This window comes from Streptomyces monticola (assembly GCF_042665355.1).
GTDB lineage: Bacteria > Actinomycetota > Actinomycetes > Streptomycetales > Streptomycetaceae > Streptomyces > Streptomyces monticola.
Genome location: NZ_JBHTCF010000008.1, coordinates 282,994 through 339,127 on the forward strand (window position 1 = coordinate 282,994; position 56,134 = coordinate 339,127).

Here is a 56,134-nt window from a genome sequence, read left to right on the forward strand (position 1 = left end):
CATCCCGTCGACCTCGAACGCGGCACACGTCGCGGCGATCTGCCGCAGCGCCGCGTCCCCGAGCCGCACGGACGGCAGCAGCGCACGCGCCGCGACGATCCGCTGCCGTACCGCGCCCTCGTCCTCGGCCCAGCGCGCGGCGAAGGCCTCCGGCTGGTCGTCGTAGGCGAGCCGCCGCCGTACGACCTCGACTCGCTGGTCCGGCTCGCGGGAGGCGGCCACCTCGACGGTGAGCCCGAACCGGTCGAGCAACTGCGGCCGCAGCTCGCCCTCTTCGGGGTTCATGGTGCCCACGAGCAGGAACCGCGCGGCGTGCCGTACGGACACTCCCTCGCGTTCGACGTACGAGGCGCCCATGGCCGCGGCATCGAGCAACAGGTCGACCAGGTGGTCGTGGAGGAGATTGACCTCGTCGACGTAGAGGATCCCGCGGTGCGCGTCGGCGAGCAGTCCCGGCTCGAAGGCCTTCACGCCCTCGGAGAGCGCCCGCTCGATGTCGAGCGCGCCGACGAGCCGGTCCTCGGAGGCGCCGACGGGCAGTTCGACCATGCGCGCAGGACGCGGCGCACCGGGTGCGGCCTCGTGCGGCCCGTCGGGACAGGCCGGGTCGGGCGCGCCCGGATCGCACGAGAACCGGCACCCGGGGACGACGTCCACCGCCGGCAGCAACGCCGAAAGCGCCCGCACGGCGGTGGACTTGGCGGTGCCCTTCTCACCCCGCACGAGCACGCCGCCGACCGCGGGGGACACGGCGTTGAGCAACAGAGCGAGCCGCAGGTCGTCCTGTCCGACGAGGGCGGTGAAGGGATAGGGGGTGCTCACGGTGCGTAGACCTCCAGGTTCATCATGTTCAGCCCGTCTGGGGGCGCCTCCCGGCCGAAGGCCGGGGGAGTTCGAGGACCGGGGTGAGTCACTCGTCCCCCTCCAACTGACCCTCAAGCTCCAGATAAGTGGCCCGAAGCCGCTCCAGCGTCTCCTGGTCCGGCTCCGCCCACAGCCCCCGCTCGGCCGCCTCGAGCAGCCGCTCCGAAATCCCGCGCAGCGCCCAGGGGTTGGACTTCTGCATGAACTCCCGGTTCTCCGGGGCGAAGACATACTCAGCCGAAAGCCGCTCGTACATCCAGTCATCCACGACCCCAGCCGTGGCGTCATACCCGAAGAGATAGTCCACGGTGGCCGCCATCTCGAAGGCCCCCTTGTACCCGTGCCGCCGCATCGCCGCCATCCAGCGCGGATTGACGACCCGGGCCCGGAACACGCGGTGCGTCTCCTCGCCGAGGGTGCGGGTCTTGACCTGCTCGGGAGTGGCGGAGTCACCCACGTAGGCCTCGGGTGACGTGCCCGTCAGATGCCGCACCATGGCGACCATGCCGCCGTGGTACTGGAAGTAGTCGTCGGCGTCGACGAGATCGTGCTCGCGCGTGTCGACGTTCTTCGCCGCGACCGCGATCCGCCGGAACGCCGTCTCCATGTCGCCGCGCGCCGCGCGGCCGTCGAGCCCGCGCCCGTACGCGTAGCCGCCCCACACCGCGTACACCTCGGCGAGGTCGGCGTCGGAGCGCCAGTTGCGGGCGTCGATCAGCGGCAGCAGACCCGCCCCGTACGCCCCCGGCTTGGAGCCGAAGATACGGGCGGTGGCGCGGCGCCGGTCCCCGTGTTCGGCGGTGTCCTCGGCCACGTGCGCCCGTACGTAGTTGGACTCGTCCGGCTCGTCGAGCTCGGCCACCGCGCGTACCGCGTCGTCGATGAGCCCCACGACATGCGGGAAGGCGTCCCGGAAGAAGCCGGAGATACGCACCGTCACGTCGATACGCGGCCGCCCGAGCTCCTCCAGGGGCACGATCTCGAAGCCAGTGACGCGCCGCGAGGCGTCGTCCCACACGGGGCGGCAGCCGAGCAGAGCGAGGATCTCCGCGATGTCGTCACCCTGGGTGCGCATCGCGGAGGTGCCCCACACGGTCAGTCCCACGGACTTGGGGTACTCACCGGTGTCGGTCAGATAGCGGGCCACCAGGGAGTCGGCGAGCGCCTGCCCGACCTCCCAACTGAGCCTGGAGGGAATGGCCTTGGGGTCGACGGAGTAGAAGTTGCGGCCGGTCGGCAGGACGTTCACGAGTCCACGGGTCGGCGAACCGGAGGGCCCGGCGGGCACGTAGCCCCCGTCCAGGGCCCGCAGGATGTGCCCGATCTCGTCCGTGGTCCGGGCGAGCCGGGGCACGACCTCCTCGCAGGCGAAGCCCAGGACGGCGACCGCGGACGGCAGTTCGGTCCCGATCACCTCGTGTACGAGGGGACGTACCGCGGTCAGCTCCCAGCCCCGCTCCTCCATGCCCTCCGCGAGCCGCCGGCACAGCTGTTCCAGGAGATCGACGGCGTCGGACGCGCTCCGCGCCGGCCCGTCGACCAGCTCGGTCAGTTCCACGGGCACCTTCACCGCCGCGCCCGGCTCGGACAGCAGGGCCTTCTCGTCGAGCCCGAAGTGCTCGGCGAGCGCGGCCCGCAGGCCCGGCAGCGCGTTCGCGGTGCCGCCCCACACCTGTGAGGCGCGCAGGACGGCGAGGACGAGGTTGACGCGCGGTTCGCCGACGGGGCCGCCACCGAGGATGTGCAGGCCGTCCCTGATCTGGACGTCCTTGATCTCGCACAGATAGCCGTCGATGTGCATCACGAACTCGTCGAACGCCTCGTCGTCGGGCTGCTCGTCGACATGCAGGTCGTGGTGGAGTTCGGCGGCCTTGACGAGGGTCCAGATCTGGGCGCGTACGGCCGGTGCCTTGACCGGGTCGAGATCGCTCACCAGGGCGTACTCGTCGAGGAGTTGCTCCAGCTTGGCGAGGTCGCCGTAGGTGTCGGCGCGGGCCATCGGCGGCACCAGATGGTCGACGACGGTGGCGTGGCCGCGGCGCTTGGCCTGGGTGCCCTCGCCGGGGTCGTTGACGATGAACGGGTAGATGAGCGGCAGGTCGCCGAGGACGGCGTCGGGGGCGCACGAACCGCTGAGGCCGAGGCCCTTGCCGGGCAGCCACTCCATCGTGCCGTGCTTGCCCATGTGCACGATCGCGTCCGCGCCGAAGGAGTTCTCGAGCCACCTGTAGGCCGCCATGTAGTGGTGCGAGGGCGGCATGTCGGGGTCGTGGTAGATGGCGATGGGGTTCTCGCCGAAGCCGCGCGGCGGCTGGATCATCACGACGACATTTCCGAACTGCAGCGACGCGAGCACGATGTCGTCGCCGTCGACGTAGAGGGAGCCGGGCGGCTCGCCCCACGCCTCGGTCATGGCGTCCCGCAGCTCGGGGTCGAGCTTGTCGAACCACGCCTGGTAGTCGGCGAGCGGTACGCGCGCGGGCGCGGCCGCGAGCTGCTCCTCGGTGAGCCACTCCACGTCGTGGCCACCGGCGTTGATGAGCCGGTGGATCAGCTCGTCGCCGTTGTCGGGGTGCCCTTCGACGACGTATCCGGCGTCCTTGAGCGCGTCGAGGACGCCCACCGCCGACGCGGGGGTGTCGAGTCCGACGGCGTTGCCGACGCGCGAGTGCTTCGTCGGGTACGCGGTGAAGACGAGCGCGAGCCGCTTGTCGGCGTTGGGTTTGTGCCTCAACCGGGCGTGCCGCACGGCGATTCCGGCGACGCGCGCGGCCCGCTCCGGGTCGGCCTTGTAGACGGGTACGTCGTCGGGGCCCTGCTCCTTGAACGAGAACGGCACCGTGATCAGGCGGCCGTCGAATTCGGGGATCGCCACCTGCATCGCGGCGTCCATGGGGGAGAGTGCGGCGTCGGAGTCGTCCCAGGCGGCGCGCGAGGAGGTCAGGCAAAGGCCTTGCAGGACCGGGATGTTCAGCTCGGCGAGCGCGCCGATGTCCCAGGCCTCCTCGTCACCGCCGGCCGAGGCCTCCGACGCGTGGGCGCCGCCCGCCGCGAGGACGGTGGCGACCAGGGCGTCGGCCTGCCCGATCAGTTCGTACAGGGCGGGGTCGGCGCCGCGCAGCGAACCGCAGTACACGGGAAGGGCGTTGGCGCCGCGCGCCTCGATGGCGTCGCAGAGGGTGTCGACGAAGGCGGTGTTCCCGGACAGCTCGTGCGCCCGGTAGAAGAGCACGCCGACGGTGGGCCGCCCGGCGACCGGGGTGTGGCCGCCGTGCAGCCCGAACTCCGGCATCTTCTGCGGCTCGGCGAAGCCATGGCCGGTCAGGAGGACGGTGTCGGACAGGAACCTCGCCAGCTCGACGAGGTTCCCGGGCCCGCCCTCGACGAGATAGCGCAGGGCCTCGGCCACGACACCCGCGGGCACGGACGACTCGGCCATCAACTCGGCGTCGGGCACGCTCTCCCCGCCGAGCAGCACGGTCGGGATGCCGGACGCCTTGAGCGCGGCGAGCCCGTCCTCCCAGGCGCGCTTGCCGCCGAGGAGACGTACGACGGCGATGTCGGCGCCCTCGATGAGCCCGGGCAGCTCCTCGGTGACATGGACCCGGGTCGGGTTGCCGATCCGGTACGGAGCACCGGAGGCCCGCGCGGCGAGCAGATCGGTGTCGGCGGTGGACAGAAGGAGAACGGTCATGAGGGTGCCCCCGGAGCAATGAACGGGAGACCGGACGGCGCGCCGGTCTCGATGAGGCGCAGCAGCGCATCCGTGTCCGCGTGTTCTTCGATCAGATCGCCGAGCCGGTCGAGCTGCTCTTCGCGCAGCGCGCCGAACGACGTGTCGGGGGCGGGCACGAACCGCCGTCCCGCGGCCCGCGCCACCTCCCGCAGAAACGCCCGCCGGAAGCCGTCGGACTCCAGCGAGCCATGCCAGTGGGTGCCCCACACGGCGCCGACGCGACAGCCGTCGAGGAAGGCCTCGCCGCCGGTCACCCGGGCCACTCCGTGGTGGATCTCGTAGCCCTCGACGGGCTCGCCGAGTGCCTCGCCCACCGGCCGGGCGAGGGTCTTCTCGCTCTCGAACCGGACCCGCACGGGCAGCAGGCCGAGCCCGTCGACGGCCCCGGCGCGCGACTCGACATCGTCCTCGATGTGTTCGCCGAGCACCTGGAAGCCGCCGCAGATCCCCAGCACCGGCCGCCCTTCGGCGGCCCGGCGTGCCAGGGCGTCCGCGAGGCCGCGCTCGCGCAGCCACTCAAGTGCCTTGACGGTGCCGCGTGTTCCGGGCACCACGACCAGGTCGGCGTCGACGATTTCCTCGGCCCGGTCCACGAACCGCACGACGACACCCGGCTCGGCGGCCAGGGCGTCGACATCGGTGAAGTTGGACATCAGCGGTACGGCGCACACGGCGACGCGCAGCACGTCGTCCCCGACGGGCGGTGCGACGACGGACTCGCGTACGGCCCCGCGCAAGGACACCCGGAGCCCGTCCTCCTCGTCGATGCCGAGCCCGTGCGCGAACGGCAGGACGCCGTACGTACGCCGCCCGGTGAGCCGCTCCAGCATGTCGAGCCCGGGTTCGAGCAGCGACACGTCGCCGCGGAACTTGTTCACCAAGTACCCGGCGACCAGGGCCTGGTCGTCCGCGCTCAGCAGTGCCGTCGTACCGAAGAACGAGGCGAAGACCCCGCCCCGGTCGATGTCCCCGACGACCACGACGGGGAAGCGGGCGGCGCGGGCGACGCCCATGTTCACGATGTCGGTACGCCGCAGATTGATCTCGGCGGGACTGCCCGCTCCCTCACAGATCACCGCGTCATACGTGCCCCGAAGCTGCTCCAGACAGTCCACGACGGTGCCGAGGAGCGATTCCTGGCGCCCTCCGTGGTAGCCGCGTGCGCTCATCTCGCCCACCGGTCTGCCCATCAGGACGACCTGGCTGCTGCGGTCGCTGCCGGGCTTGAGCAGCACCGGGTTCATCAGCGCGGTCGGCTCGATCTGTGCGGCCTGCGCCTGCATGGCCTGCGCACGGCCGATCTCGGCGCCTTCGCGTGTCACGAAGGAGTTCAGCGACATGTTCTGCGCCTTGAAGGGCGCGACGGCGACGCCCTTGCGGGCCAGCCACCGGCAGATCCCGGCGGTGACGACGCTCTTCCCGGCGTCGGATGTGGTCCCGGCGACCAGTAGTCCACCGCTCATGAGGTACGCCTCTTCTTCTGTACGAGGATGCGCGCGGCCGCACACACGGTGAGCGCCGCCCAACTCACGCGCCGTGAAAGCCGCACGGCCCGCTCGATGTCACGGACTTCGGCCCGGCGCCCCGCGGAGTTGAGCACCGGCCGGTGCTCGACGCGCCCGCCGTACGACAGGGTCCCGCCGAGCCGTACCCCGAGCGCGCCCGCGAAGGACGCCTCCACCGGGCCCGCGTTGGGGCTCGGATGCCGCTCAGCGTCCGCGCGCCAGGCCCGCACGGCCCCGCGCCGGTCCCGGCCCGCCGCCACCGCGAGCGCCGCCGTCAGACGTGCCCCCGGCCATCCGGCCACGTCGTCGAGCCGCGCCGAAGCCCAGCCGTAGCGGCGGTACTTGGCCGACTTGTGACCGACCATCGCGTCGAGCGTGTTCACGGCCCGGAACCCGACGAGCCCCGGCACTCCGCCCACCGCGCCCCACACCAGGGCGCCGACCACGGCGTCGGAGGTGTTCTCGGCGACGGATTCGACGACGGCGCGCGCGATGCCGTCCGCGTCGAGGGCGGCGGGGTCGCGTCCGCACAGATGCGGCAGCCGCTCACGCGCCACGTCGATGTCCCCGGCGGCGAGCGCACCGCCGATGGCGCGCGCCTCACGGCCGAGCGAAGTACCGCCCACCACGGCCCAGGTGGCGGCGGCGGTCAGCGCGAGTGAGGCGGCGGGGGAGCGGCGTACGGCGGCGCCGGCGAGCGCGGCGGCGCCCACGGCGGAGCCCACGCACACGGTGGTGTGCAGCGCGCCCCACCCGCGGTGGTCGCGCCAGAGGACTCGCTCAACGGCACCCGCGGCCCGGCCGAACGCGGCGACCGGGTGCCCGCGACGGGGGTCGCCGAGCAGGAGGTCGCCGAGGAGCCCGGCGGCGGCGCCGTACGTGAAGACACGGTCGGCACGCACGGGTTCAGCCGGCCGTCACGCCTCGAAGGGGCGGGGCACAGCAGGTACTGCACGTACGGGCAGCACTGGGCGTACTGGATGTTCTGGACGTACGGGACGACGTACTGGAGACAGCCGAACGGCAGCCGTGCATGGCGATGTTGTCCTCACTCAGGGTCCGCGCCCTGGTTCGACGGATACGGCGGCGAGAGTTCCTGGCTCACGGGGTTCGGGTGAACCCCGGTGACAGTGGCGGGACCGCGCCGGATTCGCACCGGCTTCCTCTCCATGTCGCCGTATGGGCTCCGGAAGTCCACCACGCCCGCGAACGCCCGTCAACTCAGGTTTGACCTGCGGCGGAAGAGTGTGCGGAGCCCCACAGCGAACCGGTCCGCGGCGCACGGAAAACCGCCCCGCGGCGACCTCGGGTGGAGGCCGCCGCGGGGCGGTTCGCGGATCCGACCGGTACGGGTACCGGCGATGGTGCCGTCAGGCGACGATCAGGAAGATCCCGTACGCCACGGCCGCCGCGCACAGCGCGAAGCAGGCGTAGGCGCCGGTGCGGGCGAGCGGCGCGGAGCCGCCCTGCGCCGTGGCCGCCTCCTGCTTGGAGAGGCCGGCGATGCCGAGGGTGAACAGTCCCACCAGGGCGACCGTCGCCACGAGGCTGACGCCGAAGACGGAGCCGAGCGCCGCCCAGTCGATGTCGATCATGCGTGTTCCTTAACTCGGACCGTGAGCCGGGCTCAGACGGTCGCACCGGCGGGCCGCGCGGGGTCCGCGACGGCGCCCGACGAGGCGTGGACGGTGGTCTTGCGGACGTCGTCCGCCTCTTCGGCCACGGCGGTCGTGGCGGCCGGCGGCGGTGTGACCGCGGCGATGGCGGTGGTGACGACGCCCGCGGGCTCGGCCGGCACGCCGGCGCTGTCCGTGTCGTCGGCGACCACATTGGTGTGGTCGACCACCTGGCGGCGGGAGATGAACCAGATCGCGGCGCAGGAGGCGACGAGGAAGACGGCGACGGCCGCGATGCCCCAGTCGCCCTGGCGGGCCACGAACTCGGCGCCCGCGGCGACCAGTCCGGCGGCCGGCAGGGTCAGGCCCCAGGCGATGAACATCCGGGTCGCGGTCGACCAGCGCACCACACCGCCCTTGCGGCCGAGGCCCGCGCCCATGACGGCGCCGGAGCAGGAGTGCGTGGTGGAGAGCGAGAAGCCCAGGTTGGAGGAGGCCAGGATGACCGCGGCGGCCGAGGTCTGGGCGGCGAAGCCCTGCTGCGGCTGCAGGTCGGTGAGGCCCTTGCCCATGGTGCGGATGATGCGCCAGCCGCCGAGGTAGGTACCGAGGGCGATGGCGAGTCCGGCGGAGACGATGACCCAGACCGGCGGGTTGGAGCCGGGCGCGAGCGCGCCACCGGCGACCAGGGCCAGGGTGATGATGCCCATCGTCTTCTGCGCGTCATTGGTGCCGTGCGCGAGGGACACGAGACCGGCGGAGGCGATCTGCCCGGAGCGGTAGCCCTTGGCGCTGGACTTCTCACCGGCGTTCTTGCCGAGCTTGTACGCCAGCTTCGCGGCCAGGAGCGCGGCGATACCGGCGACGAGCGGGGCGGCTATCGCGGGGATCAGGACCTTGGTCACGACGACACCGCCGTTGACCCCGCTGATCCCGATGGAGGCGATGGTGGCGCCGATCAGACCGCCCATGAGGGCGTGCGACGAGCTGGAGGGCAGTCCCACCAGCCAGGTGAGGAGGTTCCAGAGAATGGCACCCACCAGGGCCGCGAAGATCACTTCGGGCTGGATGCCGTCTTCTCTGACCAGCCCGCTGGAGATCGTCTTGGCGACTTCCACGGAGAGGAACGCGCCGACGAGGTTGAGCACGGCGGACATGGCCACCGCCGTCTTGGGCTTGAGAGCGCCGGTCGAGATGGTCGTCGCCATCGCGTTGGCGGTGTCGTGGAAACCGTTCGTAAAGTCGAACACGAGAGCTGTCACGATCACGATCGCGAGCAGCAGCGTGATGTGTTCCATTTACCCAGGCAATCGTTCGACGTCAGTGGCACGTGGAACGTAGGCAACCTGGGTGAACGGAAAGTGAACTGAGGCAGGCGGTGGGGTGTCCCGCGGCGGGGGTCCTTGCGCCGATCCCTCTATGGAGCGCTTCAGCCGTCCCGCCGGCCCTCGGAAGAGACCCTCATCACTCTGCCCGCGGGCGGCGGCACCCTGGCAGGATCGCCGCATGGCAGAAGCAGAAGAGGCCTGGGCCGACCTCGTCGCGACGGCCCGCAGAACCGCCGCCGCAGGACTGGTCGTCGGCACCTCGGGCAATGTCTCGGTACGCGTGGGAGACCGGATCCTCATCACCCCGAGCGGCGTCCCGTACGACCGCCTCACCCCCGCCGACACCGTCGCGGTCGACCTGGACGGCCGGCAGGTCGCCGGGACCCTGAAACCCACCAGCGAACTGCCCCTGCACCTGGCGGTCTACCGCACGACCGGCGCGGCGGCCGTGGTCCACACCCACGCGCTGCACGCCACCGCCGTCTCCACCCTGGTCGAGGAACTGCCGCCGGTCCACTACATGACCGCGATCCTGGGCGGCCCCGTCCGCGTCGCCCCCTATGCCCTCTACGGCACGGACGAGCTGGCCGAGAACATGCTGCACGCCCTGCGCGACCGCACCGGCTGCCTGCTGCAGAACCACGGCGCCGTCACCTACGGCGACGCTCTCGACCAGGCCTACGACCGCACGGCCCAACTGGAGTGGATGTGCCGCCTCTGGCTGACCGCCCACTCCGTGCCAGGACGCGCACCGTCCCTCCTGGCTCCCGAGCAGCTGCGGGCGGCGGCGGAGCAGCTCAGCGGTTACGGACAGAAAGGCTGAGGCGGAACGGCTGAAACAGAAGGGCTGAGACGGAGAGGCCGACCGTGAGGGCCGGACGGAAGGCCGCCCGGAAAGGCTGAACAGAGCGGGGAATCACGGCGCGGACCCGGGTACTCGTGCCGCACTCCGACTGGCCCACCGGGCCGACCCCGTCGAAACTGGAGCGCATGCGCCCCGCATCAGCCGCAGCCGCGGCACTCACCGCCGTACTCGGCGCCGGTGCCGCCGCCGTCGCCGCCGGCCGCTACGCCAGCGACGTCGCGCTCAAGGCGCCCCCGGGCCGTCCCCTGCCCACGGACCCGCGCCTGACGGTGCACGCCAACGGCGGCGACCGGGTCACCCTCACCCGGGCGCTGGCCGCCCTGCGCCCCGGCACCTACGGCCTCACCGGCGACGGCTGCCACGCGATCGTCGGCCCGGTCCTGGACGGCACGGCCCCCGCGGCCGACACCGTCGTACGCCGGCTCGTCGGCGTCACCCACGGCAGCCTCGACCCCGGCGCCCGGGTCTGGCTGACCCCGCAGGTGCACATCGGCAACCCGCGCGACGCCCTGGGCCTGGACCACGCGGACGTCGACATCCCGGGGGAGCTGGGCGGCCTGCCCGCCTGGTTCGTGCCGGCCCGCAGGAACACCTGGGTGATCGCGGTGCACGGCCTCGGCACCACCCGGGAGCACCCCATGGTGGTGATGGACTTCCTGCACCGCCAGCAGCTCCCCGTCCTGTCCCTGGCCTACCGCGGCGACCTGGGCGCCCCGCGTTCCCCCGACGGCCTGCGGCACCTGGGCGAGACGGAGTGGCGCGACCTGGACGCGGCGATCCGGTACGCGGTGCGCTACGGCGCGGAGCACGTCGTCCTGTACGGCTGGTCGACCGGCGCCTCGATGGCCCTGCACGCGGCCGCCCACTCGGGGCTCCGCGACCGGATCAGCGGTCTGGTCCTCGACTCGCCGGTGCTCGACTGGGAAGCCACCCTGCGCGCCCTCGCCTCGGCCCGCCACACCCCGTCGGCGCTCCTCCCGCTGGCGGTCAGGGCCGCCCAGGGGCGTACGGGACTGCGCGGTGACCGCGTCGTCGAAGCCGCCGACACGGCGACGCTGCGGGTGCCGACCCTCCTGATCCACGGCCCGGACGACACCCTCGCCCCCTGGGCCCGCTCCCGCGAACTGGCCGCCCGCCGCCCCGATCTGGTCAGCCTGCACACGGTCGTGGACGCGCCCCACGCGGCGATGTGGAACGCGGACCCGACGGCGTACGAAGAGACGCTCCGGCGCTTTCTGACCCCTTTGATGTGAACGGCGGGGAAACCCTGGCGCAAGGGGCGCGGTACCCCTGATGTGAAGGGCGGACGGACCCCGACCGACCCATTCCGTTTGGGCTTTCGAGCCCCGAGCGGGAAGACTGCCCTCGTGACGTCCCGTACCCCGCGCGACTCCAGGCTCCGACTCGTCCGTCCCCGCACGCTCGCCACCGCCCCACGGGCCGTGACCGAGCGGCGCACACGGCGTCCCGCGCCGCGCCCGCCGGAGGGCACTCCGGCGCCCGCGGTGCTCGCCGGCATGGCGCGTACCGGGCTCGCCGGGGCCGCCAGGATCGCCCGCTGGGCCGATGCCGCGCCGGGCCGCGGTGCGGGGCTGCGCCCCGGCTGCGGCGGCACGCTCTCCGCCGAGGCGGCCGAACGCGCCGCGGCCGACCTCCGGTTGACGCCCAAGGAGGCGCACGCCGCCTGGGACGCCGCACGCCTCGCGGGCCTCGTCGAGGTGCACGGCAGCGCCGCACGCGCCGGCTGGCGCCTGCGCGCCTGGGACCGCGACGACTCCGCCGTGCTGCGCGGCTGGGTCGCCCTGTTCGACGCCTGGTCCCTCGTGCACCAGGCGCCGGCCGACCTCGCCCCGGCCGCGGTGGCCGAAGTCATCGAGGCGATGCCCCAGTTGCTGTCCCTGCTGCAGCTCTCCGACGGGCCCGTGCCCGTGTCGCAGCTCCTCGACCTGCTGCAGCAGCGCGTCATCGAACTGCGCGACGAGCGCTGCGAGATCCCGTTCGGGCCGCGGCCCGAGCCCGTGCCCGAGACGGACACCCCGCTGCCGCCGCTCCTCGACTGGGCCCTTCGCTCCCTCGCCGCCGTCGGCGCACTGACCCTGACAGATGATCAGGCGACGCTCACGCCGCTCGGCAGCTGGGCGGTCTGGGTCAAGCTCGAGCAGATCATCGTGGCCGCGCAGAGCCCCGCGGGGAATATCGAGCACTCCGCCGAGGAGATGCTGCGCGGCTGTGCCCGGCTCCGTCCGAACGCGGCCCGCGCCGAGTACCGCGCCTGGCTCGCGGCCCGCCCGGTGGGCAGCGCCGTCACCGAACTCCTGGGCGCGGCGCGCGGCGACGACTCGCTCCTGCGCGGCCTCGCCTTCGAGGCGCTGCGGGTCGTGGGCGCCCCCGCCGAGCCGGATGTGCGGGCGGCCGTCGACGAGACATGCCTGCGGCCGTACGCCCTGATGTGGCTCGCCGAGCAGGAGGGCGTGGACCCGGAGGACGTGCACACGGTGCTGACCCGGCAGGAGTCGACCTGGCTGTGGGTGGACACCGCCGCGGCCGTCGCCGACCACGGCGAGGCCGAACTCCTCGTCCGCCACCTGGAGTCGGCGGTACAGCCCACGGTGCCCTCGCTGCTGCAGGAAGTACGGGCGGTGGGGCACCCGCGCACCGTTCAGGTCCTGGTCGCCCTCGCCGCCGCCCACCCCGACCCGGCACTCGCCAAGGCGGTACGGCGTGCGGCCTTCCAGGTGCACACGGGCGGCGCCTGATCGCGGCCGGTCCGGCTGCCCCCCGGCTGCCCGGCCTACTCCTGCGCGCCCGGCGCGTACGACCCGAAGCTCCACACGTTGCCCTCGGTGTCGCGCGCCATGTAGTCGCGCGCGCCGTAGTCCTGGTCCGTCGGCGGGACGAGGATGTCCGCGCCGTGCGCGGCGGCCTGCCGGTGGTGGGCGTCCACGTCGTCCACGCGCACATAGACCCCGACAGGACCCGAGCGCTCCATGGCCTCGGCGAAGACTCCGCCGCGGCCCTTGGAGCCGAGCATCACCACGCCGTTGCCGTAGGACAGTTCGGCGTGCTCGACCACCCCGCTCTCGCTCTCGTACACGGCCGACTCGGTGAAGCCGAAGGCCTCCGTCAGCTGCCGGATCGCGGCCTTGGCGTCCGTGTACAGCAGTGTCGGACAGATGCTGGGTGTCGCTGTCATGCGGTCCAACTCCCAAGTCAGCGGAAGGTGTTGCACTGGGCCATGTCGCCCGAACGGAACCCCTGGTAGAACCACTGCTGGCGCTGCTGCGCGGAGCCGTGGGTCCAGGACTCCGGGGTGACCCTGCCCTGGAACCGCTCTTGAATGCGGTCGTCCCCGACCGCGGCCGCGGCGTCCAGGCCGTCCTTGATGTCGGCGTCCGTGAGCTCGGTGATCAGCGGCCTGCCGGTCTGCGGGTCACGTGTCGTCGTCGCCTGCCGCGCCCACACCCCCGCGTAGCAGTCGGCCTGCAGCTCGACCTTGACGGCGTTGCTGTTCTCGCCCGTACGGCCGTCCTGGGAGCGCTGCAGGGTGCCCATCTGGTTCTGGATGTGGTGCCCGTACTCGTGCGCCACCACGTAGGCCTGGGCGAACGGCCCGCCGCTCGAACCGAACTTGGTGCGCAGCTCGTCGAAGAAGCCCAGGTCCAGATAGACCTTGCGGTCGCCGGGGCAGTAGAAGGGCCCGACCGCCGATGAGGCCTGGCCGCAGGCGGTGCCCACGCGGTTGGTGAAGAACACGGTCTGCGCGTCGGAGTAGCGGGCGCCCCGGCGCGGGAACTCCTGGCGCCAGAAGTCCTGGACGCTGTTGACCACCGCGACCATGCGGCAGTCCTCCTTGGAGTTGGCGTCCTGCCCCGTCTTGCAGGACTCCTGCACCTGGGCCGCGCTCGACGACGTCGCCGACGGCTCGTCGTTGCCGGAGGTCAGGCCGAGGTTCTCGGGCCCGACGCCGAAGAAGAGCCCCATGAACAGCGCGAGCAGACCGGCGAGGCCGCCACCGATGGTCGCCTTGCCGCCGGGAATGCGGCTGCCGCGCACATCCTGGACCTCGGACGTGTCCAGATTGGCGTTGTCGTCGAACTGCATGGGTGCACCAACCCTCTGCTCCGCGTCCCGGGCGGCGGCCCGCCGCCCTGCGCCGAGTATCGTCCAGTTCGCCCCGATATGCCTGTGCTCGTCAGGGCTGAACGGGGGACGGCCGGGGCCCCCCGCCCGTGTCGCACCGTCGGCCGGGCCCGGCCTCCGACCCCCGCGGCTACGCTCTGCGCCTGTCCATGGCCGGCAGCACCGAAGGGGGGCCGCATTGGCCGTTCTGTCGCTGGAGGCGGCTGGCCGCCGCACCACCCAGCTCGTCCTGCCCGTCTTCCTCGCCCTGCTCGCGCTGCCCCTCATGACCGCGGCCCATCACTCACGGCCCGTCCCATACGGCGACCGCCTCACGGTCCACGCGCGCGTGCAGCCCGGTATCGCGGACACCGCTTCCGCCGGCACCCTGCCGCTGAGGATGCGGGGACGGTCCGTCCAGGCGTACGACCCGGACACGGGCCGGGCCCGTTGGACCTACACCCGCGAAGGCCGCCGCCCGCTCGCCCTGCTGTCGCAGCCCGGGCACGCCATCGCGCTCTGGGACGACGCCATGGTCACCGACACGGTGCGCGGCTCCGGGCGCGCCGTGCGCTGGCACCGCGCGATCCCCGCGGCCCGCGACTGGCTGCGCACCCCCGGGGCCCGCGGCGGCGCCGGTGTCCTGCGGCCCCTCGGTGGCGGTTCCGGGATGCTCGCCGTCGTCACCCCGCGCCAGATCGCCGCGTACCGCGTCGCGGACGGTGATCTGCGCTGGGTCCTGCCTGCCCGCCGCGGCTGCGCCTTCACGCCCGCCAAGGCGCTGCGCCACGGCCGGGCGCTGATCGTGGCCCAGCCCTGTGCCGCCGACACCGCCTGGCCCGGACAGCTGATCGCCGTCGACGACCTGGGCCGCATCGCCCCGCACCGCAAGCCGCTCGGCAACGCCCTGCCGGGCACGCGCCCCGTCACGCGCACCACGAAGCCGCTCACGCGCACCACGAAGCCGCTCACGGGCACGGCGAAGCTGCACACGGGCACGGCGAAGCCGCTCACGGGCGCCACAAAGGCGCCGGAAAAAGTGGTTGCACAGCCCCGCTAGAATTGGCCCATGGCCATTCTCCTCATGCATTAGACGGCGTCGACCTCGCCTCAGCCCGCAGTCCGCCGTCCACTTCCCCCTGCCTGGAGTCTGTCCATGATCACCGCATCCGGTATCGAGCTGCGCGCCGGCGCCCGAGTCCTGATCGAGAACGCCACCTTCCGTATCGCCAAGGGCGACCGCATCGGACTGGTCGGGCGGAACGGCGCGGGCAAGACCACCCTCACCAAGTGCCTCGCGGGCGAGGGCCAGCCGGCCGGCGGTGTCATCACCCGCTCCGGCGAGGTGGGCTATCTGCCGCAGGACCCGCGCACCGGCGACCTCGAGGTGTTCGCCCGCGACCGGATCCTGTCCGCCCGCGGCCTCGACACCCTGATCCGCAAGATGCGGGAGAACGAGGAGCGGATCGCCAACGGCAAGGGCGGCACCCGCGAGAAGGCCCTCAAGCAGTACGAGCGCCAGGAGACCGAGTTCCTCACCAAGGGCGGGTACGCCGCCGAGGCGGAGGCCGCCACCATCGCCGCCGCGCTCGGTCTGCCCGACCGGGTGCTCGGCCAGCCGCTGCACACGCTCTCCGGCGGTCAGCGCCGTCGCGTGGAGCTGGCCCGCATCCTCTTCTCGGACGCGGACACGCTGCTCCTCGACGAGCCGACCAACCACCTCGACGCCGACTCGATCGTCTGGCTGCGCGATTACCTCAAGACGTACCGCGGCGGCTTCATCGTGATCTCCCACGACGTCGACCTCGTCGAGACCGTGGTCAACAAGGTCTTCTATCTGGACGCCAACCGCTCCCAGATCGACATCTACAACATGGGCTGGAAGCTCTACCAGCAGCAGCGCGAGGCTGACGAGAAGCGCCGCAAGCGCGAGCGCCAGAACGCCGAGAAGAAGGCCGCGGCCCTCAACACCCAGGCCGACAAGATGCGCGCCAAGGCCACCAAGACCGTGGCCGCGCAGAACATGGCCAAGCGCGCCGAGCGCCTGCTCTCCGGCCTCGAAGCGGTCCGCGCCAACGACAAGGTCGCCAAGCTCCGCTTCCCCGACCCCGCGCCCTGCGGCAAGACCCCGCTCACCGCCGAGGGCCTGTCCAAGTCGTACGGCTCGCTCGAGATCTTCACCGATGTCGATCTGGCCATCGACAAGGGCTCGCGCGTCGTCATCCTCGGCCTCAACGGCGCCGGCAAGACCACCCTGCTCAGGCTCCTGGCCGGCGCCGAGAAGCCCGACACCGGCCAGGTCGTCGAGGGCCACGGCCTCAAGCTCGGTTACTACGCGCAGGAGCACGAGACCCTCGACCCGGACCGCACGGTCCTGGAGAACATGCGCTCCGCGGCGCCCGACCTCGATCTGGTCGAGGTGCGCAAGACGCTCGGCTCGTTCCTGTTCTCCGGCGACGACGTGGACAAGCCCGCCGGCGTGCTGTCCGGCGGCGAGAAGACCCGGCTCGCGCTCGCGACCCTGGTCGTCTCGTCCGCGAACGTCCTGCTGCTCGACGAGCCCACCAACAACCTCGACCCGGCGAGCCGCGAGGAGATCCTGGGCGCGCTGCGCACCTACAAGGGCGCGGTCGTGCTCGTCACCCACGACGAGGGGGCCGTCGAGGCGCTGCAGCCCGAGCGGATCATCCTGCTCCCGGACGGCGTCGAGGACCTGTGGGGCGCCGACTACGCGGACCTCGTGGCGCTGGCCTGAGCCCGCCCCGTGCTCCCAGGCCAACGCCTGTCCGCGCCTGATCAACTCCGTATGGATCATTCGCCGGACGCGTGATCCTTCATCTGAGTGAGATCGCCTCGTACCGAGGTGTGTCGTACACGGAATCTGGGGCTTGCGCCCTTGTGCGGACTTGACGGCCGGGCTCCGGGCGCTGACCTGGCGCTTCGTTCATGAACCCATTCGGCCGTACCTCCGGCAGGCACCGGAGTGCCCCATTCCGCTAGTGATGACGGCTTCCCGGCCCGGAAACCTCGTCCCACGGACCTTGCCGAATGGGTGGCCAGGACGCCCCGGAGGGGTGATCATGAGAAGTCCAGAGCGCACTTCCCATGAGGAGGCACGGGTGGCCGAGACTCTGAAGAAGGGCAGCCGGGTAACCGGCGCCGCGCGCGACAAGCTCGCGGCAGACCTGAAGAAGAAGTACGACTCCGGTGCGAGCATCCGGGCACTGGCCGAAGAGACCGGCCGTTCCTATGGATTCGTTCACCGGATGCTCAGCGAGTCCGGGGTCACGCTGCGGGGACGCGGCGGGGCGACGCGGGGCAAGAAGGCCGCAGCCGGCTGAGACGGGCGGCTCATCGTCTCCGATGGTGGCCACCCGGTCGATCCGGTGATCGGCCGGGTGGTTACTGTGCAGTCACTTAATGGCAGAGGTAGCTGTCAGAAGCTGACCGCAGTCCCATCGGAGGCGCCCCATGGCTTCGCTCGACCCCCAGCACGCAGCCGGCTCCGGCACCACAGCCGGAACCGAGGTTTTCGCCAAGGACGGCGTGCGGCTCACCGTCGATGACGCGACCGCCACGGTGACCCTGGCCAACCCGGCCAAGCGCAACGCCCAAAGTCCTGCACTCTGGCGGGCGTTGGCCGAAGCCGGGCGGTCACTTCCGGGCAGCGTGCGGGTCGTGCTCCTGCGCGGTGAGGGCAAGTCCTTCTCCGCGGGGCTCGACCGGCAGGCGTTCACACCCGAGGGCTTCGACGGCGAGCCGTCCTTCCTCGACCTGGCGCGCGGCGATGACGCCGAGCTCGATGCCGTCATCGCCGAGTACCAGGAGGCGTTCACCTGGTGGCGGCGCAGCGATCTGATCTCCATCGCCGCCGTCCAGGGGCATGCGATCGGCGCCGGTTTCCAGCTCGCCCTCGCCTGTGACCTGCGGGTCGCGGCCGAGGACGTGCAGTTCGCCATGCGCGAGACCAGCCTTGGCCTGGTGCCGGACCTGACCGGCACCCATCCGCTCGTCTCCCTGGTCGGCTACGCACGCGCCCTGGAGATCTGCGCCACCGGCCGCTTCGTGGGCGCCGCCGAGGCCGAGCGGACCGGCCTCGCCAATCTCGTCGTCCCCGGCGCCGAACTCGACGCGGCGGCACAGGACCTGGCCGCCGCGCTGCTCGCCGCACCCCGCGACGCCGTGATCGAGACCAAGGCACTCCTCCAGGGCGTCGCCACGCGCTCGTACGAGGAGCAGCGCACCGCCGAGCGGACCGCGCAGGCGCGGCGGCTGCGGGACCTGGCAGGTCTCGGGGAGTAACGCCCCGGCGGCGAGGAGCGGACTCAGTCCGTCGCCGCCGACACCGCCGTCACCACCACCGCCACGGTCGGCCGGTCCGTGCAGGCCGAGGCGACGGCCCGGCGTACCGCGAGGGCGACATCGAGGGCGCGTACGCCCGTCGCTGTCGCCAGCTCGACGCGGATATGACGGGCCGCGAGGGTGTCCGGCGCCGTGCGGTGCCCGATGTGCACCGCACGGCCGGCGCCCCCGAGCGCCCCGGCCAGCCGGACCACACCCGGTACGGCGGCAGCCGCGGCCGCGACCTCGTCTTCCTGGGTGCCCTGGGTGCCCTGGGCGTCCTGCGTGTTCTGGGTGCCCGCCGGGGGAGTGGTGCCGCAGTCCGTGTCCGGGCGGCCGGCCGGGGCCTGCGGTTCCGTGTCGAGCAGGGCCGTCACCCGCAGATCCACCGTGTCGAGCACCAGGCCGAGCCTCGTGGCGGCGGCACCGGACAACGCGCCGCGCAGCTCGTCCGCCGTGGCGGGCAGCGGTCGCGCGGCCGTCGCCTCGAACTCCGCGTCAAGGCGCAGCGCGCCGGGCGGCAGTGCGCCCGGCGGGGCCGGCACGGCGGGCTCACCCGCCGTCTCCGGGTCGGCGAGCGCAAGGCGCAGCGACCCGATGCGCACCCCTCGTACCGACCGCGCGGCGTCCCGCAGCACCGCTGCCGCCGCGCTCTCCGCGATCCAGGCCCCGTCCGCCGCCCCGCCGAGGGGAAGCAGACGTCCCAGGCCGAGCTGGTCACGTACCGCGCGCGTCCACCCGTCAGCCGTCATTGCCCCAGCCTGCCGCATCCCCGGCGCGGAGTCGGGCGAGCGCGCTTACTGTGGGCGAAGAAGCGCAGCAACCCCCATGGATTGGGACGAACGCGATGACCGAGACCGAACAGCGGAGCAAGCCGGATTCCGCGCGGCCGGCGGACACCGGCGGGCAGGCCAAGCGCGGCGGCGGCGACCCGGCGACCCGGGGCCGCACCACTATCGCCGACGGTGTGGTCGAGAAGATCGCCGGACTCGCCGCCCGTGACGTGGTCGGCGTGCACGCCATGGGCAGCGGCATGTCACGGACCTTCGGGGCCGTGCGCGACCGGGTGCCCGGCGGCACCAAGTCCGTGGCGCGCGGCGTCAAGGCCGAGGTGGGCGAGGTACAGACGGCACTCGACCTGGAGATCGTGGTCGACTACGGCGTCGCCATCGCCGATGTCGCACGCGCCGTACGCGAGAACGTCATCACCGCCGTCGAGCGGATGACCGGACTCGAAGTCGTCGAGGTCAATATCGCGGTCGGCGATGTGAAGCTGCCCGACGACGAAGAGGACGAGCCGGAGACCCGGCTCCAATGACGTCCCCGAGGAGCTCATGATGAGCATGGCGGTGGTCGGCCTCATGGCCGGTATGGCGCTCGGCTTCGCCGCGTACTTCGGCGGCTTCGGAGCCTTCCTCCTGGTCGCCGCCCTCGGCGCGATCGGCTTCCTGGCAGGGCGGTACGCCGACGGGGACCTGGAACCCGGTGACCTCTTCCGGCCCCGTGGCTCCCGCGGGGACCGGCGGCCCTGATGGTGGCGGCGGTCGCGCCGGCCGAGCGCGGGGCGACCCGGATCGCCGACCGGGTCGTCGCCAAGATCGCCGCACGGGCGGCCCGTGAGGCGCTGCGTGCCGGTGTGCCCGTGGACGGTGAGCCGCCGCGCGCCACGGTCACCGTGCACCGCGGCACCGCCGAGGTACGGATCAGCCTCGAACTCGACTACCCCTGCGACATCGGCGCCCAGTGCGGGGCCGTGCGTCGCCAAGTCGCCGAGCGGGTAGAGGCGTTGGCGGGGATGCCGGTGCCCGCGGTGGCGGTCCAGGTGGAACGCCTGCACTCGGCGTCGTCCCGGGCGGCGGCACAGGGGAGGACACGATGAGCGAAGGCAGCGAGCTTCCCGGCAGCGGCGGTACGCAGCCGCTGCCCGTGATCGAGAAGAGACCGCCAAAGGCGCCGGAGTTCGGCCAGTCGGCGTCCGCCGCGTCCTATACCCCGGTCCTGACCCCGCAGGAGGGCGGCGAGCACCGCCGTATGTGGTCCGTGCGCCGGGTGCCGGTGGTCCTCGTCGGTCTGCTCGGCCTCGGCGCCGCCGGACTGCTCCTGTACGACGTCACCGCGGTGCGCACCGACCGGCCCGCCATGACGTGGCGGCGCACCCTGGGCGAGCAGTTCGCCGCGCGCCCCCTCGACGACCTGTGGGTGCTGATCGGCGCGGGCGCGGCCCTCGTCCTGGGCGTCTGGCTGCTGCTGCTCGCGGCCACCCCCGGGCACCGTTCGGTCCTCGCCATGCGGGCCGGCGACCCCGATGTGCGGGCCTGGCTCGATACCGGCGCGGCCGCCCTGGTGCTGCGCGACCGTGCCATGGAAGTGCCGGGAGTGCAGTCGGTACGCGTCCGCGTGCGACGCGCCAAGGTCGATGTGCGGGCCATCTCGCACTTCCGTGAACTCGACGACGTACGCGTCGACTTGGACGCCGCACTCGCCGCCGGTGTCGCCGCGCTCGGCCTGGCCCGCGGGCCGGGTCTCACGGTGCGGGTCGACCGGCCGGGGAAGAAGGGCTGACGCCATGCTGCGGACCGTCAACCGTGTGCTGCTCGGCCTCGCCGGCCTGGTCCTGCTTCTTTTCGGCGGCTCGGTGCTCGCCACCGGGCTCGGGGCTCCGATGCCTTCGTGGTGGGTGTACGAGGGGCGGGGCGACGTCCTGCTCAGCCATGCGGACCGGACACGATGGCGGGACGAGGGCTGGTTCTGGCCCGTCGTCTTCGCGGTCCTCGGCCTCTGCGTGCTGCTCGCCCTGTGGTGGCTGATCGCCCAGTCACGGCGCGGCCGTCTCGCCGAGGTCCTTGTCGACAGCGGCGACGGCCAGGGGGCGCTGCTGCGCGGCCCTGCCCTCGAAGGGGTCCTGGAGAGCGAAGTGGCCGCGCTCGAAGGGGTGGAGCGGGCGCGGGTGGTGCTGCGGGGGCGCCGGAGCGCGCCTCAGACACGGATACGTCTCGATCTGGAGCCGGGCGCCGAACCGGCGGCGGCGCTGCACGAGCTGACCGTCGAATCGCTCACCCGGGCCCGGGCGTCGGCGGGCCTTGAGCGATTGCCGGCGGAGGTGCGGATGCGGGCGGTCAAGCACCGTGCGCAGCGGGTGAGTTGATGCCTCCGAGGACGGGCTGAAGGATTCAGCCCGTCCTCAGGACAGTCGGGACAGCCGGGACCGTCAGGGCTAGAAGCCGTGGCGGGCGCCGCCGTCGACGGGCACCATCACGCCGGTCACGTACGACGCCGCGGGCGACAGCAGGAACGCGGCGGTCCTGCCGAACTCCTCCGGCGTTCCGTACCGCCGCAGCGGGATCTTCGACTCGTTGGCGGCGCGTGCCGCCTCCGGGTCCGGGGAGAGCCCGTCGAGCTGCTTCATACGGTCCGTGGCGATCCGGCCGGGCAGCACGCCGACGACCCTGACGCCGCGCGGTCCGACCTCGTCCGCGAGGGACTTGGCGAAGCCGGCCAGGCCGGGGCGCAGGCCGTTGGAGATGGTCAGGCCTGCGATCGGCTCGTACACGGAGCCGGAGAGCACAAAGGCGATGACGCCGCCGTCGCCGAGCTCGGCGGCCGCGGTGCGGGCCAGGCGGACCGCGCCGAGGAACACCGACTCGAAGGCGGACTGCCACTGTTCGTCGGTGTTGTCGGCGGCGGAGCCGGGCGCCGGGCCGCCGACGCTGATGAGGACGCCGTCGAAGCGGCCGAAGCGCTCTCGGGCCGTCGAGATGAGCCGGGCGGCGGCGGCCGGGTCGGCGTTGTCCGCGGCGACGCCCGCCGCGTCGTCCCCGAGCGCGCCCGCCGCCTCGGCGACCGTCTTCTCGTCCCGCCCGGTGATGACCACTTTCGCGCCGTCCGCGACGAGGGCCGCCGCCGTGGCGTGGCCGAGCCCGCGGGTGGCGCCGGTGACTACGTAGACACGGTCCTTCAGTCCAAGATCCATGGGTCCTATCCTGCCGGGTCCGTACCGGCGAGGGCGAGCGCGGTCCCCACCAGGCCGATATGGCTGAAGGCCTGCGGGAAGTTGCCCAGCTGGCGGCCCCGCACCGGGTCGTACTCCTCGGAGAGCAGGCCCACGTCGTTGCGCAGCGCGAGCAGCCGCTCGAAGAGCTCGCGCGCCTCCTTCGTGCGGCCCGTCGCGTGCAGGGCGTCCGCCAGCCAGAACGAGCAGACCAGGAAGGTGCCTTCGCGTCCCGGCAGGCCGTCGACCACCGTCTCGTCGGCGGTGTAGCGGCGCAGGAAGCCGTTGTGGGACAGCTCGGTCCTGACCGCCTCGATGGTGCCGATGACCCGGGGGTCGTCCGGGGGCAGAAAGCCCACCCGGGGGATGAGCAGCAGCGCGGCGTCCAGCTCCTTGGAGCCGTAGGACTGCGTGAAGGTGTTGCGCTCGGGGTCGTAGCCCTTGTCGCACACCTCCTGGTGCACGGCCGCGCGCATCGCCCGCCAGCGCGCCACGTCGCCGTCGAGCTCGGGATGGTCCTCCAGGGTGCGTACGATCCGGTCCGCCGCCACCCAGACCATCACCTTGGAGTGCACGAAGTGCCGTCGTGGGCCGCGCACTTCCCACAGGCCCTCGTCGGGCGAGCGCCACTTGCCCTCCAGGAACTGCAGCAGGCTCAGCTGCATCCTCCATGCGTGCTTCTCGGCGGGCAGGCCGTAACTGCGGGCCAGGGCGAGGGAGTCGGCGACCTCGCCGTAGACGTCGAGCTGGACCTGGTCGACGGCGTCGTTGCCGATCCGCACCGGCGTGGAGTCCTCGTACCCGGACAGCCACGGCACCTCGTACTCCGGCAGCCGTCGCTCGCCCGCGAGGCCGTACATGATCTGCAGGTCCGCCGGGTCGCCCGCCACCGCGCGCAGCAGCCAGTCGCGCCAGGCCGCGGCCTCCTCCTGGTATCCGGCGGACAGCAGGGCACCGAGGGTGAGCGTGGAGTCGCGCAGCCAGCAGTAGCGGTAGTCCCAGTTGCGTACGCCGCCGATCTCCTCCGGCAGGGATGTCGTGGCCGCCGCGACGATGCCGCCGGTCGGTGCGTACGTCAGTGCCTTGAGGGTGATGAGGGAGCGCATCACCGCGTCGCGGTAGGGCCCCTGGTAGTGGCAGCGCGCGGACCACTCCTGCCAGTCCTCGACGCTGTCGTGCAGCGCCTGGTACGGATCGATCAGCGGCGGGCGCGGCTCGTGCGAGGGGTGCCAGGTCAGGACGAAGGCCACCGTCTCGCCCTCGGCGACCGTGAACTCGCTGTGCGTGCCGAGCTGCTCGCCCCAGGTGCGGACCTCGGGCTCGCTGCGCAGCCAGGCCGAGTCGGGGCCCGCGACGGCCACCCGGTGCCCGTCGCAGCGGCGCACCCAGGGCACCACCCGGCCGTAGTCGAAGCGAAGCCGCAGCGTGCTGCGCAGGGTGACCTCGCCGGACAGGCCCTCGACGATCCGGACCACATCGGGGGCGCGGTCGCGCTGCGGCATGAAGTCGGTGACGCGGACACTGCCTTCGGGGGTGTCCCACTCGGTGTCGAGGACGAGGGTGTCGCCGCGGTAGGCACGCCGGGTGCAGGTGTCGCCGTCGTCGTGTGCGGCCGTCGGCGCGAGCCGCCAGTGGCCGTTGTCCTCGTCGCCGAGCAGTGCGGCGAAGCAGGCGGCCGAGTCGAAGCGGGGCAGACAGAGCCAGTCGATCGAGCCGTCACGGCCTACCAGGGCGGCGGTCTGGTGGTCGCCGATGAGCGCGTAGTCCTCGATGGGTCGGTGCACGGGAGGTGGGTTCCCTTGTCGGAGCCCGGCCAATCCGGGTGGCCGTCACGTCACTCCGGACACCGCGTGGGCGTCATGTCACACGAGGCGCGGTGGCTCACGCGGGGGCGGGCACGTCCTCATCGGACGGGGCCGTCTGCGCGGCGGCCTCGCGGTCGCGGCGCTCGCGGCGTACCAGGATCCACCAGCCGGCCGGGACGCCCGCGGTGAACAGCCACCACTGCACGGCGTACGCCATGTGCGGGCCGATCGAGTCGTGGTCGGGGGCGCCGATCGGCTCCGGGACGCCGTCCTTGGGCTCCGGCGAGGTGAGTTCGACATAGCCGCCGAGCACCTTCCTGCCGAGCTCCTCGGCCTGCTGCTTGCTGTCGATCAGCATGGTCTGGCGCGGCGGCAGGCCCTTGAGGTCCTTGATGCCGCTCTCGCCGGTGGTCTCGTCGGCCATCAGCCGGCCCACGACGGTGACCCGGCCCTTCGGCGGGGCGGGCACCTTCGGGAAGGCCGTCTGGTCGGAGGCCGCGGGCACCCAGCCGCGGTTGACGAGCAGCACCTGCCCGTCGTTCGTGACCAGCGGGGTCAGTACGTGGAAGCCGACCTGGTCGTCGGCGTTGGTGCGGCGTCGCACCACGACCTCGTGCGCGGTGTCGTACGTCCCCGTCGCGGTCACCCGGCGCCAGTAGTCGGAGCGCGGGACGGTGTGTCCGGGGGAGGTGAGGTCGGTGGCGGGTACCGGCTTGGCCTCGAGGTTGTCGGCGATCAGGGTGTTCTGCGCGACGCGGTGCTCGTGGCGGTGCAGCTGCCAGAAGCCCAGCTCGACCATCACGGGAATGAGGACGAGGGCGAGAAGGGTGAGGATCACCCACTGCCGGGACAACAGGAAGCGGTACACGCCGTTGACGTTACCGCGCGTGCGACGGCCCCCTGACGGGTGGGGTCCCGGTTCAGGGGGCCGGTCCAACGACGGGCGGCCGGGCCCGGACACTCCGGGCGCTCTACACCTTGTCGACGATGCCCACCTGCCCTTCCGAGCGGGCGCAGTGGGCGCCGCAGTACCAGTGGCCCTCGACCTCGACGCCCTGGCCGATGATCCGGCACCGGCAGTGCTCACAGATGGGCGCCATCCGGTGGATGGCGCAGGAGAAGCAGTCGAAGACGTGCACCGCGCCCTGCGCGTGCACCTCGAAGGACATGCCGTAGTCGTTTCCGCATACCTCGCAACGTGCCATGCGCCACAGGGTGGGACGCGGGTGCGTCCCGGCGAGGGCGGCATGCGGGGCGGACCCGCGACAATCACCCGTCTCGCGGTCCCGGCGGTCACCCGTCCTGCGTCCGGCGGTACTCGCACCGCGTCCCGGAGGTCACCCCTCCGATGCCGGGGCGACATCCCTGAGGAGCTGGCCGAAGGCGGCCTCGTCGAGGACCGGTGTGCCGTACGACTTCGCCTTGACGACCTTGGACGTGGCCGAGTCCGGGTCGTTGGTGACGAGGAGGCTGGTCAGCCGGGACACGCTGGTCGCCACGTGCAGACCGGCCTCCACGGCGCGGTCCTCGAGCAGTTCGCGGTCGACGGAGGTGTCGCCCGAGAAGGCGATCCGCATGCCCTGCTTGAGGGGTTTGCCCTCTTCGTACCGCCCGGGGTTGGGGTAGGGGCACGGCGGCCGCTTGCGCGAGGGGCGCCAGCTGCCGGGGCTGTACCCGCTCTGCCGGCCGATACGGGGGGCGGCGGGGGAGTCCTGCCACTCGGTCAGCGGGCGGCATTCGAGCAGCGGAAGGCGCACACCGTCGCCGGCCGCCGCGTGCAGACTCGGCCGGAACGCCTCGGCCAGCACGCGCGCGTCGTCCAGGGCGTGGTGCGCGCGCTGCTGTACGACCCCGAAGTGCGCGGCGAGCGACTCCAGCTTGTGGTTGGGCAGCGGGAGCTTCAGCTCCTTGGACAGGGCGATGGTGCACAGGCGCTGGCGGACCGGGGCGGTCAGCTTCGCGCGTGCGTACTCCCGGGCGATCATCGACCAGTCGAAGACGGCGTTGTGCGCGACGAGGACGCGGCCTTCGAGGCGGGCGGAGAACTCCTCGGCGATCTCGGGGAAGAGCGGGGCCCCTTCGAGCGCCTCGTTCGTGAGTCCGTGAATCCATACGGGGCCCGGGTCGCGCTCCGGGTTGACCAGGGTGTACCAGTGGTCCTCGACATCGCCCTGGGCGTCGAGTCGGTAGACGGCAGCGGACACTATCCGGTCGTCGCGGGCGAGGCCGGTGGTCTCCACGTCGACGACCGCGTACCCCTTGGGGTAGGCGGCCGGCCACGGCACTGCGGTCGTCTGGTCTTCGAGCATGGTCACTGAGGATACGACCCGGCACTGACAGCCCGGACACGGGATGCGCCGGTCCGTGGCGCATGCGTCAACTCTCTTGTGACGTGGGTGAGATGTGTGACGGGTGGGGCGCCGCGCCCCGCCGAGCGGTCAGTCACCGGCGAGGAGACCGTCGACCAGGGCGCGCACGGAGGCGGTGAAGAGCCGCTCCGGCTGCGGGCCGCGCGCGAGGGCGCGGGCGAGCGCCGGGTCGTGCTCGGCGGCCGGCACGTCCCACAACTCCTGGTCGCCGGGATGCTGTGCGGGGGACCGCTCGCGGTTGCGCTCGACCAGGACGAAACCGACGACCTGGAAGAGCACCGCGCGCACCGCCTCGGCGGCCCGGGCGCCGCGCAGGCCCGCCGCGTGCACCTCGTGCACCAGGGCCTGTGCCGCGGGCTGGAACATGCGCTCGGTCAGGCCGCGTTCGTGCACCATCGCGACGAGGTGCGGATGGTCGCGCAGCTGGCGGCGCAGGGCGCGGGCCACGGAGACGATCCGCTGCGCGGGCGTACGGCCGCCGGGGGTGATCGCGCCGAGGTCCGCGACGGTGCGCTCGACGAGGGCGTCGAGCAGCGACTCGCGGTTGCCGACGTGCCAGTAGATCGAGGTGACCGCGGTGCCGAGCTCGGCGGCGAGCTTGCGCATGGTCAGTGCGCGCGGCCCGTGCTGCTTGACCAGGGCGGCTGCCGCGTCGAGCACGTCGTCGCGGGTGAGCGACGGTCGTGCCGGTCCGGTCTGTCTGGACATGGCGCCCCCCAATTCCGTTGCGTGCACGGCTCTTTACCCTTCATCGCGCACCGTGTAACTGTGTTACAGACCCCCTGGAAGGCACGTCGAGACACGTCGGCGGGGCGGCCGCCGGCGCACGACCACGAAGGGCGGTACGACATGGCACGGGTACGGTACGGCGCGCGCACCGAGGCCGAGATCCAGGCGGCGCGCACCGCGAGCGCCAAGCTTCCCGACATCTGGTCCACCGGCGTGGTCGCCGTGTGGGAGAGCGATCCGGACGCGGTGGCCGCGGTCCTTCCGCCACCGCTCAAACCGGCACAGCGGCCCCTGGTGCGGGCCAACATCAGCAAGGTCGACCTGCCGGGCTATCCGCTCGGCGCGGGCTCCGTCGCGGTCGCCGCCGAGCACGGCGGCGTCGAGGGCTGGTATCCGCTGGTCATGCCGATGACCCATGAGCGCGCCCTGATCGGCGGCCGTGAGGTCTTCGGCGAACCGAAGAAGCTGGGCGAGGTCACGGTCGAGCGCGACGGCCTGGTGATCCGGGCGGCGCTCGCCCGGCACGGCATCGCGTTCGTCGAGGTGCGCGGCGCGGTCAGCGGTGACCTGCCGCTGCCCGAGCCCACGCAGAAGACCGACTTCTACTTCAAGTTCCTGCCCGCGGTGGACGGTTCGGCCTTCGACGCGGACCCGGTGCTCGTGCACTGCGTACGCAACGAGAAGGTGCGCAAGCTGGAGCGGGTCACCGGCGACGTGGTGCTGCGCGAGTCGATGTACGACCCGGTGGCGGATCTGCCGGTGCGGACCCTCGTGGAGCTCACCATCGGCGAGAAGACCACCGACCAGAAGGGCCGCGTCGTCGAGCGCGTCAGCGCCCAGGCCCTGCTGCCGTACATCCACCAGCGCTACGACGACCCGCAGCAGATCCTCGACGGGCCGCCGGAGGGCAGCGAGAAACCGCGGGGCGGCGCGAAGGCGCAAGGCGGCACCGGGCCGCAGGCCGGCGCGAAGGGGAGCGCCTGATGGAGCTGCGGGCAGGACAAGTGGCCGTCGTCACGGGCGCGGCCAGTGGCATCGGCCTGGCGATGGCGCGGCGGTTCGCCGCCGACGGCCTGAAGGTGGTGCTCGCCGATGTCGAGGAGGGCGCCCTGGAGAAGGCCGCCGCCGGGCTCCGCGCGGATGGCGCCGAGGTGCACGCACGCGTGGTGGACGTTTCCGAGCGGGACTCCGTGCTCGCCCTGGCCGACGCGGCGTACGACACCTATGGCGCCGTGCATGTGCTCTGCAACAACGCGGGGGTCGGCTCGGGCGCCGAGGGCCGGATGTGGGAGCACGAACCCAACGACTGGAAATGGGCGTTCGCGGTCAACGTATGGGGCGTCTTCCACGGCATCCAGGCCTTCGTGCCACGGATGATCGCGGGCGGCGAGCCGGGCCACGTGGTCAACACCTCGTCGGGGGACGGCGGTATCGCCCCGCTGCCGACCGCCTCCGTGTACGCCGTCACCAAGGCCGCCGTCGTCACCATGACGGAATCGCTCTACGCCCATCTGAAGGCGGAGCACGCGCGCGTGGGGGCGTCCGTGCTCTTCCCCGGGCCGCACATGCTGCGCACCGGTCTGTGGGAGTCGCACCGCAACAGGCCCGACCGGTACGCCAAGGAGAGGCCGCGCAAGACCCCGTACCGCAGCCTCGACCAGTGGGAGTCCGCCATGAAGGAGGCGGGCCAGGAGGTGCAGTTCACCCCGGTCGAGGAGGTCGCCGACTTCGTCGCCGAGGGCATCGCCGCCGGCCGCTTCTGGCTGCTCCCGGAAAGCGAGCACAGCGACCGGCAGATCCGGGCGCGGTCGCAGTCGATGCTCGACCGCACCGACCCGGCGTATCTCGAACGCTTCATTCTCGACTGAGGGAGCCGTGACCCCGATGCCCGACCAGGACCCGTACCTGATCGTCTCCTCCGACTGCCACGCCGGGCTCCCCACCGAGGAGTACCGGCCCTATCTGGACGCCCGTTTCCACCGCGACTTCGACGAGTTCCTGGCCGGGCGCGACCGGCGCCGCGAGGAGATGACGCGGCTCGGCGTGCGCAACGAGGACTTCGCGAACAAGTGGTTCAGCGACAACGAGGAAGGCCTGAAAGGCGGTTGGGACGCCGGCCGGCGCCTGAAGGAGCTCGACGGCGACGGGGTGGCCGCCGAGGTCGTCTTCCCCGACGCCGACGCCGTCGACAGCCAGACCGCCGCGCCCTTCGGCGTGGGCCTCGGACTCTCCGGCGACCAGGACCCCGAACTCGGCATGGCGGGCGCGCAGGCGCACAACCGCTGGCTCGCCGAGTTCGTGGGCCAGAACCCCGCGCGGCACTGCGGGGTCGCCCTGCTGCCCGTCACCGGCGAGGTCTCCCGGGTCGTCGCCGAGATCCACCGCGCCAAGGAGTCGGGGCTCGGCGCCCTGATGATCCCGTCGATGTGGGTCGACAAGGCCCCGTACCACGACCGCCGCTACGACCCGGTCTGGGCGGCCGCAGCCGAGACCGGTATGCCCCTGGTCACGCACTCCGGCGCGGCCCCGCGCCACGAGTACGGCGACCACCTCGGCATCTACGTCAGCGAGGTCACCTGGTGGCCGGCCAGGCCGCTGTGGTTCCTGCTCTGGTCGGGCGTCTTCGAGCGGCACCCCGGCCTCAAGTTCGGGGTCGCCGAGTCGGGCTGCTGGTGGCTGCCGAACCTGCTGTGGTTCATGGACCGGCTCTATCTGGGCGCGCACGGCGGCAAGAAGCTCTCGCCGTTCGCCGAGCTGAAGCGGCCCCCGCACGAATACCTCGACCGCCAGGTGTTCATCTGCGCCACCAACACCAAGCGCCGCGAACTCGCCCAGCGCTACGAGATCGGCGTCGACAACATCCTCTGGGGCTCCGACTTCCCGCACCCCGAGGGCACCTGGCCCGACACGCGCGCGTGGCTGCGGAAGACCTTCCACGACATCCCGGTCGCCGAGACCCGCCGCATGCTGGGGCTCGCGGCCGCGGAGGTCTTCGGCTTCGACACCGCCGAACTCGCTCCCATAGCGCGGCGTATCGGCCCGACCCCGGCCGACCTCGGCCAGCCCGACGACCAGGCGGCCGTGGAGGCGTCCTGGGCGCGTTCCCGTGAGGTCGGCCGCCACTGGCTCACCGACAACGACTTCCCGACCCTTGGAGTGACCCCGTGACCGACGACCGCTACACGGTGATCTCGGCGGACTGCCACGCGGGCGCCGATCTCCTCGACTACAAGCCCTACTTGGAGGCCCGGCACCACGAGGCGTTCGACGTCTGGGCGGCCACCTACGTCAATCCGTACGAGGACCTCCTCGCCGACACCGCCGACAAGAACTGGAACTCGGAGCGCCGCCTCGCCGAGCTGGAAGAGGACGGCATCGTCGCCGAAGTGGTGTTCCCCAACACCATCCCGCCCTTCTTCCCTTCCGCGTCGCTCATGGCTCCGGCGCCCACCCGCGAGGAGTTCGCACAGCGCTGGGCGGGCCTGCGCGCCCACAACCGCTGGCTGGCCGACTTCTGCGCGGCGGCGCCCGGCCGCAGGGCGGGCGTCTTCCAGATCCTCCTCAACGACGTCGACGAGGCGGTACGCGAGATCCGCTGGGCGCACGAGGCGGGCCTGACCGGCGGACTGCTGCTCCCCGGCACCCCGCCGGGCTCGGGCCTTCCGGAGCTCTACTCGTCGACGTACGACCCGATCTGGGCGACCTGCGCGGAACTCGGCGTGCCGGTCAACCACCACGCGGGCTCGGCCTCGCCGCCGCTCGGCGACGAACCCGCGGCGCGCGCGGTGTTCATGGTGGAGACGACCTGGTTCTCGCACCGTGCCCTCTGGCACCTCATCTTCGGTGGCGCGTTCCGCCGCCACCCCTCCCTGAAGCTGGTCCTCACCGAGCAGGGCTCCGGCTGGATCCCGGGCGTGCTCGACATGCTGGACTACTACCACGGGCGCCTGGTGGCGGCGGCGAGCAAATCCGGCACAGCGGAGTCCAAGTTCGGCGCGGGCCTCGCGGAGTCCATGGGCAAGGGCCCGTCCACGGTGTGGGCCGAGAACTGCTACGTGGGCGCCAGCTTCATGCGCCCCCACGAGGTGGGCCTGCGCGACCGGATCGGGCTCGACAAGGTCATGTGGGGCAGCGACTACCCGCACGACGAGGGCACCTACCCGTACAGCCGCGAGGCCCTGCGCCTGGCCTACGCGGGGCTGCCACGGGAGGAGATCGCCGCGATGCTCGGCGGCAACGCGGCCCGTGTCTACGGCTTCGACCTGTCCTACCTCGACTCCCTTGCGGCGAAGGTCGGGCCCACGGTCGACGGGCTCGCCGAACCGCTCGGCGCGCCCCCGGCGGACGCCACGTCACCGGTCTTCGCACCGGGCGGGTCGGTACGGGTCTGGTGACTGCCGGGCGTGAGATCTTGCCCGGGTGAACGCTGAGACACCACAGACGCCACCGAGGGATCACGACGAGGCCCACAACGGAGACATGAGCACCCGCCTCAACTGGCTGCGGGCGGCGGTGCTCGGAGCCAACGACGGCATCGTCTCCACCGCGGGCCTCGTCGTCGGCGTCGCGGGCGCCACCGGGGACCGCGGCACGCTGCTCACGGCCGGCCTCGCCGGGCTGCTCGCGGGCTCGATGTCGATGGCGGCGGGCGAGTATGTCTCCGTCTCCACCCAGCGCGCATCGGAGAAGGCCGCCCTGGCCCTGGAGAAGCGCGAACTGCGCGAGCAGCCACGGGCCGAACTGGACGAACTGGCCCAGCTCCTCGAGGACCGCGGGCTCAGCGCCGATGTGGCCCGCGAGGCCGCCGAACAGCTCACGGAGAAGGACGCCCTACGGGCCCACGCGCGCGTGGAGCTGGGAATCGACCCCGACGAACTCACCAACCCCTGGCACGCGGCGGGCGCGTCCTTCCTGGCCTTCACCGTGGGCGCGCTGCTCCCCCTGCTCGCCATCGTCCTGCCACCGTCCTCGGTACGCCTCTACGTGACGGTGGCATCCGTACTCGCCGCCCTGGTCCTGACCGGCTGGGTGAGCGCTCGCCTCGGCTCGGCCCCCGTGGGCCCGTCGGTGGCGCGGAACGTGGGCGGGGGTGCGCTGGCGATGGCGGTCACTTATGGGGCGGGGTCGCTGTTGGGGGCGGCGGGGGTCTAGGTGACGCGGACGGTGAGCCCCTCCATCTCGTCGAGCGGGGTGAGGTCGACGGGACCGGTGCACTGCGCCAGTTCCAGGTGACGGAGGTTCGGCAGCTCGCGCAGGGCGCCGAGTCCGTTGGGCAGTTCGCAACGCCACAGCAGGAGGCTCGCCAGCTGTGGGATGCCGTGGAGCAGCGCCAAGTCGAGGTGTTCGAGTTCGTGGAGACCCAGATGGATGAGCTCGCTGAGGGGCCACGCCATCTCGGCGAGCTGCTTGAGCTGCGTCATGCCGGCCACGGTGAGCGTCCTGAGGCGGGGCCAGCGGTCGATGCCCGCCAGGTCCAAGTAGCGTGTCTGACGGTGCAGGTTGAGGGTGCGCAGCTGGTCGCCCACGGGCAGTTCGGTGATGCCTTCCATGAGTACCGGATAGGCCAGGATCAGGGTGTGGAGATCGGGCATGTCCCGGAGTGGTTCCAGGTCGAGGTCATGGTGCAGTTCTAAGAGCGAGAGGGAGTTCAGGGACGGGCCGGCCAGTGGTGACAGGTCCCTGAGTTCCGGACAGTTGCTCAGTCCCACGTACGTCAGCCCGGGCAGTGACATCAGGGGCGAGAGGTCGGTCACGGCACGGTTGTCCAGGAGGAAGAGCCAGTCCAGATCCTTCAGCGCCAGTACGGGCGTGAGATCGGCGTACGAGCCCGTTGTGTGGAGCCGGCGTGCATGCGGCACATATCGCAGGGCGGCGAGCTGTTCCGGCGTCTGCGCCTGCAAGGCGGCGGTGTCCCACGGGTTCTCCGCCAGGATCTCCCGGGCGTAGGTCTCCGTCTCGAATCCGCCCCAGGCGTTCGACACGTGCCAGGCCACCCTCGACCGCACATCCCCCGCGAACCGGGAGATCAACCCGAGCGCCGCGTCGCCCTTAACCAGCCCAGCGGTCCGCACCACGGCGGCCGCCTCGGCCTCCTCCAGCTCGTCCGGCTCCGCGAGCCCCGCAAGGAGCTCAAGGGCCAGCTCCCCGACCTTTGCCAGCTCCTCCGCGTGACTGTCGTCGCGCGGCGGCAACAGTTCCCGGGTCCGCTCCTCCACGGACCGCCGGACCTCCGGGTCCAGCTCCGGGGCGTGCTCCAGGCAGGCCGCCGCGAGCAGCACAAGCCGGTGCCGCAGCCTCGGGGCCCGCTCGGCGCGCCGCAGCAACTGCTTGACGAGACGGGCCCGTTCCTCCGGGCGCGCGTGCCCGACGGCCATCTGCACGACGTCGTCCCACTGGTCGTCGTGCGCGTTCTTGACGAGCTGGCCGAAGTCGCGCTCCTCGACCGCGGCCTTGGCGCCCAGGTAGTCCCGGAAGGTGCGATGCACGAAGTCCACCGTGCCGGGGGCCGGTTCGCGCAGCAGCCCGCTGCGGATCAGCAGATGCGCGAAGACCTGCTCCGCCGTGCCCTGCACCTGCGGCATGGCCGCGAGCCACTCGGAGACCATCGCGACGACGTCCGCGCGCTCGGCCTCCAGCTGGTCGTTGCGGATCAGCCAGTACGCGAGCTTCTGCAGCAGTACGGTCTGCTCCTCGCGCGTCAGGTCGACGCCCTCGATACAGGAGATCTCGCGCTCGGTGTCCCGGCGGACGAGCAGCATGTCGAGTGCGGCGTCGTACAACTCCTTCCGTGCCCGCGGCAGTTGCATGCGCCGGTCCCGGTTCAGGGCGCACAGCAGCGCGCACATGAGGGGGTTCGTGGCGAGCCTCGCCAGGTCGCGGCGGGTGCTCACGGCGTGCCGCAGCGACGTCTCGTATGTGTAGAGGAGGGCCCGTTCGGCGTCGGTGCGGCACTCGCCGCGCCCCGCGTCGTGCCAGTGGCCGATGAACGCCCGGATGTCGTTCCGCTCCATCGGCAGCAGGGAGTGCGGCGTGAAGCCCTGGCGGGCCAGCCACTCGTCGGGCACGGCCGAAGGCCGCGTCGTCACCACGTACCGGGCGTCGGGGAACGCCGCGATCAGCGACTTCAGCCAGGTCTTCGTGCGATGGCGCAGCCGCGTCGGGATCTCGTCCACACCGTCGACAAGGACCAGCGCCCGACCGTCGCCGAGCAGGCCCTCGACCCAGCCGGCCGGTGCTGTTGCGTGCAGCGGGACCCCGGCCGCGCGCAGGAACTCGTCGGGCGTGGGCAGCGTCCCCGAAGCGGTGAAGGCACGCAGCCGGAGGACGAAGGGGACGCACCGGTTCCAGTCCTCCAGGTCGCCGGTGAAGGAGCGCCGCGCCGTGTTCAGCGCCAGCCACTGCATCAGCGTGCTCTTGCCGGAGCCCGCGGGTCCGCGGAGCACCACGCGATCCGCCCCGGCGAGCACCTGCTCCACCTTGGCGGCCGTCTGCTCGGGACCCGGCATGCCGAAGCCGCCCTGCCGGGTTCCGTCCCCGCTCACCGAGAGGCTGATGTACGCGGTCTCCAGGGACCACTCACGGGCGGACTGCCCCAGGGTGAGACCGAACAGCTCCAGCCGTCCGTACGTCTCCGCCACGAACTCCGCGTACCGGTGCTCGAAGGCCAGCTCCACGGCCGCCGGGCGAGGACCCGCCGCCAGACCGCGTACGAGATCCTCCGTACGTCCCAGGCGCCGTGTCTGCTCCACCGCGGCCCGCGACCCGAACGACGGATCCGCCGTGATCTGCTCCACCGCGTGCTCGCAGCACAACAGCAGCAGCTCCTCGTGCAGATCCCGCGCCCGCTCGCTCAACCCGGCGTCCGGCGCCCCGAGTTCGGCCCGCAGCCGGACCGGGTCGAGGTCCGCCGCGAACACCCGGGCCGCGTCCAGCGTGCCCGCGGCCGCGAAGGCGTCGCGCACCGACTCCACCGCCGCGAGCCGCTCGTGCTCCGGCAGGTCCGGGTAGGCGGAGGAGAGGCGTCCGGTGAGCCGTTCGGCCAGGCGGCCCGCCATGACCTCCGCGGCCTGCGGGGAGCGGCGCGGGCGCGGCGGGCGCCGTACCGGGTCCCGGACCAGGCCCGCGCCCGGCCGCGGCGCCACCAGCGACCTGGCGACCGAAGACACCACCGAACCGGCGAGCTTCGCCAGCGCGACATCCCATCCCTGCACGCCCCACACCCCCTGTGCCCGACCGCCGCATCGTAGGCCGGAGCCGCACCGCAATTGGCGAAGATCGACAGGAACCGGCCGGGTACCCGCGGTAATACTTGTCGGTAACAACCCCTAGCCGAGCCCGTCCACGGCGCTTACGGTGCACGCATGCCGCCGAACCTGCCCGATGTCGTGCTGTGGTCCATACCCGCGTTCGTCCTGCTCACCGTCGTCGAGATCGTGAGCTATCGCCTCCATCCCGACGAGGACGCGGCCGGCTACGAGACCAAGGACGCCGCCACCAGCATCGGCATGGGGCTCGGCAGCCTCGTCTTCGATCTGCTCTGGAAGATCCCGATCGTCGCGATCTACACCGCGGTGTACGAACTGACCCCGCTGCGCGTGCCCGTGCTGTGGTGGACGGTGCCGCTCATGCTGCTCGCGCAGGACTTCTTCTACTACTGGTCGCACCGCGGTCACCACGTGATCCGCATCCTGTGGGCCTGCCACGTGGTGCACCACTCCAGCCGCAAGTTCAACCTCTCCACCGCGCTGCGCCAGCCCTGGACGTCGCTGACCGTGTGGCCGTTCTATCTGCCGCTGATCGTCTGCGGCGTCCACCCGGCGGCGCTCGCGTTCTGCTCGTCGGCGAACCTCGTCTACCAGTTCTGGATCCACACCGAGCGCATCGGAAAGCTGCCCAGGGCCTTCGAGTTCGTCTTCAACACGCCCTCGCACCACCGCGTGCACCACGCATCGCAGGGCGGCTATCTCGACCGGAACTTCGGCGGAATCCTGATCGTCTGGGACCGGCTCTTCCGCTCGTTCGTGCCCGAGACGGAACCGTGTGTGTTCGGACTGACCAAGAACATCGACACGTACAACCCGATCAAGGTGGCCACGCACGAGTACGTCGCCATCGCCAAGGACCTGAAGACCGCGGCGAGTTGGCGCGAGCGCGCCGGCCGCGTCTTCCGCGGCCCCGGCTGGGCCCCCGCGGCGCGCGTGACCGAGCCCGGCACGGTGACCGTGGGCGCCGCTGAGGGGTCACTTGGCACCGTGACCGAGCCCGCCGCCCAGGAGACACGCGGCACCGTGACGGAGGGCGCGCGTGAGGCGTGACCGGCTGGATCGGCTGCTGCTCGCCGCGTTCGCCGTCGCCGTCGCCGTCGACCTCGGCTCGCTCCTCGCCGGCGCCGACCTCGGCCACCGGATCGCCAAGCCGCTGCTCATGCCCCTGCTCGTCGCATACGTCGCGTACCTCGCGTCCGCCGCTTACGTCGAATCTGCCGCACCCAACGCATCCGTCGCACCCACCTCATCCGCCGCGTACGCCGGCCGGCGGGGCGTGCCGCGTCTGCTCATCGCCGCACTGCTCTGCGGATGGGGCGGCGACACGCTGCTGCTCATCGACGCGGAGCCCGCGTTCCTGGCCGGAATGGCCTCGTTCGCCGCCGGGCACATCTGCTACCTCGTGCTCTTCGCGCGGTACGGGACGGCCCGCGCCCACACCTCCGCGACGGCCCTCGCCTACGGCATCGCGCTCACCGGCACCGTCGCGCTGCTCTGGCCGGACCTGCCCGCCGACCTGCGCGTCCCGGTCGCCGGATACAGCCTGCTCCTGACCGCCATGGCGTTCCGCGCCACCCGGCTCGGGCCCGCCGCGGGCATCGGCGGCGCCCTCTTCCTGCTGTCCGACACCCTGATCGCCACCGGGATCGCCGAGTGGCCGCAGCTGCCGAGGCCCGACTTCTGGATCATGCTGACCTACACCGCGGCCCAGCTCCTCCTGGCCCGCGCCGTGCTCGCCGCCGTCGGCGCGTCACGTTCCGGCGCCGCGGCGTACGGTGAAGGGCGCACCACCGTGTGAACCAGGAACGATCAGGCGGACCCCGCCTGAGCAGGAGGAAGCACCCCCATGCGCGCCACCACCATCCATGCACCCTTCGACATGCGCGTGGAGGAGGTGCCCGACCCGCGGATCCAGCGCCCCACCGACGCCGTCCTGCGCGTCCTGCGGGCCTGTGTCTGCGGCAGCGACCTGTGGGCGTACCGCGGCGAGTCGGCGCGTGAGCCCGGTCAGCGCATCGGGCACGAGTTCCTCGGCGTGGTGGAGGAGACCGGGGACGAGGTCGTCGGGATCGAGCGCGGCGACCTGGTCGTGGCGCCCTTCATGTGGTCGGACGGCGTCTGCGACTACTGCGCGGACGGGCTCACCACCTCCTGCGAGCACGGCGGCTTCTGGGGCTCGGGCGGCTCGGACGGCGGCCAGGGCGAGGCGGTCCGCGTGCCCTTCGCCGACGCCACCCTGGTCAAGCTGCCCGCAGACGCCGCCTCCGACGACCGTCTCCTGTCGGCGCTCCTGACGCTCTCCGACGTCATGGGCACCGGACACCACGCGGCCATCGGCGCGGGCGTGGGCAAGGGCACGACGGTCGCCGTCGTCGGTGACGGCGCGGTCGGCCTGTGCGGGGTGCTCGCCGCACACCGCCTCGGTGCCGAGCGGATCATCGCGCTCGGCCGGCACCAGGCGCGCACGGACCTCGCTCTGCGCTTCGGCGCCACGGACGTCGTCGCCGAGCGCGGTGAGGCCGCCGAGGCGGCGGTCCGCGAGCTCACCAAGGGCCAGGGCGCGCACGCCGTGATCGAGGCGGTCGGCACCGAGCAGTCCATGCGTACGGCCGTGAACATCACCCGGGACGGCGGCGCCATCGGCTTCGTCGGGGTCCCGCACGGCAGCGGCACCGGGATCGACCTGGGCGTCATGTTCAACCGCAACATCGCGCTGCGCGGCGGTGTCGCACCGGTGCGCACCTACATCCCGCAGCTGCTGCCCGACGTGCTCGACGGCACCATCGACCCGTCCCCGGTCTTCGACCTGACGGTGGGCCTCGACGGAGTGCCGGACGGCTACCGGGCGATGGACGAGCGCACCGCCCTGAAGGTCCTCGTCACGCCTTGACGCACACTGCCCCGAAGATCCTCGTCACGCCTTGAGCCCGCTGGACGGCGGTCACCCGCTGACCCCGTCGCGGCGTCAGCCCCAGAGCGGCCGGTCCCACCAGATCGGTGCGGGCACCGCCGTGAGCAGCGCCGACACCGCCACGACCACGCCGAGCGCGATCACCTCGACCCGGGCCGGTACGACGGCCGCATACGGGTCGGGGGAGCGGCGGAGGCGGAGCCGCGCCGTCACCGCCAGAACCGCGATGACGGCGACGAGCAGCAGCTTGGCGACCAGAACCCGGCCGTACGCCGTTGTGAACGCCGAGTCGAGGGGCAGCTTGCGCAGGGTCGAGCAGATCCCGGTGGCGGTGACCCCGGCGAACAAAAGCGCCGCCACGCGCGCGTAGAGCCCGAGCAGGGCGGCCCCCGCTGTCGGCTGCGAGCGCCAGGCCCGCATCGTGCGCAGCACCTGGAGCAAGCCGCCCGCCCACAGCGCGGCACAGGTCAGATGGACCAGGGTGAGGGCGCTGCCGATCAGCGGGTTGTTCTCGGGGCCCACCTCGGGGTGGGCGCGCAGGGCCTCCGCCACGATCACCGCGGCGAGCGGGATCGTGGCGGTGCCGGGCCGGCGCGACTGGGCGCAGAAGCCGGCCGCGACGAAGGCGTTCACCTCCAGGAGCGCGAGCCGGCCGTCCGTCGTCTGATAGAGGCGGCCGGGGCGCAGGTCGGCGAACGAGTCGGGCAGCAGATTGCCGTTGGCGACGATGAGGGCCAGGCCGATGGCGGCTGCGGCGCCGGTGAAGGCGGCCACAAGGGCCCAGGTCCGCGGGAGGTCGCCGGGGGCGTCCGGCACGCGCCGGGCCAGCCACGCGGTGGCGGACTCGCCCACGAGGACACACAGGGCGGCGAACATCGCGATCCGCAGCAGCGTGACCACGCCGAGGCCCGGCGCGTGCGCCTCGCCGGTCCCGTCCAGTGCGGCGGACGGCCCGAACAGTGGGACGAGGGCGGCCGCGAGGACGAGTACGAGCACGGCCACCGCACGCCGGAGAGCGGCCCTGCGCGCCGAGGCGTCCGTGACGGCCGTCGCGGCGGTCGGGGCAGCGGTGGCGGCTGTGGTGGTGGCCGCGGTGTGCGCAAGCCCTTCGGGGCTTTCGGCCGGGGCCGCAACGGATGGTCGGGACGTGCTCATTGACCGATCGTCACCGCGATGACCGGGTCCGGCAAGCCTCGGCGGTCCACTGGGACGAGGCCGTGACCAGGACTCATCGGACCGCCTGGGAACCTGCCTCCTCCGGCTGCCAGGAAGGCGTGTCCGCGCCCCATCGACCGGGCGGGTGCGCCCAGTTCACGGGCGATCCCTCAAAGGTGACGGGCGGCAGGGCGTACCGCAGCCGCCCCAGCGCGCTGTCGGTCTCGGCCAGATGGACACCAGGGTCGTACGGGCCATTGGGTGCCGCTTCCGGTTCCGGAGCGCCACTGGGCGCCGCTTCCCGTTCCGGTACGGGCTCGCGCGGCAGGCTCTGGAGCCAGTGCGCCGTCTGCGCCAGGGCGAGGCGTACGAGCCGGGTGCCGCCCGTCGCTTCCTGCTCGGTCAGCGAGCGAAGCACCGCGGCGGCGAGCAGGTAGCCGGTGCCGTGGTCGAGCGCCTGCGCGGGCAGCGCACCCGGCGGCCCGGACGGCTCAGGGCGCTCGGCGTCGGCGATCCCCGTACCCACCTGGACGAGGCTGTCGAAGCCGCGCCGTCCGGCCCATGGCCCGTAGTCGCCCCAGGCGGACACCTGGGCGACGACGAGGCCGCGGCGGCGCTCGGCGAGCGCCTCGGGGGAGAGGCCGAAGCGGTCGAGGGCGCCGGGCCGGTACCCGGTCACCACCACGTCGGCCTCCGCGAGCAGCTCGTCGAACGTCGTGCGGTCTGCCGTACGGCCGAGGTCGAGCAGCGCCGAACGCTTCCCGAAGCCCGTGTCCGCGTGCTGGTCGGCGAGCTCGGGCAGCTGCGGCGCGTCGATCCGCAGCACATCGGCGCCGAGCAGGGCGAGCGTGCGGGTGGCGACGGGGCCCGCGAGGACCCGGGTGAGGTCGAGCACCCGAAATCCCGCTCTACGCGCGCGTGCCGACTGCAACCCCGCTCTACGCGCGCGTGCCGGCCGCCCGCTCGCAGGTGGCGGCGTCTCGTCCAGGCGCTCCCTGGTCAGCAGCGGATGGGCGGCGACCGCGGCGCCCTGCGCGTGCGCCTGCCACTGCGCGCGCGTGCGCAGCGCGACGGCCAGACCCCCGGCGGCGTACACCGCCTCCTCGACGTCGAGGGCGCGGCGTGCGGCCAGTTCGTCACCCACCCGCTCCTCGGGCACACCGAGCGCGCGGAGCAGCGCCTCTCTGTGGTGCGGGTAGTTGGCGTGTGTACGCACCCAGCCGTCGGCCGTGCGCCAGAACCGGGACAGCGGTGCGAACGACGTGGGCGCCCGGCCGTCCACCCGCAGCTGCCGCTCACTGACGAAGGCGGTGGCCACCGCACCGTCGTCGACGTGTACGCGCGGTACGGCAGGGTGACGTGCCGCGTGCTCTGCGCCCGCGAGCGCGCACACCGCGGCACACGCGCGTGCCGCGTCGAGGACGGGGAGCCGGGCGGCGAGCAGACCGCCGCCGGGGCTCTCGTACGTCACCCGGGACAGCAGGGCGGGATCACCGCCGAGCGCGGCCCAGGCCTGTGAGACGGCGGCGGAGTTGTCAAGATCGGCGGGCATGTGCTCCATGAGAGCACACAGGGCCCAACGCGCGGGCACGGGCCGCCTGTTGAGGACGGCCCGTGCGTACCCCGCGGGCGCCGGAACCGGCACCCGCTGGGTCACTTCTCCACTGCGCTACCGACGCACCGCGTCAGGACTTCTTCACCGCGTCGAGCGCGTCCACGATCCCGAAGCCGTAGAAGCCGTTCAGGCGCTGACCGCCCTCGCAGACGGCGTCGACATCGCCGTCACCGTCGGGGTCGTACGGTTCGGTCGGGCAGCCCGGGTTGTCCGCCTGTACCTTGAGCAGCCGCTGCAGCTCGGCCGGACCGGCCTTCGGATGCGTCGACTTCAGGAGCGCGGCCACACCGGCGGCGTGCGGCGATGCCATCGAGGTGCCCTGCAGGAAGGCGTACTGGTTGTTCGGCATGGTCGACAGGATCCGCCCGTTCTTCGACGGGGTGTCCGGGATCTGGTACTTGTCGCCGCCCGGCGCCGCGACATCGATCCAGCCCTTGCCGTAGGTCGAGTAGTACGACTTGAGGTCCTTGTCGCCGGTCGCGCTGACCGTCACCACACCCGGCAGCTGGGTCGGCACGTCGAAGCACTCGCTCGGGTCGATGGTGCGCTCGACCGGAGTGGAGTCGTCCGGCGAGGAGTCGTCCACGATCGAGTCCGCGGCCAGATCGTGGTTGGAGTTGCCCGCCGAGGCCAGGTTGAGGGTGCCCTTGCGCTGCGCGTACAGCTGGGCCCGGTTGACCGCGTCGACGATGGCCTTCTGGTCCGGGTCGTCGAGGCAGTTGTACAGCCACGGGTCCACGTAGTAGCTGTTGTTGGTGATCTCGATGCCCTTGTCGGCGGCGAACACGAAGGCGCAGACCACGCTCTCCGGGTAGAACAGCTCGCTGACCGGGTCGGCCACCTTGATGCCCGCGACCTTCACACCGGGCGCCACGCCCGCGACGCCGACGCCGTTGCGCGCGGCGGCGATCTCGCCCGCCACATGCGTGCCGTGGTAGTGGTCGGGCTTCTCCGGACGCCAGGCGCCCGGGGAGGTGTCCGGCTTGCCGCCCACGCAGTTGGCGGACTGTGACGCCGAGAAGTTGGGGGCGAGGTCGGGGTGGGTGTCGTCGACACCGGTGTCGATCACGCCGACCGTCACCTTGGAGCTGCCCGGATTGATCTTCGCGGCCTTGTCGGCGCCGATGGCGCGCAGATCCCACTGGTCGGCCTCGAGCGGCTCGGCGTCCGCGTCCGCGTCCGCGGCCGTGGACTTGGCGCTGGCCCTGGGCGAGTCGACGAACTGCGGGGCGCCCACCTCGGTGGTGCCCGCGGCCGTGAGCGGCGCGGTACGGGTCGCACCCGCCGACTGCACACCACGTACCGCACGGATCTGCTTGGCGAAGTCCGGGTTCGCCGAGTGGACGACGATCACGCCTATTCGGTCATACGCGATGACGACGCTGCCGCCCGCCCTGGCTATCGCCTTCTTGACGGCGGCTATGGTGTCGGCCCCGCCCTTGGTGTTCACCACATACGCCAACTTCGGGGCGTCCGCGGCCACCTCGGCCGTGGTCGCCTGCGGGGCCGCCGCCGCGGCGCCGGGCAGCAGACCGAGCGTGGCCGTCGACAGGGCCACGGCCAGACCGACCGGTACGGCGAGGCGGCGGTGGCGTCTGGTGCGCAGATGAGTCATGGGGTCTCCACTTCATCCGTAAACAAAAAGCCCGAACACAAGCCGTGCCCGGGCAGTACATGGTGCGAAGCGCAGGGTGAACGTAGCGCCGAAGATTCGCCAGCGGCAACGACTTCCCGCAGAAAGGTGGGGTGTTGGGCGCAACGTGCGCGTCGCCGTGCGGTTGCAGTTGAGAGAAGCAACCATCAGCCCCCTGTTGGATCACGTACCGGTGGGCCTAGCATCGCCATCCGACCCGCGTGATCCCCGTCACTCCATCACCGCGAGGTCGTATGTCACACACCGCCGCCCCAGTGTCGCTAGGAGATTCCGTGTCCACCGATGCACCACCACCGTCGAAGGGCGGTCCGCCCGACAGTCCCGCCGCTCCCTCGACGGAGGCATTCCGTGAGGTGCAGGAGAGTGCGGAATTCGGCGAACTGCGCCGTTCACACCGCTCCTTCGCCTTCCCTCTGACGATCACCTTCATCATCTGGTACCTGCTGTACGTGCTGTTCTCGAACTACGCGGGCGGCTTCATGGGCACCAAGCTGTTCGGCAACATCAACGTCGCGCTCGTCTTCGGCATCCTGCAGTTCGTCAGCACCTTCCTCATCGCCTGGTTCTACTCGCGGCACGCCGCGGCCAAGCTCGACCCCAAGGCCGAGGCGATCAAGTCCCGTATGGAGGCCGAGGCATGAGCCAGAATGTCCTGCTCGCGGCCTCCGAGGTCACCGAGCACCGGCCGCTGATCATGTCCCTGTTCGGCCTCTTCGTCCTGGCCACCCTGGGCATCACCGTATGGGCGGGCCGGCAGACCAAGAGCGCCGCCGACTTCTACGCGGGCGGCCGCCAGTTCACCGGCTTCCAGAACGGCCTCGCCATCTCCGGCGACTACATGTCCGCGGCGTCGTTCCTCGGTATCGCGGGCGCCATCGCCCTCTTCGGCTACGACGGCTTCCTCTACTCCATCGGCTTCCTCGTGGCCTGGCTCGTGGCCCTGCTCCTGGTCGCCGAACCGCTGCGCAACTCCGGCCGGTTCACCATGGGCGACGTCCTCGCCTACCGGATGCGCCAGCGCCCGGTGCGGACCGCCGCCGGCGCCTCCACCATCGTCGTCTCGATCTTCTATCTGCTCGCGCAGATGGCGGGCGCGGGCGTCCTGGTCTCGCTGCTCCTCGGCATCACCACCGACGCCGGCAAGATCGGCATCGTCGCCCTGGTCGGCGTCCTGATGATCGTGTACGTCACCATCGGCGGCATGAAGGGCACCACCTGGGTGCAGATGGTCAAGGCGGTGCTGCTCATCGGCGGCACCCTCCTGATCACCTTCCTGATCCTGCTGAAGTTCAACTTCAACGTCTCCGACCTGCTCGGCACGGCCGCCTCCAACAGCGGCAAGGGGTCGGCGTTCCTGGAGCCCGGACTCAAGTACGGGCTCACCGCCACCTCGAAGCTGGACTTCATCTCCCTCGGCATCGCCCTGGTGCTCGGCACCGCGGGCCTGCCGCACATCCTGATCCGCTTCTACACGGTGCCCACGGCCAAGGCCGCCCGTAAGTCAGTGAACTGGGCCATCGGCATCATCGGCGCCTTCTACCTGATGACGATCGTCCTCGGCTTCGGTGCCGCCGCGCTGCTCAAGCCGGCCGACATCATCGCCTCCAACAAGGCGGGCAACACGGCGGCACCGCTGGCCGCCTTCGAGATCGGCGGCGGCGGAGGCTCGGCCGGCGGTGCGATCCTGCTCGCCGTGATCTCCGCGGTCGCCTTCGCCACCATCCTCGCGGTGGTCGCGGGCCTGACCCTGGCGTCCTCGTCGTCCTTCGCGCACGACATCTACGCCAATGTCATCCGCAAGGGACAGGCCACCGAGAAGGAAGAGGTCCGCGCGGCCCGCTGGGCGACGGTCCTCATCGGTGTCGTGTCCATCGCGCTCGGCGCCATGGCCCGCGATCTGAACGTGGCAGGCCTGGTCGCCCTGGCCTTCGCGGTCGCCGCGTCCGCCAACCTGCCGACCATCCTCTACAGCCTGTTCTGGAAGAAGTTCACCACCCAGGGCGCGCTGTGGTCGATCTACGGCGGTCTCGCCTCGTCCGTGCTCCTGGTGCTGTTCTCGCCGGTGGTCTCGGGCAAGCCCACCTCGATGTTCCCGGGCGTCGACTTCCACTGGTTCCCGCTGGAGAACCCGGGCATCATCTCGATCCCGCTGGGCTTCCTGCTCGGCTGGCTCGGCACGGTCCTGTCGAAGGAGGAGCCCGACACCGGCAAGTACGCCGAGCTGGAGGTGCGCTCCCTCACCGGGACCGGGGCGCACTGACCCGACGCGCCACCGTATGCCGGCGCGGCCGTGTCGTAGCTCTCTACGACGCGGCCGCGCCGGTCCTCGTGGGATCGGGACGCTGTCGGTGTCAGTGGCGTCACGTAGTCTCGGAGACGACACGATCAGGACAGGGAGGGGGCCGACATGCTCATCGACACCTATGGCCGAGTAGCCACCGACCTGCGGGTCTCACTGACCGACCGGTGCAACCTGCGGTGCACGTACTGCATGCCCGAAGAGGGTCTGCAGTGGCTGGCCAAGCCCGACCTGCTCACGGACGACGAAATCGTCCGCCTCGTCCGGATCGCCGTCACCCGGCTCGGCATCACCGAGGTCCGTTTCACCGGCGGTGAGCCGCTGCTCCGCCCCGGCCTGGTCGGGATCGTCGAGCGCTGCGCCGCCCTGGAGCCGCGCCCCAAGATGTCCCTGACGACCAACGGCATCGGACTCAAGCGCACCGCCGAGGCCCTCAAGGCGGCCGGCCTCGACCGCGTCAATGTCTCCCTGGACACCCTGCGCCCCGACGTCTTCAAGACCCTCACCCGCCGTGACCGCCACCACGACGTCCTGGACGGCATGGCCACAGCCCGCGAGGCCGGCCTGACCCCGGTCAAGGTCAACGCCGTCCTGATGCCCGGCCTGAACGCCGACGAGGCCCCCGACCTCCTCGCCTGGGCCGTGGAGAACGACTACGAACTGCGTTTCATCGAGCAGATGCCCCTGGACGCCCAGCACGGCTGGAAGCGCGACGGCATGATCACAGCCGGTGACATCCTGGAGTCCCTGCGCACCCGCTTCACGCTCACCGAAGAGGGCCAGGAAGAGCGCGGCTCGGCCCCCGCGGAGCGCTGGGTGGTGGACGGCGGCCCCCACACCGTCGGCGTGATCGCCTCGGTGACCCGCCCCTTCTGCGCCGCCTGCGACCGCACCCGCCTCACCGCCGACGGCCAGATCCGCACCTGCCTCTTCGCCACCGAGGAGACCGATCTGCGCGCGGCCCTGCGCTCGGAGGCGCCGGACGAGGAGATCGCCCGGATCTGGAAGCTGGCGATGTGGGGCAAGAAGGCCGGTTCGGGTCTGGACGACCCGACGTTCCTGCAGCCCAACCGGCCCATGTCGGCGATCGGCGGCTGAGTCGGCGCTCCGGGCGCCGAGGAGTCGGCAATCCGGCGCCGAGCAGTCAGCGATCCGGCGCCGACTCCCACTCCTCAAGGCCGACGACATCCTTGAGGAAGCCCCGCACCCCGAGGAACTTCGACAGATGCTCGCGGTGCTCCTCGCACGCGAGCCAGGTCTTACGGCGCTCCGGCGTATGCAGCTTGGGGTTGTTCCATGCGAGGACCCACACCGCGTCGGCGCGACAGCCCTTGGCGGAGCACTGTGGGATGGACGGCTGCTCGGGGGAGGTACCGGGAAGGTTCACGCCTCAACCCTAAACAACGCGGAAAAGGCGACGCCGAGCAGCCACGGGGGGAGCTGCCCGGCGTCGGTCCGTCGCTCCGACGGGGGATGCGGAGCGCGTACGAAGTATGTCATGGGGGACCCCATGCGGTGCACCGGAACTACATGATTGATCTGAGCTTTTCTTGAGCTTTGCAGACCGGTGCAGGTCAGGTCTGCTCCCGGCCTTGATCGTGGATGCGTCCGGAGCCCGCTTCCGCCGTCGTCTCCGAGGCCTCCGATCGCCATGCCGACGCACCGTCAGAGGGCTCCGCGGGCGGGTTCAGCATCGGCCGCACCGGGGCGGGCACAAAGGTCGACGGCAGGGAAGGGGCGCTCTCCCGGCCCGCGTTGGCGATCACCACGGAGATGTAGGGAAGCAGCACACCGAGGACGAGGGCGACGATCGCGACGTGCCGTTCGACGTTCCACAGTACCGCCGCGAGGATCACCGAGAGCGTCCGCACGCTCATCGAGATCACATAGCGCCGCTGCCGTCCGCGCACATCGTCGTTGAGACCCTGCCTGGCTCCGGTGATCCGGAAGACCTCGACGTTGCTCTGCTTCCGCATCGCGTTCCACCACCCCACCGGCTGCACCGGTCTGTCCCCGGCCCGAACACGCTCCACGGTACGCCGAGGCTGCGCAGGGTACGAGACCGGGGGCGCTGTCACCTGCCCGAACCAGCCGCCTCGTACCGCGTATGGCGCTGTCCGACATGCGCCGTATGGCGGAAGGGCCGAGACTGGCCGTAACTGCTCACCGAGCCGTACTAGGAGGCAGCCATGGGCTGGTTGTGGGCGATCATTGTGGGTTTTGTGCTGGGGCTACTCGCCAAGGCGATTCTCCCCGGAAAGCAGCACATGCCGCTGTGGCTGACCACGGTGCTCGGCATCATCGGCGGCGTCGTCGGCAACTCGCTGGCCGCGTCCTTCGGAATCGCCGAGACCAAGGGCATCGACTGGGGCAGGCACGCCCTGCAGATCGTGGCGGCGGTGGTGCTCGTGTTCCTCGGTGACTTCATCTACAAGATGGTGCGAGGCAACAGACAGGTGACCTGAGCCGCATACGCGCGTGAAAAAGGGGCCGGCCCACCATGGGCCGGCCCCTTTCTCGCGGTACTCACGCGCCTGTGACCTCGACCGCCGCCAGGTTCTTCTTGCCCCGGCGCAGGACCAGCCAGCGGCCGTGCAGGAGATCCGCACGGCTCGGTACGGCGTCCTCGGCGGTCACCTTCACGTTGTTCACGTACGCCCCGCCCTCCTTGACCGTGCGGCGGGCGGCCGACTTGCTCGCCACCAGGCCGACCTCGGCGAAGAGGTCCACCACCGGGCCTGGCTCGGCGACCTGGGCGCCCGGCAGCTCCGACAGGGCGGCACTCAGTGTCGCCTCATCGAGATCACCGAGCTCGCCCTGCCCGAACAGCGCCTTCGACGCGGCGATGACCGCCGCGCACTGCTCGGCGCCGTGCACCAGGGTGGTGAGCTCCTCGGCCAGCGCACGCTGCGCGGTGCGGGCCTGCGGCCGCTCCTCGGTGACCTTCTCCAGCTCCTCCAGCTCCTCGCGGGACTTGAAGCTGAGGATGCGCATGTACGTGGAGATGTCACGGTCGTCGACGTTCAGCCAGAACTGGTAGAAGGCGTACGGCGTCGTCATCTGCGGGTCGAGCCAGATGGCGCCGCCCTCGGTCTTGCCGAACTTGGTGCCGTCCGCCTTGGTCATCAGCGGCGTCGAGTACGCGTGCACCTCGGCGTCCGGCTCCAGGCGGTGGATCAGGTCGATGCCCGCCGTGAGGTTGCCCCACTGGTCGCTGCCGCCCTGCTGGACGACACAGCCATGGCGCCGGTACAGCTCGAGGAAGTCCATGCCCTGCAGCAGCTGGTAGCTGAACTCCGTGTAGCTGATGCCTTCCTGGGACTCGAGGCGACGGGCCACGGAGTCCTTCGTGAGCATCTTGTTGACCCGGAAGTGCTTGCCGATGTCACGCAGGAACTCGATCGCGGACATGCCCGCGGTCCAGTCCAGGTTGTTCACCATCTGCGCGGCGTTCTCGCCCTCGAAGGACAGGAACGGCTCGATCTGGGCGCGCAGGCGCTGCACCCAGTTCGCCACCGTCTCCGGGTCGTTCAGCGTGCGCTCCGCGGTCGGCCGCGGGTCGCCGATCTGGCCGGTGGCCCCGCCGACGAGAGCGAGCGGCCGGTGCCCGGCCTGCTGCATCCGGCGCAGGGTGAGCACCTGCACGAGGTGGCCCACGTGCAGGCTCGCCGCCGTCGGGTCGAAACCGCAGTAATACGTGACGGGACCGTCCGCGAGCGCCTTGCGCAGTGCGTCTTCGTCAGTGGACTGGGCGAAAAGGCCGCGCCACTTCAGCTCGTCGACGATGTCCGTCACGGTTCTCGTATCTCCTCGGGTGAATTCGGCCGCTGCGTACGGGCAGCTGGGTACGAGGTTATACGCCCTGGCTGACAGAGCTCATATTGAAGTCCGGCACCCGCAGCGCGGGCATCGCGGCCCGTGTGAAGTAGTCGCCCCACTCGCGCGGCAGCGTCTTCTCCGTACGGCCCGCCTCGGACGCCCGGCCGAGCAGGCCGACCGGCGACTCGTTGAACCGGAAGTTGTTCACCTCGCCGACCACTTCGCCGTTCTCCACCAGATACACGCCGTCACGCGTGAGCCCGGTCAGGAGCAGCGACGCCGGGTCGACCTCGCGGATGTACCACAGGCAGGTCAGCAGCAGACCACGCTCCGTGGCCGCCACCATCTCGTCCAGGGAGCGCTCGCCGCCGCCGTCCAGGATCAGATTGTCGATGCCCGGCGCGACGGGCAGACCGGTCAGGCCCGCGCTGTGCCGGGTGGTCAGGAGATGGGCGAGCTTTCCGTCGCGCAGCCAGTCGGTGGGGCCGAGCGGCAGGCCGTTGTCGAAGACCGAGGAGTCGTCACCGGAAGTGTGCGCGAGCACGAACGGGGCGGATTCCAGACCGGGTTCGTGCGGGTCGCTGCGCAGTGTCAGGGGCAGCTCGGACAGCTTCTCGCCCACGCGCGTGCCGCCGCCCGGAGTGGAGAAGACCGTACGGCCCTCTGCGGCGTCCCTGGCACCCGCCGACCAGTACTGGTAGATCAACAGATCCGCCACCGCGCTCGGCGGCAGCAGCGTCTCGTAGCGCCCGGCGGGCAGGTCGATACGGCGCTCGGCCCAGCCGAGCCGGACGGCGAGCTCCGCGTCGAGGGCCGCCGGGTCGACGTCCTTGAAGTCCCGCGTGGAGCGGCCGGCCCAGGCGGAGCGGGTGCGGTCGGGGGACTTGGCGTTCACCTCAAGCGTGCCGTTCGGCTGGTCGTGCCTGAGCCTGAGCCCCGCGGACGTACCGACATAGCTGGAGGTCAGCTCGTGGTTGGCGAAGCCGTACAGCTCGCGGCCGCCCGCACGCGCGCGTGCGAAGGCCTCCCCCAGAGCGGGCGCGAAGTCGGCGAAGACGGCCGATGTGGTCTCGGCGGGCGCGTCCGTGAAGTCGGGGGACTGCTCCACCCCCGTCACCAGGGGCTGCGCGTCCTCGGCGGGCCCGGCGGAACGCGCGGCCCCCTCAGCGGCCCGCACGATGTCCTCGAGATCGTCAGCGGTGACCGCCGAGCGCGAGACGACACCGGACGCGGTGCCCTCCTTGCCGTCGACGGTGGCGATGACGGTGAGGGTGCGCCCGCGCGTGACGCCGTTGGTGGTCAGGGCGTTGCCCGCCCAGCGCAGATTCGCCGTCGACTCCTCGTCGGCGATCACCACACAGCCGTCGGCCCTGGACAGTTCGAGGGCGCGCTCGACGACCTCGTGCGGCCTGTTGATACGAGAAGTCGCCGTACTCATCGACCCGCCTCCTGCGTCGTATTGAGACTGTGCTTGCCCGGGGGACGACCCCCGGACCCCCGGCCGGAGGGCGCCTGGCGAACCCGGCTCGTCATCGACCCGCCTCCTGCGTCGTATTGAGACTGTGCTTGCCCGGGGGACGACCCCCGGACCCCCGGCCGGAGGGCGCCTGGCGAACCCGGCTCGTCATCGACCCGCCTCCTGCGTCGTATTGAGGATGTTCACGCCCTGGAAGAGGGCGGAGGGGCAGCCGTGCGAGACCGCCGCGACCTGACCCGGCTGGGCCTTGCCGCAGTTGAAGGCGCCGCCCAGGACATAGGTCTCGGGGCCGCCGACCGCGGCCATCGAGCCCCAGAAGTCGGTGGTCGTCGCCTGGTAGGCGACATCGCGCAGCTGGCCCGCGAGCCGGCCGTTCTCGATCTTGAAGAAGCGCTGCCCTGTGAACTGGAAGTTGTAGCGCTGCATGTCGATGGACCAGGAGCGGTCGCCGATCACGTAGATACCGCGTTCCACGCCCGCGATGAGCTCGTCCGTCGAGGGCCCGTCCGGCGCGGGCTGCAGCGATACGTTCGCCATCCGCTGCACCGGTACGTGCCCGGGGGAGTCGGCGAAGGCGCAGCCGTTGGACCGCTCGAAGCCGGTGAGCTTCGCGATCCGGCGGTCCAGCTGGTAGCCGACCAGGGTGCCGTCCTTGACCAGGTCCCAGGACTGGCCGGCCACGCCCTCGTCGTCGTAGCCGATGGTCGCGAGGCCGTGCTCGGCGGTGCGGTCACCGGTGACGTTCATGATCTCGGAGCCGTACTTGAGCTTGCCGAGCTGGTCGAAGGTGGCGAACGAGGTGCCCGCGTAGGCCGCTTCGTAGCCGAGCGCGCGGTCCAACTCCGTTGCGTGGCCGATCGATTCGTGGATCGTCAGCCACAGGTTGGAGGGGTCCACCACCAGGTCGTAGGTGCCCGCCTCGACGCTCGGCGCCCGCATCTTCTCCGCGAGGAAGCCCGGGATCTGGGCGAGCTCCGCGTCCCAGTCCCAGACATCGCCCGTCAGATACTCCCAGCCGCGCCCCACCGGCGGCGCGATGGTCCGCATCGAGTCGAACTCACCGCTCTTGTCGTCCACGGCGACCGCGGTCAGCTGCGGGTGCAGCCGGACCCGCTCCTGTGTGGTGACGGTGCCCGCGGTGTCGGCGTAGAACTTGTTCTCCTGCACCGTGAGCAGCGAGGCGTCCACGTGCGCGACGCCCTCGGCCGCCAGAAGGCGTGCGCTCCACTCGGCGAGCAGGCCCGTCTTCTCCTCGGCGGGCACGTCGAAGGGGTTGGTCTCGTACGCCGAGACCCAGGTCTGCTCCGCGTGCACCGGCTCCGCGGCGAGCTCCACCCGCTCGTCGGACCCGGCCGCGGCGATCACCTGGGCCGACAGCTTCGCCATCGCGACGGCCTGGAACGCGACTCTCGCGGCCGCGTCCATCGTCAGATCCACACCGGAGGCGAAGCCCCAGGCGCCCGCGTGCACCACGCGCACCGCGTACCCGAGGTCCGTGGTGTCCGACGACCCGGAGGTACGGGCGTCCCGCAGCCGCCAGGCCGCGCTGCGTACCCGCTCGAAGCGGAAGTCGGCGTGCTCGGCGCCCAGTGCGCGGGCCCGGGCCAGCGCCGCGTCGGCCAGAGCGCGCAACGGCAGCGCCGTGAAGGACGCGTCAATGGAATGAGGCACGGATGTCTCCTGTCGGCTGCGGTCGGTGTTCCGGGGAGCGACCGGATCACTCCGATCATGTCGCGCCCTCCCGGGCGGTGTCAGTGCTTTCTGTAGAGACCCCACAGTGACGCTGGTGTGCCGCTGTCGGTGACCGATTCTCCGTATCGCGGAAGGTACCGATAGTTTGCAGAGGTATCAGACCGCTAGGGAAAGGGTGATCCGTTGAGCCGCTCGGTTCTCGTCACCGGAGGAAACCGGGGCATCGGCCTCGCCATCGCCCGCGCTTTCGCCGACGCCGGCGACAAGGTCGCGATCACCTACCGCTCGGGTGAGCCCCCGGAGGGCTTCCTTGCGGTCCGGTGTGACATCACCGATGCCGAACAGGTGGAGCAGGCCTACAAGGAGATCGAGGACAAGCAGGGTCCCGTCGAAGTCCTTGTCGCCAACGCCGGCGTCACCAAGGACCAGCTTCTGATGCGTATGTCCGAGGAGGACTTCACGTCCGTCCTCGAGACCAACCTCACCGGCACCTTCCGGGTCGTCAAGCGCGCCAACCGCGGCATGCTGCGCGCCAAGAAGGGCCGCGTCGTGCTGATCTCCTCGGTGGTCGGCCTGCTCGGCTCGGCCGGCCAGGCCAACTACGCCGCTTCCAAGGCCGGTCTGGTGGGCTTCGCACGCTCCCTGGCCCGGGAACTCGGCTCCCGCAACATCACTTTCAATGTCGTCGCGCCCGGCTTCGTCGACACCGACATGACGAAGTCGCTCACCGACGAGCAGCGTCAGAGCATCGTCGGCCAGGTGCCGCTCGGCCGTTACGCGCAGCCCGAGGAGGTCGCCGCGACGGTGCGGTTCCTCGCCTCGGACGACGCTTCGTACATCACTGGAGCCGTCATCCCCGTTGACGGCGGATTGGGCATGGGGCACTGAGACCTATGACAAACACTGGCGGAATCCTCGAGGGCAAGCGCATCCTCATCACCGGTGTGCTGATGGAGTCCTCCATCGCGTTCCACACCGCGAAGCTGGCCCAGGAGCAGGGCGCGGAGATCATCCTCACCGCCTTCCCGCGGCCCACGCTGACCGAGCGCATCGCCAAGAAGCTCCCCAAGCCCGCCAAGGTCGTCGAGCTCGACGTCTCCAACGACGAGCACCTGGCCCGGCTCGAAGGCGTGGTGCGCGAAGAGCTCGGCGGTCTCGACGGCATCGTCCACTCCATCGGCTTCGCCCCGCAGGACGCGCTCGGCGGCAACTTCCTGAACACGCCCTTCGAGTCGGTGGCCACGGCCATGCACGTCTCGGCGTTCTCCCTGAAGTCGCTGACCATGGCCTGCCTGCCGCTGATCCCGGAGGACCAGGGCGGCTCGGTCGTGGGCCTGACCTTCGACGCCCAGTACGCCTGGCCGCAGTACGACTGGATGGGTCCGGCGAAGGCCGCCCTCGAAGCGACCTCCCGCTACATGGCCCGTGACCTGGGCAAGCGCAAGATCCGCTGCAACCTCATCTCGGCCGGCCCGATCGGCTCGATGGCTGCGAAGTCCATCCCGGGCTTCTCGGAGCTGGCGTCGGTGTGGGACAACCGCTCGCCGCTGGCGTGGGACCTCGCCGACCCGGAGCCCGCGGGCCGCGGTGTCGTCGCCCTGCTCTCGGACTGGTTCCCCAAGACCACCGGCGAGATCGTGCACGTCGACGGCGGCCTGCACGCTGTGGGTGCCTGAGCCTTACGGGTCGTACGCGCCTTTCGGGTCGTACGGGCCTTTCGGGCCCCTGCGGCAGTACGCCTCTACGTTGCCGATGCCTCGTTTCCCGCACCGCGCGGGAGGCGGGGCGTCGCCCGTTCGGCCCCCTTGACCAGGCGGCCGCGGCCCGGACTGCGCACGCTGGAAGCCCAGTTCGAGTTCCCCCCTTGTGGTGCAGCCGCGGCGGCCTGACCGCCTTGCCGCAGTACGGCCGAGGAGGTCCACCAGGTGCGCAGACCACGCAGCTTCCCAACGTTGCTCGCCGGTCTCGCGCTCCTTGTCGGCCTTCCCGTCGCCCTCCCCGCGGAGGCGGCGTCACCGGCGGCGCGAGAGTCCCCGGCCGCGGCGCCCTCGCGCGCCGAGACCGCCGAGACCGCCGCGGAGCGGCCCTTCGGGGCGGAGTGCCGCACGCGCGTGGACGGCTCGCACGTCGTGGCGTACTGCCACAACCCCTATCCGGAGACCGACCGGGTCAGCCTGCACATCGAGTGCGAGCGCTGGTGGGACATCGACACCGACAGCGCGCGCGTGGCGACGGGACCGGCGATGACCGTGCAGCTCAGCGGCCGCTGCTGGAAAGAGATCGGCTCGGCCTGGGTCAGCCACACGCGCTGACCGTCCCTGTGGGTGGGGCAACCGGGGCCTTCACGCCTGAGCGTCGCCGAACAGCTCGGGGCGGCACATGAAGGGGTACCCGGCGGCCTCCGCCGCCGCTGTCTCGGGGTCGCCCGCGCGGATCGCGTCGAGGAGCCGCGCGTGGTCCATGTGGGTCTCGGGGCTCAGGTCCTCGCTCACGTCATCGCGCAGCCAGGCGCGCAGCACCTCGCCCAAGTCGGCGTACAGCGCGGTCAGTACGTCGTTGTGGCCGGCCGAGACCACGGCCATGTGGAAGGTGGCGTCGGCCTCGATGAAGGCCTCGCGCTCGCCTGCCGCCCAGGCCTCCTCACGGCGCGCGAGCAGTGCGTCGAGCTGCTTGAGCTCGCGCTCCGTGCGGCGCTCGGCGGCCCGCTTCGCGGCGGTGGACTCGAGCGTCGAGCGCAGTTCCGCGATGTGCCGGGGGTCGGCGTCGGCGAACCTGCGGTGCATCACGCCCGCCAGTTCGCTGGTCGCCACGACATAGGTGCCCGAGCCCTGGCGGATGGCCAGGAGGCCGTTGTGGGCCAGGGCGCGCACCGCCTCGCGCACCGTGTTGCGGGCCACGCCCAGCTGCTCGACCAGCTCGGGTTCGGTGGGGATACGGGAGCCGACCGGCCACTCGCCCGAGGTGATCTGGTTCCGCAGCTCCGCGATGACCTGGTCGGCGAGGGCGGAGCGCCGGGGAGACGTCAGTGGCATCGGGCTTCCTTCACTACGCAGCAACGCACTGGACAAGCAATCATCCCATGATTCTATGATGGCTCCCATGGCACGTGAGGAAACCCAGACGACGACCCAGGCACCACCGCGCACGGCAGAGCCGCAGACCCTCACCGAACCGCCCGCCACGCGCGCGTGGGCCACGCGGCTGGTGATGGTCGGCATCGTGCTCGCGGCACTCAACCTGCGTCCCGCCATCACCAGTCTCGGCGCCCTCCTCGAAGAGGTGCGTGACGGGCTCGGTATGAGCGGCAGCGTCGCCGGCCTGCTCACCTCCGTACCGCCCCTGTGCTTCGCCGCCTTCGGTGTGATGGCGCCGCGCCTCGCCCGCCGCTTCGGTCCGGCCGCCGTGGTCTGCGCCGGCATGGTCGCGATCGCCGCGGGGCTGACGATCCGGCCCTTCGCGGGCGGTACGCCCGGCTTCCTCGCGGCCAGCGCGCTCGCCCTGATGGGCATCGCCGTCAGCAATGTGCTGATGCCGGTGATCGTGAAGCGCTGGTTCCCCGACCGGGTCGGCTCCATGACCGGGCTCTACTCGATGGCCCTCGCCCTCGGTACGTCCCTCGCGGCTGCCGCCACGGTGCCCATGACCGCCGCCCTCGGCGGCGGGTGGCAGGCCGGTCTCGGCATCTGGGCCCTGGTGGCCGCCGTCGCGGTGCTGCCCTGGCTTCCGCTGGTACGCGACCGGGGCCCGGGCTCCACGCGGCAGCGGACCGCACCGGCAGGCGCCGCCGAAGAGCGCGCGCCCGAGGGGCGTGCCGACGGAGGGCGTGCCGCCGAAGAGCGCGCCGACGAAGGGCGTGCCGCCGAGGAAAGCCGAGGCTCCGCGGGGGCGTCGGGCTCCGCCGGAACATCCGGTTCCGCCAGCGGTGCCGGATCGCAGCCGGCCGCCGCCGACGGGCTGCGGATCACGCGCAGCCGCACCGCCTG

General features: G+C 71.7%; 53 protein-coding genes and 1 riboswitch (2 of these 54 running past the window's edge). Of the genes, 28 read left to right on the forward strand and 25 right to left on the reverse strand.

The features are described from left to right. The 6 genes from ACFQVC_RS20905 to ACFQVC_RS20930 all read right to left on the reverse strand — a co-directional run. On the reverse strand, positions 1–822 hold the beginning of the coding sequence (locus ACFQVC_RS20905; RefSeq protein WP_381832180.1) for a putative cobaltochelatase. It extends 1,236 nt beyond the left edge of the window; the window shows 822 of its 2,058 coding nt (coding positions 1–822); its start codon is at positions 820–822; its stop codon lies off the left edge, out of view. An 88-nt stretch (positions 823–910) separates the two neighbouring features. Next, a complete protein-coding gene (gene cobN / locus ACFQVC_RS20910; protein ID WP_381832181.1) occupies positions 911–4,558 on the reverse strand; it encodes a cobaltochelatase subunit CobN in 3,648 nt (1,215 codons plus the stop codon). Beyond that, positions 4,555–6,063, reverse strand: coding sequence for a cobyric acid synthase (locus ACFQVC_RS20915; protein ID WP_381832184.1), 1,509 nt, complete (start codon positions 6,061–6,063; stop codon positions 4,555–4,557). Before ACFQVC_RS20915 ends, cobN begins: the two co-directional genes overlap by 4 nt. Further along, positions 6,060–7,007, reverse strand: a complete 948-nt coding sequence (locus ACFQVC_RS20920; RefSeq protein WP_381832186.1) for a cobalamin biosynthesis protein — start codon at positions 7,005–7,007, stop codon at positions 6,060–6,062. Before ACFQVC_RS20920 ends, ACFQVC_RS20915 begins: the two co-directional genes overlap by 4 nt. A 166-nt stretch (positions 7,008–7,173) precedes the next feature. Further along, positions 7,174–7,319: riboswitch (cobalamin riboswitch) on the reverse strand. A 156-nt stretch (positions 7,320–7,475) separates the two neighbouring features. Then, entirely contained in the window at positions 7,476–7,697 is a 222-nt protein-coding gene (locus tag ACFQVC_RS20925) for a hypothetical protein (protein WP_381832407.1), read from the reverse strand. Between the two features lie 35 nt (positions 7,698–7,732). Continuing rightward, on the reverse strand, positions 7,733–9,019 hold the full coding sequence (locus ACFQVC_RS20930) for an inorganic phosphate transporter (RefSeq protein ID WP_381832188.1): 1,287 nt from the start codon (positions 9,017–9,019) through the stop codon (positions 7,733–7,735). A gap of 208 nt (positions 9,020–9,227) precedes the next feature. On the opposite strand from ACFQVC_RS20930, the gene ACFQVC_RS20935 reads away from it, so the two are divergent. The 3 genes from ACFQVC_RS20935 (at position 9,228) to ACFQVC_RS20945 (ending at position 12,670) form a co-directional block, all read left to right on the forward strand. After that, positions 9,228–9,872 carry a class II aldolase/adducin family protein gene (locus ACFQVC_RS20935; RefSeq protein WP_381832190.1) on the forward strand — a complete coding sequence of 215 codons (645 nt, stop codon included), beginning with the start codon at positions 9,228–9,230 and terminating at the stop codon, positions 9,870–9,872. A 167-nt stretch (positions 9,873–10,039) separates the two neighbouring features. Further along, positions 10,040–11,167 (forward strand): alpha/beta hydrolase, encoded by a 1,128-nt coding sequence (locus ACFQVC_RS20940; RefSeq protein WP_381832193.1) that lies wholly within the window; start codon positions 10,040–10,042, stop codon positions 11,165–11,167. Between the two features lie 114 nt (positions 11,168–11,281). Next, positions 11,282–12,670, forward strand: a complete 1,389-nt coding sequence (locus ACFQVC_RS20945) for a hypothetical protein (protein WP_381832195.1) — start codon at positions 11,282–11,284, stop codon at positions 12,668–12,670. Between the two features lie 35 nt (positions 12,671–12,705). Here ACFQVC_RS20945 and ACFQVC_RS20950 read toward each other — a convergent pair whose 3' ends face one another. Next, positions 12,706–13,107, reverse strand: coding sequence for a VOC family protein (locus tag ACFQVC_RS20950; RefSeq protein ID WP_381832197.1), 402 nt, complete (start codon positions 13,105–13,107; stop codon positions 12,706–12,708). 17 nt (positions 13,108–13,124) lie between these two features. Continuing rightward, complete coding sequence (ypfJ, locus tag ACFQVC_RS20955) at positions 13,125–14,015, reverse strand: KPN_02809 family neutral zinc metallopeptidase (protein ID WP_381832200.1); 891 nt, start codon at positions 14,013–14,015, stop codon at positions 13,125–13,127. 217 nt (positions 14,016–14,232) lie between these two features. Here ypfJ and ACFQVC_RS20960 point away from each other — a divergent pair, with 217 nt between their 5' ends. The 4 genes from ACFQVC_RS20960 to ACFQVC_RS20975 all read left to right on the forward strand — a co-directional run bounded on the left by ACFQVC_RS20960 (position 14,233) and on the right by ACFQVC_RS20975 (position 18,335). Continuing rightward, positions 14,233–15,093, forward strand: coding sequence for a PQQ-binding-like beta-propeller repeat protein (locus tag ACFQVC_RS20960; RefSeq protein WP_381832203.1), 861 nt, complete (start codon positions 14,233–14,235; stop codon positions 15,091–15,093). A gap of 96 nt (positions 15,094–15,189) precedes the next feature. Beyond that, a complete protein-coding gene (locus ACFQVC_RS20965) occupies positions 15,190–16,788 on the forward strand; it encodes an ABC-F family ATP-binding cassette domain-containing protein (RefSeq protein WP_381832205.1) in 1,599 nt (532 codons plus the stop codon). Between the two features lie 364 nt (positions 16,789–17,152). Then, positions 17,153–17,374, forward strand: a complete 222-nt coding sequence (locus ACFQVC_RS20970) for a helix-turn-helix domain-containing protein (RefSeq protein ID WP_249590717.1) — start codon at positions 17,153–17,155, stop codon at positions 17,372–17,374. Positions 17,375–17,504: 130 nt separating this feature from the next. Continuing rightward, positions 17,505–18,335, forward strand: coding sequence for an enoyl-CoA hydratase/isomerase family protein (locus tag ACFQVC_RS20975; RefSeq protein WP_381832208.1), 831 nt, complete (start codon positions 17,505–17,507; stop codon positions 18,333–18,335). A gap of 23 nt (positions 18,336–18,358) precedes the next feature. On the opposite strand, the gene ACFQVC_RS20980 is transcribed toward ACFQVC_RS20975, so the two are convergent. Further along, positions 18,359–19,126, reverse strand: coding sequence for a nucleopolyhedrovirus P10 family protein (locus ACFQVC_RS20980; RefSeq protein WP_381832211.1), 768 nt, complete (start codon positions 19,124–19,126; stop codon positions 18,359–18,361). Between the two features lie 95 nt (positions 19,127–19,221). Between ACFQVC_RS20980 and ACFQVC_RS20985 the strand changes: the two genes are divergently transcribed. From ACFQVC_RS20985 to amaP, 5 genes are read left to right on the forward strand one after another with little or no spacing between them, the layout of a single operon-like run. Then, a complete protein-coding gene (locus ACFQVC_RS20985; RefSeq protein WP_381832213.1) occupies positions 19,222–19,692 on the forward strand; it encodes an Asp23/Gls24 family envelope stress response protein in 471 nt (156 codons plus the stop codon). Positions 19,693–19,711: 19 nt separating this feature from the next. Beyond that, positions 19,712–19,906: a hypothetical protein gene (locus ACFQVC_RS20990; protein ID WP_381832215.1), complete on the forward strand. Its 195-nt coding sequence runs from the start codon at positions 19,712–19,714 to the stop codon at positions 19,904–19,906. After that, positions 19,906–20,253, forward strand: coding sequence for an Asp23/Gls24 family envelope stress response protein (locus ACFQVC_RS20995; protein ID WP_381832218.1), 348 nt, complete (start codon positions 19,906–19,908; stop codon positions 20,251–20,253). Before ACFQVC_RS20990 ends, ACFQVC_RS20995 begins: the two co-directional genes overlap by 1 nt. Continuing rightward, entirely contained in the window at positions 20,250–20,936 is a 687-nt protein-coding gene (locus ACFQVC_RS21000) for a DUF6286 domain-containing protein (RefSeq protein WP_381832221.1), read from the forward strand. Before ACFQVC_RS20995 ends, ACFQVC_RS21000 begins: the two co-directional genes overlap by 4 nt. A gap of 4 nt (positions 20,937–20,940) precedes the next feature. Then, entirely contained in the window at positions 20,941–21,519 is a 579-nt protein-coding gene (gene amaP / locus ACFQVC_RS21005) for an alkaline shock response membrane anchor protein AmaP (protein WP_381832224.1), read from the forward strand. Positions 21,520–21,588: 69 nt separating this feature from the next. Here the strand turns inward: amaP and ACFQVC_RS21010 are convergent, their stop codons facing one another. The 6 genes from ACFQVC_RS21010 to ACFQVC_RS21035 all read right to left on the reverse strand — a co-directional run bounded on the left by ACFQVC_RS21010 (position 21,589) and on the right by ACFQVC_RS21035 (position 27,244). Next, entirely contained in the window at positions 21,589–22,344 is a 756-nt protein-coding gene (locus ACFQVC_RS21010; protein WP_381832226.1) for an SDR family oxidoreductase, read from the reverse strand. Positions 22,345–22,349: 5 nt separating this feature from the next. Beyond that, positions 22,350–24,146, reverse strand: a complete 1,797-nt coding sequence (locus ACFQVC_RS21015; RefSeq protein ID WP_381832228.1) for a glycoside hydrolase family 15 protein — start codon at positions 24,144–24,146, stop codon at positions 22,350–22,352. Between the two features lie 97 nt (positions 24,147–24,243). Continuing rightward, positions 24,244–25,035 carry an SURF1 family cytochrome oxidase biogenesis protein gene (locus ACFQVC_RS21020; protein WP_381832231.1) on the reverse strand — a complete coding sequence of 264 codons (792 nt, stop codon included), beginning with the start codon at positions 25,033–25,035 and terminating at the stop codon, positions 24,244–24,246. Between the two features lie 103 nt (positions 25,036–25,138). Next, a complete protein-coding gene (locus tag ACFQVC_RS21025; RefSeq protein WP_381832234.1) occupies positions 25,139–25,372 on the reverse strand; it encodes a hypothetical protein in 234 nt (77 codons plus the stop codon). Positions 25,373–25,504: 132 nt separating this feature from the next. Next, a complete protein-coding gene (locus ACFQVC_RS21030) occupies positions 25,505–26,476 on the reverse strand; it encodes a DEDDh family exonuclease (RefSeq protein WP_381832236.1) in 972 nt (323 codons plus the stop codon). Positions 26,477–26,605: 129 nt separating this feature from the next. Then, complete coding sequence (locus ACFQVC_RS21035) at positions 26,606–27,244, reverse strand: TetR/AcrR family transcriptional regulator (protein WP_381832239.1); 639 nt, start codon at positions 27,242–27,244, stop codon at positions 26,606–26,608. 141 nt (positions 27,245–27,385) lie between these two features. Between ACFQVC_RS21035 and ACFQVC_RS21040 the strand changes: the two genes are divergently transcribed. The 5 genes from ACFQVC_RS21040 to ACFQVC_RS21060 all read left to right on the forward strand — a co-directional run bounded on the left by ACFQVC_RS21040 (position 27,386) and on the right by ACFQVC_RS21060 (position 32,416). Continuing rightward, positions 27,386–28,249 carry an acetoacetate decarboxylase family protein gene (locus ACFQVC_RS21040; RefSeq protein ID WP_381832241.1) on the forward strand — a complete coding sequence of 288 codons (864 nt, stop codon included), beginning with the start codon at positions 27,386–27,388 and terminating at the stop codon, positions 28,247–28,249. Further along, a complete protein-coding gene (locus ACFQVC_RS21045; RefSeq protein ID WP_381832243.1) occupies positions 28,249–29,133 on the forward strand; it encodes an SDR family NAD(P)-dependent oxidoreductase in 885 nt (294 codons plus the stop codon). Before ACFQVC_RS21040 ends, ACFQVC_RS21045 begins: the two co-directional genes overlap by 1 nt. Positions 29,134–29,149: 16 nt before the next feature. Then, complete coding sequence (locus tag ACFQVC_RS21050) at positions 29,150–30,433, forward strand: amidohydrolase family protein (protein ID WP_381832245.1); 1,284 nt, start codon at positions 29,150–29,152, stop codon at positions 30,431–30,433. Then, entirely contained in the window at positions 30,430–31,659 is a 1,230-nt protein-coding gene (locus ACFQVC_RS21055; protein WP_381832247.1) for an amidohydrolase family protein, read from the forward strand. Before ACFQVC_RS21050 ends, ACFQVC_RS21055 begins: the two co-directional genes overlap by 4 nt. A gap of 85 nt (positions 31,660–31,744) precedes the next feature. Beyond that, positions 31,745–32,416, forward strand: coding sequence for a VIT1/CCC1 transporter family protein (locus tag ACFQVC_RS21060; protein WP_381832250.1), 672 nt, complete (start codon positions 31,745–31,747; stop codon positions 32,414–32,416). Here ACFQVC_RS21060 and ACFQVC_RS21065 read toward each other — a convergent pair. Further along, entirely contained in the window at positions 32,413–35,475 is a 3,063-nt protein-coding gene (locus tag ACFQVC_RS21065) for an NACHT domain-containing protein (protein ID WP_381832253.1), read from the reverse strand. The two genes, ACFQVC_RS21060 and ACFQVC_RS21065, sit on opposite strands and share 4 nt — an antisense overlap. 150 nt (positions 35,476–35,625) lie before the next feature. Between ACFQVC_RS21065 and ACFQVC_RS21070 the strand changes: the two genes are divergently transcribed. From ACFQVC_RS21070 to ACFQVC_RS21080, 3 genes are read left to right on the forward strand one after another with little or no spacing between them, the layout of a single operon-like run. Then, a complete protein-coding gene (locus ACFQVC_RS21070) occupies positions 35,626–36,579 on the forward strand; it encodes a sterol desaturase family protein (RefSeq protein ID WP_381832256.1) in 954 nt (317 codons plus the stop codon). Next, positions 36,569–37,327: a lysoplasmalogenase gene (locus ACFQVC_RS21075; RefSeq protein WP_381832259.1), complete on the forward strand. Its 759-nt coding sequence runs from the start codon at positions 36,569–36,571 to the stop codon at positions 37,325–37,327. The genes ACFQVC_RS21070 and ACFQVC_RS21075 overlap by 11 nt, the downstream gene beginning before the upstream one ends. Positions 37,328–37,375: 48 nt before the next feature. Continuing rightward, the gene (locus ACFQVC_RS21080; protein ID WP_381832261.1) at positions 37,376–38,419 is read left to right on the forward strand and encodes a zinc-dependent alcohol dehydrogenase family protein; all 1,044 of its coding nucleotides are present in this window, start codon (positions 37,376–37,378) and stop codon (positions 38,417–38,419) included. A gap of 75 nt (positions 38,420–38,494) precedes the next feature. Here the strand turns inward: ACFQVC_RS21080 and ACFQVC_RS21085 are convergent, their stop codons facing one another. The 3 genes from ACFQVC_RS21085 to ACFQVC_RS21095 form a co-directional block, all read right to left on the reverse strand. After that, entirely contained in the window at positions 38,495–39,595 is a 1,101-nt protein-coding gene (locus tag ACFQVC_RS21085; RefSeq protein WP_381832263.1) for a CopD family protein, read from the reverse strand. Positions 39,596–39,668: 73 nt separating this feature from the next. Beyond that, positions 39,669–41,156, reverse strand: coding sequence for a CoA transferase (locus tag ACFQVC_RS21090; RefSeq protein ID WP_381832265.1), 1,488 nt, complete (start codon positions 41,154–41,156; stop codon positions 39,669–39,671). 124 nt (positions 41,157–41,280) lie between these two features. Beyond that, complete coding sequence (locus ACFQVC_RS21095) at positions 41,281–42,825, reverse strand: S8 family serine peptidase (protein WP_381832267.1); 1,545 nt, start codon at positions 42,823–42,825, stop codon at positions 41,281–41,283. A gap of 311 nt (positions 42,826–43,136) precedes the next feature. Between ACFQVC_RS21095 and ACFQVC_RS21100 the strand changes: the two genes are divergently transcribed. From ACFQVC_RS21100 to moaA, 3 genes are all read left to right on the forward strand, one after another. Then, positions 43,137–43,505 (forward strand): DUF485 domain-containing protein, encoded by a 369-nt coding sequence (locus ACFQVC_RS21100; protein WP_381832269.1) that lies wholly within the window; start codon positions 43,137–43,139, stop codon positions 43,503–43,505. Continuing rightward, on the forward strand, positions 43,502–45,124 hold the full coding sequence (locus ACFQVC_RS21105) for a solute symporter family protein (RefSeq protein WP_381832270.1): 1,623 nt from the start codon (positions 43,502–43,504) through the stop codon (positions 45,122–45,124). Before ACFQVC_RS21100 ends, ACFQVC_RS21105 begins: the two co-directional genes overlap by 4 nt. A gap of 147 nt (positions 45,125–45,271) precedes the next feature. Further along, positions 45,272–46,261 carry a GTP 3',8-cyclase MoaA gene (moaA, locus tag ACFQVC_RS21110; protein ID WP_381832273.1) on the forward strand — a complete coding sequence of 330 codons (990 nt, stop codon included), beginning with the start codon at positions 45,272–45,274 and terminating at the stop codon, positions 46,259–46,261. 46 nt (positions 46,262–46,307) lie between these two features. On the opposite strand, the gene ACFQVC_RS21115 is transcribed toward moaA, so the two are convergent. Next, on the reverse strand, positions 46,308–46,550 hold the full coding sequence (locus tag ACFQVC_RS21115) for a hypothetical protein (protein WP_381832276.1): 243 nt from the start codon (positions 46,548–46,550) through the stop codon (positions 46,308–46,310). 187 nt (positions 46,551–46,737) lie between these two features. After that, a complete protein-coding gene (locus ACFQVC_RS21120; protein WP_381832279.1) occupies positions 46,738–47,139 on the reverse strand; it encodes a DUF3099 domain-containing protein in 402 nt (133 codons plus the stop codon). Between the two features lie 213 nt (positions 47,140–47,352). Between ACFQVC_RS21120 and ACFQVC_RS21125 the strand changes: the two genes are divergently transcribed. Next, entirely contained in the window at positions 47,353–47,628 is a 276-nt protein-coding gene (locus tag ACFQVC_RS21125) for a GlsB/YeaQ/YmgE family stress response membrane protein (protein ID WP_381832282.1), read from the forward strand. A gap of 61 nt (positions 47,629–47,689) precedes the next feature. Here ACFQVC_RS21125 and tyrS read toward each other — a convergent pair whose 3' ends face one another. From tyrS to ACFQVC_RS21140, 3 genes are all read right to left on the reverse strand, one after another. Next, positions 47,690–48,958, reverse strand: coding sequence for a tyrosine--tRNA ligase (tyrS, locus tag ACFQVC_RS21130; RefSeq protein ID WP_381832285.1), 1,269 nt, complete (start codon positions 48,956–48,958; stop codon positions 47,690–47,692). A 58-nt stretch (positions 48,959–49,016) separates the two neighbouring features. After that, positions 49,017–50,420, reverse strand: a complete 1,404-nt coding sequence (locus ACFQVC_RS21135) for a metallopeptidase TldD-related protein (RefSeq protein ID WP_381832287.1) — start codon at positions 50,418–50,420, stop codon at positions 49,017–49,019. A gap of 186 nt (positions 50,421–50,606) precedes the next feature. Next, positions 50,607–52,130: a TldD/PmbA family protein gene (locus tag ACFQVC_RS21140; RefSeq protein ID WP_381832289.1), complete on the reverse strand. Its 1,524-nt coding sequence runs from the start codon at positions 52,128–52,130 to the stop codon at positions 50,607–50,609. A gap of 204 nt (positions 52,131–52,334) precedes the next feature. Here ACFQVC_RS21140 and fabG point away from each other — a divergent pair, with 204 nt between their 5' ends. The 3 genes from fabG to ACFQVC_RS21155 all read left to right on the forward strand — a co-directional run bounded on the left by fabG (position 52,335) and on the right by ACFQVC_RS21155 (position 54,463). Then, a complete protein-coding gene (gene fabG / locus ACFQVC_RS21145; protein ID WP_381832291.1) occupies positions 52,335–53,039 on the forward strand; it encodes a 3-oxoacyl-[acyl-carrier-protein] reductase in 705 nt (234 codons plus the stop codon). 5 nt (positions 53,040–53,044) lie between these two features. Beyond that, the gene (gene fabI, locus ACFQVC_RS21150) at positions 53,045–53,827 is read left to right on the forward strand and encodes an enoyl-ACP reductase FabI (RefSeq protein WP_381832294.1); all 783 of its coding nucleotides are present in this window, start codon (positions 53,045–53,047) and stop codon (positions 53,825–53,827) included. A gap of 249 nt (positions 53,828–54,076) precedes the next feature. Beyond that, the gene (locus tag ACFQVC_RS21155; protein ID WP_381832296.1) at positions 54,077–54,463 is read left to right on the forward strand and encodes a hypothetical protein; all 387 of its coding nucleotides are present in this window, start codon (positions 54,077–54,079) and stop codon (positions 54,461–54,463) included. 30 nt (positions 54,464–54,493) lie between these two features. On the opposite strand, the gene ACFQVC_RS21160 is transcribed toward ACFQVC_RS21155, so the two are convergent. Next, positions 54,494–55,183 carry a FadR/GntR family transcriptional regulator gene (locus ACFQVC_RS21160; protein ID WP_381832299.1) on the reverse strand — a complete coding sequence of 230 codons (690 nt, stop codon included), beginning with the start codon at positions 55,181–55,183 and terminating at the stop codon, positions 54,494–54,496. Between the two features lie 55 nt (positions 55,184–55,238). Here ACFQVC_RS21160 and ACFQVC_RS21165 point away from each other — a divergent pair, with 55 nt between their 5' ends. Then, positions 55,239–56,134 carry the 5' portion of a CynX/NimT family MFS transporter gene (locus tag ACFQVC_RS21165; protein WP_381832302.1) on the forward strand. 577 nt of this gene lie beyond the right edge of the window, so 896 of the gene's 1,473 nt are visible here — the first part of the coding sequence; the start codon lies at positions 55,239–55,241; its stop codon lies off the right edge, out of view.

Bases quoted from the DNA above. Each gene is read 5' to 3' on its own strand.
- ACFQVC_RS21035 (WP_381832239.1), bottom strand. From the start codon at position 27,244: ATGTCCAGACAGACCGGACCGGCACGACCGTCGCTCACCCGCGACGAC.
- ACFQVC_RS21050 (WP_381832245.1), top strand. From the start codon at position 29,150: ATGCCCGACCAGGACCCGTACCTGATCGTCTCCTCCGACTGCCACGCC.
- ACFQVC_RS20975 (WP_381832208.1), top strand. From the start codon at position 17,505: ATGGCTTCGCTCGACCCCCAGCACGCAGCCGGCTCCGGCACCACAGCC.
- ACFQVC_RS20990 (WP_381832215.1), top strand. From the start codon at position 19,712: ATGAGCATGGCGGTGGTCGGCCTCATGGCCGGTATGGCGCTCGGCTTC.
- ACFQVC_RS20985 (WP_381832213.1), top strand. From the start codon at position 19,222: ATGACCGAGACCGAACAGCGGAGCAAGCCGGATTCCGCGCGGCCGGCG.
- cobN (WP_381832181.1), bottom strand. From the start codon at position 4,558: ATGACCGTTCTCCTTCTGTCCACCGCCGACACCGATCTGCTCGCCGCG.
- amaP (WP_381832224.1), top strand. From the start codon at position 20,941: ATGCTGCGGACCGTCAACCGTGTGCTGCTCGGCCTCGCCGGCCTGGTC.
- ACFQVC_RS21160 (WP_381832299.1), bottom strand. From the start codon at position 55,183: ATGCCACTGACGTCTCCCCGGCGCTCCGCCCTCGCCGACCAGGTCATC.
- ACFQVC_RS21125 (WP_381832282.1), top strand. From the start codon at position 47,353: ATGGGCTGGTTGTGGGCGATCATTGTGGGTTTTGTGCTGGGGCTACTC.
- ACFQVC_RS21080 (WP_381832261.1), top strand. From the start codon at position 37,376: ATGCGCGCCACCACCATCCATGCACCCTTCGACATGCGCGTGGAGGAG.
- ACFQVC_RS21135 (WP_381832287.1), bottom strand. From the start codon at position 50,420: ATGAGTACGGCGACTTCTCGTATCAACAGGCCGCACGAGGTCGTCGAG.
- ACFQVC_RS20995 (WP_381832218.1), top strand. From the start codon at position 19,906: ATGGTGGCGGCGGTCGCGCCGGCCGAGCGCGGGGCGACCCGGATCGCC.
- ACFQVC_RS21045 (WP_381832243.1), top strand. From the start codon at position 28,249: ATGGAGCTGCGGGCAGGACAAGTGGCCGTCGTCACGGGCGCGGCCAGT.
- ACFQVC_RS21105 (WP_381832270.1), top strand. From the start codon at position 43,502: ATGAGCCAGAATGTCCTGCTCGCGGCCTCCGAGGTCACCGAGCACCGG.
- ACFQVC_RS20950 (WP_381832197.1), bottom strand. From the start codon at position 13,107: ATGACAGCGACACCCAGCATCTGTCCGACACTGCTGTACACGGACGCC.
- ACFQVC_RS21090 (WP_381832265.1), bottom strand. From the start codon at position 41,156: ATGGAGCACATGCCCGCCGATCTTGACAACTCCGCCGCCGTCTCACAG.
- ACFQVC_RS21010 (WP_381832226.1), bottom strand. From the start codon at position 22,344: ATGGATCTTGGACTGAAGGACCGTGTCTACGTAGTCACCGGCGCCACC.
- ACFQVC_RS21030 (WP_381832236.1), bottom strand. From the start codon at position 26,476: ATGCTCGAAGACCAGACGACCGCAGTGCCGTGGCCGGCCGCCTACCCC.
- ACFQVC_RS21025 (WP_381832234.1), bottom strand. From the start codon at position 25,372: ATGGCACGTTGCGAGGTATGCGGAAACGACTACGGCATGTCCTTCGAG.
- ACFQVC_RS20930 (WP_381832188.1), bottom strand. From the start codon at position 9,019: ATGGAACACATCACGCTGCTGCTCGCGATCGTGATCGTGACAGCTCTC.
- ACFQVC_RS20965 (WP_381832205.1), top strand. From the start codon at position 15,190: ATGATCACCGCATCCGGTATCGAGCTGCGCGCCGGCGCCCGAGTCCTG.
- ACFQVC_RS20980 (WP_381832211.1), bottom strand. From the start codon at position 19,126: ATGACGGCTGACGGGTGGACGCGCGCGGTACGTGACCAGCTCGGCCTG.
- ACFQVC_RS21000 (WP_381832221.1), top strand. From the start codon at position 20,250: ATGAGCGAAGGCAGCGAGCTTCCCGGCAGCGGCGGTACGCAGCCGCTG.
- ACFQVC_RS21120 (WP_381832279.1), bottom strand. From the start codon at position 47,139: ATGCGGAAGCAGAGCAACGTCGAGGTCTTCCGGATCACCGGAGCCAGG.
- ACFQVC_RS21060 (WP_381832250.1), top strand. From the start codon at position 31,745: ATGAGCACCCGCCTCAACTGGCTGCGGGCGGCGGTGCTCGGAGCCAAC.
- ACFQVC_RS20935 (WP_381832190.1), top strand. From the start codon at position 9,228: ATGGCAGAAGCAGAAGAGGCCTGGGCCGACCTCGTCGCGACGGCCCGC.
- fabI (WP_381832294.1), top strand. From the start codon at position 53,045: ATGACAAACACTGGCGGAATCCTCGAGGGCAAGCGCATCCTCATCACC.
- ypfJ (WP_381832200.1), bottom strand. From the start codon at position 14,015: ATGCAGTTCGACGACAACGCCAATCTGGACACGTCCGAGGTCCAGGAT.
- ACFQVC_RS21040 (WP_381832241.1), top strand. From the start codon at position 27,386: ATGGCACGGGTACGGTACGGCGCGCGCACCGAGGCCGAGATCCAGGCG.
- moaA (WP_381832273.1), top strand. From the start codon at position 45,272: ATGCTCATCGACACCTATGGCCGAGTAGCCACCGACCTGCGGGTCTCA.
- ACFQVC_RS20940 (WP_381832193.1), top strand. From the start codon at position 10,040: ATGCGCCCCGCATCAGCCGCAGCCGCGGCACTCACCGCCGTACTCGGC.
- ACFQVC_RS20915 (WP_381832184.1), bottom strand. From the start codon at position 6,063: ATGAGCGGTGGACTACTGGTCGCCGGGACCACATCCGACGCCGGGAAG.
- ACFQVC_RS21085 (WP_381832263.1), bottom strand. From the start codon at position 39,595: ATGAGCACGTCCCGACCATCCGTTGCGGCCCCGGCCGAAAGCCCCGAA.
- ACFQVC_RS21070 (WP_381832256.1), top strand. From the start codon at position 35,626: ATGCCGCCGAACCTGCCCGATGTCGTGCTGTGGTCCATACCCGCGTTC.
- ACFQVC_RS21095 (WP_381832267.1), bottom strand. From the start codon at position 42,825: ATGACTCATCTGCGCACCAGACGCCACCGCCGCCTCGCCGTACCGGTC.